The organism is Pseudanabaena cinerea FACHB-1277, from assembly GCF_014696345.1.
In the GTDB taxonomy this organism is placed as follows: Bacteria; Cyanobacteriota; Cyanobacteriia; order Pseudanabaenales; family Pseudanabaenaceae; genus Pseudanabaena; species Pseudanabaena cinerea.
Map to the genome: position 1 here is coordinate 1 of NZ_JACJPY010000030.1, position 49,748 is coordinate 49,748.

41 protein-coding genes, 1 tRNA gene and 2 pseudogenes are annotated in these 49,748 nt (G+C 43.8%); 18 read left to right on the forward strand and 26 right to left on the reverse strand.

All coding sequences use genetic code 11. The annotated features are described in order from the left end of the window. Positions 1–93: 93 nt before the first annotated feature. The 3 genes from H6F44_RS10935 to H6F44_RS10945 all read left to right on the forward strand — a co-directional run bounded on the left by H6F44_RS10935 (position 94) and on the right by H6F44_RS10945 (position 4,080). On the forward strand, positions 94–267 hold the full coding sequence (locus H6F44_RS10935) for a hypothetical protein (protein ID WP_190350994.1): 174 nt from the start codon (positions 94–96) through the stop codon (positions 265–267). Between the two features lie 138 nt (positions 268–405). Next, entirely contained in the window at positions 406–2,046 is a 1,641-nt protein-coding gene (locus H6F44_RS10940; protein ID WP_190350995.1) for an acetolactate synthase large subunit, read from the forward strand. Positions 2,047–2,205: 159 nt separating this feature from the next. Beyond that, positions 2,206–4,080 carry a protein phosphatase 2C domain-containing protein gene (locus H6F44_RS10945; protein WP_190350996.1) on the forward strand — a complete coding sequence of 625 codons (1,875 nt, stop codon included), beginning with the start codon at positions 2,206–2,208 and terminating at the stop codon, positions 4,078–4,080. 26 nt (positions 4,081–4,106) lie between these two features. On the opposite strand, the gene H6F44_RS10950 is transcribed toward H6F44_RS10945, so the two are convergent. Both H6F44_RS10950 and H6F44_RS10955 read right to left on the reverse strand, forming a co-directional pair. After that, positions 4,107–6,683, reverse strand: a complete 2,577-nt coding sequence (locus H6F44_RS10950; RefSeq protein ID WP_190350997.1) for a sensor domain-containing protein — start codon at positions 6,681–6,683, stop codon at positions 4,107–4,109. 6 nt (positions 6,684–6,689) lie between these two features. After that, positions 6,690–7,463: a sirohydrochlorin chelatase gene (locus tag H6F44_RS10955; RefSeq protein WP_190350998.1), complete on the reverse strand. Its 774-nt coding sequence runs from the start codon at positions 7,461–7,463 to the stop codon at positions 6,690–6,692. A gap of 560 nt (positions 7,464–8,023) precedes the next feature. Between H6F44_RS10955 and hflX the strand changes: the two genes are divergently transcribed. Beyond that, positions 8,024–9,712: a GTPase HflX gene (gene hflX, locus H6F44_RS10960; RefSeq protein ID WP_190351028.1), complete on the forward strand. Its 1,689-nt coding sequence runs from the start codon at positions 8,024–8,026 to the stop codon at positions 9,710–9,712. Between the two features lie 233 nt (positions 9,713–9,945). Here the strand turns inward: hflX and H6F44_RS10965 are convergent, their stop codons facing one another. The 11 genes and pseudogenes from H6F44_RS10965 to H6F44_RS11015 form a co-directional block, all read right to left on the reverse strand. Beyond that, positions 9,946–12,132: a TIGR03986 family type III CRISPR-associated RAMP protein gene (locus H6F44_RS10965; protein WP_190350999.1), complete on the reverse strand. Its 2,187-nt coding sequence runs from the start codon at positions 12,130–12,132 to the stop codon at positions 9,946–9,948. A 54-nt stretch (positions 12,133–12,186) separates the two neighbouring features. Then, positions 12,187–12,651, reverse strand: coding sequence for a DUF29 domain-containing protein (locus H6F44_RS10970; RefSeq protein WP_190351000.1), 465 nt, complete (start codon positions 12,649–12,651; stop codon positions 12,187–12,189). A 2-nt stretch (positions 12,652–12,653) separates the two neighbouring features. Then, the gene (csx19, locus tag H6F44_RS10975; protein WP_190351001.1) at positions 12,654–13,256 is read right to left on the reverse strand and encodes a type III-D CRISPR-associated protein Csx19; all 603 of its coding nucleotides are present in this window, start codon (positions 13,254–13,256) and stop codon (positions 12,654–12,656) included. Between the two features lie 16 nt (positions 13,257–13,272). Continuing rightward, positions 13,273–13,899 carry a hypothetical protein gene (locus H6F44_RS10980; RefSeq protein WP_190351002.1) on the reverse strand — a complete coding sequence of 209 codons (627 nt, stop codon included), beginning with the start codon at positions 13,897–13,899 and terminating at the stop codon, positions 13,273–13,275. Positions 13,900–13,902: 3 nt separating this feature from the next. Next, positions 13,903–15,423, reverse strand: a complete 1,521-nt coding sequence (locus tag H6F44_RS10985) for an RAMP superfamily CRISPR-associated protein (protein WP_199302087.1) — start codon at positions 15,421–15,423, stop codon at positions 13,903–13,905. Continuing rightward, a complete protein-coding gene (locus tag H6F44_RS10990; RefSeq protein WP_190351004.1) occupies positions 15,416–17,044 on the reverse strand; it encodes an RAMP superfamily CRISPR-associated protein in 1,629 nt (542 codons plus the stop codon). The genes H6F44_RS10985 and H6F44_RS10990 overlap by 8 nt, the downstream gene beginning before the upstream one ends. 9 nt (positions 17,045–17,053) lie before the next feature. Then, a complete protein-coding gene (locus H6F44_RS10995) occupies positions 17,054–17,737 on the reverse strand; it encodes an RAMP superfamily CRISPR-associated protein (RefSeq protein ID WP_190351029.1) in 684 nt (227 codons plus the stop codon). Next, positions 17,734–19,368: a Cas10/Cmr2 second palm domain-containing protein gene (locus H6F44_RS11000; RefSeq protein ID WP_190351005.1), complete on the reverse strand. Its 1,635-nt coding sequence runs from the start codon at positions 19,366–19,368 to the stop codon at positions 17,734–17,736. The genes H6F44_RS10995 and H6F44_RS11000 overlap by 4 nt, the downstream gene beginning before the upstream one ends. Before the next feature lie 12 nt (positions 19,369–19,380). Then, on the reverse strand, positions 19,381–20,649 hold the full coding sequence (locus tag H6F44_RS11005; protein WP_190351006.1) for a Card1-like endonuclease domain-containing protein: 1,269 nt from the start codon (positions 20,647–20,649) through the stop codon (positions 19,381–19,383). Between the two features lie 397 nt (positions 20,650–21,046). Next, positions 21,047–21,310, reverse strand: a pseudogene (locus H6F44_RS11010) (IS701 family transposase); the annotation flags it as partial. Between the two features lie 97 nt (positions 21,311–21,407). Beyond that, on the reverse strand, positions 21,408–21,638 hold the full coding sequence (locus tag H6F44_RS11015; RefSeq protein ID WP_190351034.1) for a hypothetical protein: 231 nt from the start codon (positions 21,636–21,638) through the stop codon (positions 21,408–21,410). A gap of 30 nt (positions 21,639–21,668) precedes the next feature. Between H6F44_RS11015 and H6F44_RS11020 the strand changes: the two genes are divergently transcribed. Continuing rightward, positions 21,669–23,252 (forward strand): tetratricopeptide repeat protein, encoded by a 1,584-nt coding sequence (locus H6F44_RS11020; protein ID WP_190351007.1) that lies wholly within the window; start codon positions 21,669–21,671, stop codon positions 23,250–23,252. Between the two features lie 39 nt (positions 23,253–23,291). Here the strand turns inward: H6F44_RS11020 and thrC are convergent, their stop codons facing one another. Beyond that, entirely contained in the window at positions 23,292–24,395 is a 1,104-nt protein-coding gene (thrC, locus tag H6F44_RS11025; RefSeq protein ID WP_190351008.1) for a threonine synthase, read from the reverse strand. An 875-nt stretch (positions 24,396–25,270) separates the two neighbouring features. Here thrC and H6F44_RS11030 point away from each other — a divergent pair. From H6F44_RS11030 to H6F44_RS11040, 3 genes are all read left to right on the forward strand, one after another. Then, complete coding sequence (locus H6F44_RS11030) at positions 25,271–26,698, forward strand: form I ribulose bisphosphate carboxylase large subunit (RefSeq protein WP_190351009.1); 1,428 nt, start codon at positions 25,271–25,273, stop codon at positions 26,696–26,698. A gap of 72 nt (positions 26,699–26,770) precedes the next feature. Further along, complete coding sequence (locus tag H6F44_RS11035) at positions 26,771–27,262, forward strand: chaperonin family protein RbcX (RefSeq protein ID WP_190351010.1); 492 nt, start codon at positions 26,771–26,773, stop codon at positions 27,260–27,262. A gap of 27 nt (positions 27,263–27,289) precedes the next feature. Next, positions 27,290–27,625: a ribulose bisphosphate carboxylase small subunit gene (locus H6F44_RS11040; protein WP_190351011.1), complete on the forward strand. Its 336-nt coding sequence runs from the start codon at positions 27,290–27,292 to the stop codon at positions 27,623–27,625. A gap of 92 nt (positions 27,626–27,717) precedes the next feature. Here the strand turns inward: H6F44_RS11040 and H6F44_RS11045 are convergent, their stop codons facing one another. Further along, positions 27,718–27,918 (reverse strand): hypothetical protein, encoded by a 201-nt coding sequence (locus H6F44_RS11045; protein ID WP_190351012.1) that lies wholly within the window; start codon positions 27,916–27,918, stop codon positions 27,718–27,720. Between the two features lie 61 nt (positions 27,919–27,979). Between H6F44_RS11045 and H6F44_RS11050 the strand changes: the two genes are divergently transcribed. Both H6F44_RS11050 and H6F44_RS11055 read left to right on the forward strand, forming a co-directional pair. Next, the gene (locus H6F44_RS11050; protein WP_242016534.1) at positions 27,980–28,261 is read left to right on the forward strand and encodes a hypothetical protein; all 282 of its coding nucleotides are present in this window, start codon (positions 27,980–27,982) and stop codon (positions 28,259–28,261) included. Further along, entirely contained in the window at positions 28,251–29,129 is an 879-nt protein-coding gene (locus H6F44_RS11055) for a TIGR02391 family protein (RefSeq protein WP_190351013.1), read from the forward strand. Before H6F44_RS11050 ends, H6F44_RS11055 begins: the two co-directional genes overlap by 11 nt. 5 nt (positions 29,130–29,134) lie before the next feature. Here the strand turns inward: H6F44_RS11055 and H6F44_RS11060 are convergent, their stop codons facing one another. Further along, complete coding sequence (locus H6F44_RS11060; RefSeq protein ID WP_190351014.1) at positions 29,135–29,464, reverse strand: hypothetical protein; 330 nt, start codon at positions 29,462–29,464, stop codon at positions 29,135–29,137. Positions 29,465–29,483: 19 nt separating this feature from the next. On the opposite strand from H6F44_RS11060, the gene H6F44_RS11065 reads away from it, so the two are divergent. Further along, complete coding sequence (locus H6F44_RS11065; protein WP_199302089.1) at positions 29,484–29,852, forward strand: GIY-YIG nuclease family protein; 369 nt, start codon at positions 29,484–29,486, stop codon at positions 29,850–29,852. A 7-nt stretch (positions 29,853–29,859) separates the two neighbouring features. Beyond that, positions 29,860–30,066 carry a hypothetical protein gene (locus tag H6F44_RS11070; RefSeq protein WP_190351015.1) on the forward strand — a complete coding sequence of 69 codons (207 nt, stop codon included), beginning with the start codon at positions 29,860–29,862 and terminating at the stop codon, positions 30,064–30,066. Positions 30,067–30,198: 132 nt separating this feature from the next. On the opposite strand, the gene H6F44_RS11075 is transcribed toward H6F44_RS11070, so the two are convergent. From H6F44_RS11075 to H6F44_RS24005, 3 genes are all read right to left on the reverse strand, one after another. Next, positions 30,199–30,648, reverse strand: a complete 450-nt coding sequence (locus H6F44_RS11075) for a DUF29 domain-containing protein (RefSeq protein WP_190351016.1) — start codon at positions 30,646–30,648, stop codon at positions 30,199–30,201. A gap of 98 nt (positions 30,649–30,746) precedes the next feature. Beyond that, the gene (locus H6F44_RS11080) at positions 30,747–31,049 is read right to left on the reverse strand and encodes a DUF2442 domain-containing protein (protein WP_190351017.1); all 303 of its coding nucleotides are present in this window, start codon (positions 31,047–31,049) and stop codon (positions 30,747–30,749) included. After that, positions 31,030–31,245: a DUF4160 domain-containing protein gene (locus H6F44_RS24005; RefSeq protein ID WP_190351032.1), complete on the reverse strand. Its 216-nt coding sequence runs from the start codon at positions 31,243–31,245 to the stop codon at positions 31,030–31,032. The genes H6F44_RS11080 and H6F44_RS24005 overlap by 20 nt, the downstream gene beginning before the upstream one ends. A gap of 256 nt (positions 31,246–31,501) precedes the next feature. On the opposite strand from H6F44_RS24005, the gene H6F44_RS11090 reads away from it, so the two are divergent. Continuing rightward, positions 31,502–32,845 (forward strand): DHHA1 domain-containing protein, encoded by a 1,344-nt coding sequence (locus H6F44_RS11090; protein WP_190351018.1) that lies wholly within the window; start codon positions 31,502–31,504, stop codon positions 32,843–32,845. A gap of 35 nt (positions 32,846–32,880) precedes the next feature. On the opposite strand, the gene murA is transcribed toward H6F44_RS11090, so the two are convergent. The 3 genes and pseudogenes from murA to H6F44_RS11100 all read right to left on the reverse strand — a co-directional run bounded on the left by murA (position 32,881) and on the right by H6F44_RS11100 (position 34,710). Next, positions 32,881–34,260 carry a UDP-N-acetylglucosamine 1-carboxyvinyltransferase gene (gene murA, locus H6F44_RS11095; RefSeq protein WP_322096205.1) on the reverse strand — a complete coding sequence of 460 codons (1,380 nt, stop codon included), beginning with the start codon at positions 34,258–34,260 and terminating at the stop codon, positions 32,881–32,883. 209 nt (positions 34,261–34,469) lie between these two features. Next, positions 34,470–34,622 (reverse strand): annotated as a pseudogene (locus H6F44_RS24010) (L-lactate MFS transporter); the annotation flags it as partial. Between the two features lie 16 nt (positions 34,623–34,638). After that, positions 34,639–34,710, reverse strand: a tRNA-Thr gene (locus H6F44_RS11100). 160 nt (positions 34,711–34,870) lie between these two features. Here H6F44_RS11100 and H6F44_RS11105 point away from each other — a divergent pair. Beyond that, positions 34,871–36,283 carry a (Fe-S)-binding protein gene (locus H6F44_RS11105; RefSeq protein WP_190351019.1) on the forward strand — a complete coding sequence of 471 codons (1,413 nt, stop codon included), beginning with the start codon at positions 34,871–34,873 and terminating at the stop codon, positions 36,281–36,283. A gap of 130 nt (positions 36,284–36,413) precedes the next feature. Here H6F44_RS11105 and ffh read toward each other — a convergent pair whose 3' ends face one another. The 3 genes from ffh to hisB form a co-directional block, all read right to left on the reverse strand. Further along, positions 36,414–37,841, reverse strand: coding sequence for a signal recognition particle protein (gene ffh / locus H6F44_RS11110; RefSeq protein ID WP_190351020.1), 1,428 nt, complete (start codon positions 37,839–37,841; stop codon positions 36,414–36,416). A gap of 128 nt (positions 37,842–37,969) precedes the next feature. Further along, positions 37,970–38,887, reverse strand: a complete 918-nt coding sequence (locus tag H6F44_RS11115; protein WP_190351021.1) for a histone deacetylase family protein — start codon at positions 38,885–38,887, stop codon at positions 37,970–37,972. 52 nt (positions 38,888–38,939) lie between these two features. Then, positions 38,940–39,542 carry an imidazoleglycerol-phosphate dehydratase HisB gene (gene hisB, locus H6F44_RS11120; RefSeq protein WP_190351022.1) on the reverse strand — a complete coding sequence of 201 codons (603 nt, stop codon included), beginning with the start codon at positions 39,540–39,542 and terminating at the stop codon, positions 38,940–38,942. A 620-nt stretch (positions 39,543–40,162) separates the two neighbouring features. Between hisB and H6F44_RS11125 the strand changes: the two genes are divergently transcribed. Beyond that, positions 40,163–41,083 carry a branched-chain amino acid transaminase gene (locus H6F44_RS11125; RefSeq protein ID WP_190351023.1) on the forward strand — a complete coding sequence of 307 codons (921 nt, stop codon included), beginning with the start codon at positions 40,163–40,165 and terminating at the stop codon, positions 41,081–41,083. A gap of 189 nt (positions 41,084–41,272) precedes the next feature. On the opposite strand, the gene H6F44_RS11130 is transcribed toward H6F44_RS11125, so the two are convergent. Then, entirely contained in the window at positions 41,273–41,992 is a 720-nt protein-coding gene (locus tag H6F44_RS11130; protein ID WP_190351024.1) for a Uma2 family endonuclease, read from the reverse strand. A 151-nt stretch (positions 41,993–42,143) separates the two neighbouring features. Between H6F44_RS11130 and H6F44_RS11135 the strand changes: the two genes are divergently transcribed. From H6F44_RS11135 to H6F44_RS11145, 3 genes are all read left to right on the forward strand, one after another. Then, positions 42,144–42,710 (forward strand): 5-formyltetrahydrofolate cyclo-ligase, encoded by a 567-nt coding sequence (locus H6F44_RS11135; protein WP_190351025.1) that lies wholly within the window; start codon positions 42,144–42,146, stop codon positions 42,708–42,710. Positions 42,711–42,733: 23 nt separating this feature from the next. After that, positions 42,734–45,145, forward strand: a complete 2,412-nt coding sequence (gene pheT / locus H6F44_RS11140; RefSeq protein ID WP_190351026.1) for a phenylalanine--tRNA ligase subunit beta — start codon at positions 42,734–42,736, stop codon at positions 45,143–45,145. 176 nt (positions 45,146–45,321) lie between these two features. Then, positions 45,322–49,551 (forward strand): DEAD/DEAH box helicase, encoded by a 4,230-nt coding sequence (locus tag H6F44_RS11145; protein WP_190351027.1) that lies wholly within the window; start codon positions 45,322–45,324, stop codon positions 49,549–49,551. Positions 49,552–49,748: the final 197 nt, after the last annotated feature.

Sequence of the window (49,748 nt, forward strand, 5' to 3'; positions counted from 1 at the left end):
ACTGCATTTTCTTGTTACTATTTTTATTCCTCTTTATTCTTCCTATTTCTTCCTTGCTTGTACATAAGTATATTTACTTACCGCAAACTTGGGATGCTCCCTCGCTTTTGTGGTGAGAGTGTGGATATTTTAGGCGATCGCTATTTGATTGAGATTAGGGGCGTAGGATACAGCACGAAATTTTCTTCCTTTGGCGATCATTCCTGCGCGACCCCAAAGATGAAATGTTATTGGAGCTTGCAGTCAAAGCAGGATGTCAGAGTATAATCACTGGGAAGGGAGTGTGTTTCCACTCTAGACTGGGCTTCCTAGACTTTTGTTAGACAGCTAGGCAATAGACTGTATATTAGGATGAAATCGAAACCCCAAGGAGAGTGGCGGCGCTTCGCCCCGTAGCTAAAAACTATGAATACTGCTGAATTATTGGTTAAATGCCTAGAAAATGAAGGCGTGAAATATATCTTTGGACTGCCTGGGGAAGAAAATATGGCGGTTCTCAATGCCCTAGAGAATTCTTCCATTAAATTTATTACCACCCGCCACGAACAAGGAGCGGCTTTTATGGCGGATGTCTATGGTCGCCTCACGGGTAAACCAGGGGTATGTCTATCCACCCTTGGCCCTGGAGCCACTAACTTAATGACAGGGGTTGCCGATGCTAATCTGGACTCTGCGCCTTTAATTGCGATTACGGGGCAGGTGGGAACCGACCGAATGCACATTAATTCCCATCAATATTTAGACCTAGTGGCGATGTTTGAACCCGTGACTAAATGGAACGCGCAAATCGTGCGCCCTAGCATTACCCCCGAAATTATCCGTAAAGCATTTAAAATTGCCCAATCGGAAAAGCCGGGAGCAGTACATATCGATCTGCCTGAAAATATTGCCGATATGGAAGTAACGGGTGAACCATTATCAATTAGGGGCGATCGCCTATCCATGTATGCCTCCTACCGTAGCCTTTCAGAAGCAGCCTTGTTAATTTCGGAAGCGAAAAATCCCTTGATTTTGGTTGGCAATGGTGCAATTCGATCGCAAGCGAGTCAGGCGGTCACAGACTTTGCGACAAGGCTGCAAATCCCTGTGGCAAATACCTTTATGGGCAAGGGCGTAATTCCCTATCGACATCCCTTAGCGCTCTGGTCATTGGGTCTGCAACAGCGCGATATAATCAACTGTGCCTTTGATGAAACCGATTTAGTAATTGCCATCGGCTATGACCTCATCGAATATTCCCCCAAGAAATGGAATCCTCAAGGGAAAACACCGATCATTCACATTGGGGAGCTATCGGCCGAGGTGGATAGTAGCTATATGCCGCAGGTGGAGATTGTGGGCGATATTTCCGATGCCCTCACAGAAATTATGCACCGTTGCGATCGCACAGGATTATCGCAGCCCCATGCCCTTTCCCTGCGTCCGCAGATTCTTGCCGACTATGAGCGCTATGCCAATGATTTTAGTTTCCCGATCAAGCCGCAAAAAATCGTCTATGACCTGCGCCAAGTGATGGGCGATGAGGATGTGGTGATCTCTGATGTGGGAGCGCATAAAATGTGGATGGCACGGAACTATCACTGCAATCATCCCAATACCTGCATTATCTCCAATGGCTTTGCAGCGATGGGCATTGCCATCCCTGGGGCGATCGCTGCCAAATTAGTCAATCCCACCCGCAAAATCGTGGCGGTAACAGGCGATGGCGGCTTTATGATGAATATGCAGGAATTGGAAACTGCCACCCGCATTGGCACGTCCTTTGTAACCCTGATCTTTAATGATGGCGGCTATGGACTGATCGAATGGAAGCAGAATATGCACTATGGCAAACCTGCATTTATCAAGTTTGGCAATCCAGACTTTGTGAAGCTAGCAGAAAGCATGGGTTTAAAGGGTTATCACATTACCGCAACAGAAGAACTCATCCCCACCCTTAAGGATGCACTTGCTCAAGATATACCTGCGGTGATCGATTGTCCCGTTGACTACAGCGAGAATATGCGCTTTTCGCGTAAGGTTGGCGAGCTATCCTGTCCGATTTAAATAAAGTATAAAGTATTAAGTATTAAGATATATGTATAGTTATCGTTGCCGCGTAGCTAGAATTCTTAGTATGTTTTGGGTTATCTTTGGTGAGCTTCTGTAAAATAACTTTTAAAATAATTTTCAAGATAGCGATCGCCAATTTTCTCGGACACCTTCATGGAAAAACAAGAGCAGGTTACATCAGCAGAACAGCAATATCTATGGGCAGTCGGACTTGATACCGACAGCTTTCCGCCCAACTCGCTCATCAATAATCGCTATCGTGTTGTCTCCTCACAAATTGTTGTTGATACCGATGCCTTCGCACTTCCAGAACTACCCCTTGAGTTCCCCACTTATGTGGTGTCGTACCTAAAGCTATCTCGCCTCAATTTGCATCTACCTCGTCCCTATAGTCTGTTGCTCATTGGCGAAGAGCTAAATATTTCTGAAATATTTTTACTAGAGAATGTGCCGATCGCCCCACAGGGGCATCTCCACCCCACCATAACCGCAGCATGGGAGCAAGCATCGGCGCTAAGGCAAGTTAATCTCCTATGGCAAGTACTAGGGCTATGGCAACCCCTCGCCGAACATAACATGACTCGGACTCTCCTTAATCCTGACTTGGTGCGGGTCGATGGGATGTGGGTGCGCCTATTGGAGCTACAGGCTGATGTGGCGGCGGTGCAGGTGGCACAACTGGGGGATCTCTGGGTACAGTGGATTGATATGGCTAAGCCTGAGATTGCCGAGCCGATCGCCGAATTTTTCTATAGCTTGGGACGTGGCGAATATGATGTTAAGTCAGCGATCGCGTACCTTGATCAGCTAGCCCGCAAAGTTATGGAGGCTCAACCCTTAACTGTACGCATTGCCAGCGCCACCGACGTGGGACTACAAAGGGAGCATAATGAAGATGCTTGTTATCCAGACATCAAGCGGCAAAAACGTTCGGGACAGTCAGAAGATCTTAAGGATCGCCTAGCGATCGTTTGTGATGGTCTGGGGGGGCATGAGGGGGGCGAAGTTGCTAGTTCCTTAGCAATCAAGACCCTAGAGCAGCAACTCAAAACCCTACTACATCAGGCTGAAAATGATCCTGACTTCTCGGCTCAAGGCTTTGTCGCCCAGTTAGAAATGGCAACTCGTGTGGTCAATAATCAGATCGTGGCGATCAATGACCAACAGCAGCGCCAAGCCCAACAACGCATGGGGACAACCCTCGTGATGGCAGTGATGCCCAGACCTCACGGCAAAATGAGCAATGAGGTATATGTTGTCCATGTGGGCGATAGTCGGCTTTATTGCATTACCCCGCAGAATATTCGCCAAGTCACCCTTGATGATGATGTTGCTACCCGTGAAACCACCCTTGGTTATAATTTTTACGCTTATTCTTCCCAAAGAATTGATGGCGGCGCATTGATCCAAGCGCTAGGTACTAGAGGCTCTGATATGTTAGCGCCAAGGGTACAGCGATTTTTTATTGATGCAGATTGCCTGTTAATGCTTTGTTCTGATGGTTTGAGCGATTTTGATCGGGTCGATCAAATATATGCTGATCATCTATTGCCAATCCTGACTGAAAATAAACCCCTTGATCGCAGTTGCCAAGACTTAATCGATAAGGCAAATGAGCTAAATGGGCATGACAATACCACCTTAGCTTTGATGCGTTGCCGATTTGCCCCCCCTGATCTAGAGGAAGATCAATTGAGTGAGGGAAGTTTTGGAGAGGCTGGGTTGCAGGCTGAGGATACCGAAAATAGTCATAATGGCGATACTGCGGGAGACGAGCAACAGGACTTAGTGACTGAGCCTGCGGGGGCTTTGGCAAATATTGAGGTTGATGGCATTGGGGCAACGGATGGCGATGAAGCTCTTGGTGATGAGGTGAAAACTGAGTTAGCTGTGCCGAAGCAAACTAATAATGCGTTTATTGTGGTTTTGATTTTAATTGCGCTGCTGCTAGGCAGTGGCTTGGCGGCTTGGCAAGTGCCACAGGTGCGCGGCTGGCTACAACAACAATTACCAAAATCTTCTCGTTAGTTCTGACAAGCGATCATAACCAAGTATTAGTCTTGCCCTTGGGCTTGTAATAGTAAGACGACCTGATCGGCGGGGACGGGACGGCTGAAGAAATAGCCTTGGATTGCGTCACAATGGTGCGATCGCAGGAAATCTAACTGCTCTTGATGTTCTACACCCTCAGCGATCGCTTTTAAATGCAAACTATGCGCCATCGCAATAATTGCCGCCGTAATTGCGGAGTCTTCGCTGCTTTGAGGTGTATCGCGGATGAAACTGGCATCAATTTTGACCTTACTAGCGGGTAAGATTCGCAAGTAGCTAAGGGAGGAATAGCCAGTGCCGAAATCATCAATGGAGATAGTCATGCCCAATGACTGCAAACGCTTGAGCATAGTTACAGTGGTTTCTTTGTCCTGCATCACCAAGCTCTCAGTAATTTCTATTTCTAAATACTGCGGCTCTAGCTCGGTTTCCGCCAAAATTTGGAGGATGCGATCGCAGAGATTGGCTTGCTGAAATTGTTGCGCCGAAAAATTGACCGCAATGCGAACCTTAGGCAAGCCCTGCTGCTGCCAATCATGCACCTGTTGACAGGAATTGCGTAAGACCCATTCGCCTAAACGCACGATCAAGCCATGCTCTTCGGCGGCAGGAATAAATTGACTGGGCGGAACCCATCCAAGTTCAGGATGCAGCCATCGCGCCAAAACTTCCATGCAGTCGATCTTGCCTGTGACGAGGTTGAGTTGGGGCTGATAATAAACCTGAAATTGGTTGAGATCGAGAGCCTGCCGAATTCCATTCTCGATCGCCACATATTCTTTGACCTTTGCACCAATGGCGTGATTGTAGATTTGGTAATGATTGCGCCCACATTCTTTGGCGCGAAACATGGCAGTGTCGGCATTTTTCATCAAAGATTCTTCATCCATGCCATCTATGGGATAGAGGCTGACCCCAATACTTGTACTAATATGAATTGGCTTATCGTCAAGCATAAAAGGACTTTCAAAGGTTTGTAAAATCAGTTGAGCAAACTGCTGAACCGATTCGACAGTCTGCAAATCGGGGATAAAAATCATAAATTCATCGCCCCCCATGCGAGCCAGAAAAGTATTCTCGATCATGCAGTCACTGAGCCGTTTTGCCACTTCCACTAATAGGCGATCGCCTGTGGCATGACCCATCGTATCATTGACTAATTTAAAGCGATCAAGATCGAGAAAGAAAACAGCTAGGAATGGTGGAATCGATTTGATTTCGCCTAGCTGTTGCTGATTTGTATAGATTTGTAGCTTTTGTTCGGCTCTAGACAAGGCTTCCATCAGGCGATCGCGAAATAGTAGCCGATTAGGTAAATTGGTAAGAGAATCGTGGAAAGCAAGATGCTCAATTTTTGCCTTGGCTACCTTACCTTCGGTAATATCTTCGACCGTGCCTTCAAAATAGAGAAGATTGCCAGCAATGTCATAGACCGCATGGACATTTTCCGAAGTCCAGATAATCGAGCCATCTTTGCGGTAAGCTTGAGACTCAAATAATTTCACATCACCATGAATTTTTAAAAGATGAATTAGTTCGCTACGAATGTGGGGATGCACATAGAGTTGATTTTGAATATCAGTGACACTATTAATTAGGTCGTTGCAAGAATCATAGCCATAGATTTTTGCCAGCATGGGATTGGCAATCAGAAATTTCCCTTCTAGAGAGGTCTGAAAAATACCTTCACCTGCATTTTCAAAAATGCTGCGATACTTTGCTTCTGCCCGCTTGAGTGCCTCTTCCGCCTGCATCTTTTGCGTAACATCATTGATTAAGATCAATTCGCAGCGTCGATCATTATACACAAGTGTATGTGCAGAAACTTCGGCAAGGAGCATTGTGCCGTTCTTTTTGTAGTGTTTCCATACTTCAGGCAGTGAGAAACCATTCGATACCTTAGCGATCGATTCTATTAGTTTGGGAATATCCTCTGGAGGGCGGATATCCTGTATGGTCATGGAGAGAAACTCAGATTCACTATAGCCATAGTGGTTGATGGCAGCTTGATTGACCGCCAAAAAACTCAAGGTTTCCAAATCATAAATCCACATTGGGTTAGGATTGTTCTCAAAGAGATAACTAGTTTTATTCTCTAGATCTTTTTGATTTTTAGCACTTTGTTCCCAATCGGTAATATCTTCAAATCGATGAATAAAATGTAATTCTTTCTGCTCTTCTGCTAGAACTGGATCTGATTCTTCTAAATGCGCGTCCAAATTTAGACAGGTGCTTTGCAGGATCTGCACAAACTGACCATCTTCGCGCAAATAACGCACATTTAAGTAGCATTGTTCAATTTCTTCAGAGAGCAGTCGCTCTTTGAGAAAGTAATAGGCGGCGAGATCGTCGGGGTGGCAAATTTGTTGAAATGACATTTGGCACAGTTGATCAGTGTCATATCCCAACAAATCGCAAAAAGAGACGCTCATTTTACGAATCTGATCATCAATCGTAGTCTCAAAAATGCCTACGGTACTATTTTCAATGCAAGTAGCAATTCGCGCCAAATTTTTGAGACGCTCTTGTTTGAGAATCTCTTGATAGATGGGGTTAAGATGTTTTCGTCGTTCAGCCAAATCGATTTACCTGACATTTGTAGCTAATTTAGTCAATGCTAGATCAATGATTTCATGGTCACTCAATGGCACTGGTAGTTGATGGATTTGCAAGCGATCGCTATAACTATCTAGCTTTTGCGCGATCGCTTCTGTGATGCCACCTTCGGTCAAGAAATACGGTAGTGCATAAATTTTACGATATCCCTGACCTATTAATTTCTCTATTTGCACATCTATTTTTGGTTCAACGCTCCAATAGGCGGCGATCGCCCTTGCATGGTGCGCCAGATCTTCGATGACTTGATTGGCTCCAGGGCGGCGGCTGCCATGGGCGATCAGCATTCTTGCAGCATCAGTCTCGACATTAGCAAAGCGTTGGGCGATTAGTTGGGGGATCTGTGGATCTGTGCCAAGGTGGGGGGCGATCGCCAATTTTGGACAAGATTCTGTAAGTTTAGTTTGGAGGTTAGCATCGGCGATCGCTACCTCCACAGGGATATCTTCACTAACGTGTAGCCCTGACAATAAAAATAAGGGCATGATCAGGATCTGGGAAATTGGGGATTGGGGATTGGGGATTGGGGATTGGGTTACTGTATCAAAGGTCTGGACAAATGCTTCTAACTGTTGGGAAAGGGTTTGGGCTTGCCCTTCGAGACAACCGCCGCCAATAATGGCAATTTCAGGATATTTAGTGCGATATTCTGGCGATTGGGCGATCGCCACGAGGTTTTGCAGGTTTAACCAAGATCGGCGATCGCTGCTGCCATGGGTGACAAAAAAAACGGCGGTGAGCATCATGTTTTCTAAGGGATATTTTATCGATGTTATCTTTTGTAAAATTAATGAGCTACCTCGATTTAGGTCTTACAACCGAATTAATTGCGGCAGCAAACTCTGTCTGAATCGCACTGTGTTTTTCTTTGAGTATTGGTTTCTGAATTATTTCACAATCAAAATATTCGCTCTCTGGCTCCATCTCAGGGATAGCAAGAAAGTCCTCTAGGGAAAAGGATGTGACGGTGGCTTGTACCATTTGTTTTTTTCGCAGCGTTAAAAATTAAATTTTTAATAAATTATTAAAATTTAGACTTGAGCGATCGCCCGCAAGCTTCTATCCTGATTCTTATAGCGGTTTTCAAATGAGTGCATACTCACTTGAAAAGCTAATCCCAGTAAGAATTTTGAGTTTCATTTTGCCGTAGACCAAATGAAAACCGCTATATGATTGCTATTGTAGGGTAAGGGTTGCTAAGTGCTGTATAGTTTAGTAGTAGAACGCGAATAAATTCGCCCGTCCGATTTTCATCTCAGCAAGCCCTGAGCTTTCAATCTCTCGTATTATTTTTGTAACGCATATCGACACTATTTACGGCAAAACTCAAGGATTAAAGGCACATCAAACCAAGCAGTTGGAGCGCCTCTATCGATCGCGGTTGCCACAGGATCGGCTGACCACGCCCGAACTGGCGCAACGTGTAGCGGCAATCAGTGCGGAATTAAAGGAACCTCTCTGTATTTACATCAATCGGCGGGGGCAGGTAATTCGCGTGGCGATCGGCACGCCCAATCAAACTAAGATCCCGCCCCTAGAGTTGCCGCGCTATGGTAGCGATCGCCTCAGTGGTATTCGTTGTATCTATGCCAGCCCTGGTATTGAGCCGCCTAGTGATACGGATCTGACGGCGCTGTTGATGCAGCGTCTCGATGCTTTGGTAACGCTGCTCGTAAATCTGAAGGGCTACGCTGAACGCGGCTATGTTGCCCATTTACTGCCCTCTAGGGATAGCGAACTGCCCGAAAATCAGCAGCCTTGGCAAGTCTCCAAACCCCTTAGCTTAGAGGCGATCGCCAATCAGGATTTTCTGGAATTGGTAGAGGGGCTGGAGGAAGAATTTGAGCGCAATTTTGCGGGTCGTGCCACCGATGATGATCTGGATCGTGTGGTTTTGGTGGGCTTAATGCAGCAAAAGGAAAAGCAATCTAAACGCGATCAGGCTGACGCGATGCCCTTTGCCTTGCTGGAGTTGGGGCAGTTGGTGGAAAGTGCAGGCGGTAAGGTGCTAGATGCGATTTGGCAAAACCGTGAACGTCCGCATCCGCAAACGGTTTTGGGTGAGGGTAAGGTCTTGGAAGTGGCGATCGCGGCGCAAACTAAGGGTGCAAATTTAGTCGTATTTGATCGGGAGCTAACCGCTTCGCAAAGCCGTAATTTGGAACGGATGATCGGTCTACGGGTCAGCGATCGCACCGAAGTAATTCTCGATATTTTTGCCCAACGCGCCCAGTCTTCTGAGGGTAAGCTGCAAGTGGAATTAGCGCAATTGGAATATCGCTTGCCAAGATTGGCGGGACATGGGCAAGCCCTCTCTAGACTCGGTGGTGGTATCGGTACACGCGGACCTGGGGAAACCAAGCTGGAAACCGATCGCCGCGTCATTCAAAAGCGGATCACCTTTTTGCAGCAGCAGGTCAATCGTTTGCAGGAACAGCGATCGCGCATTCGTCAAAAACGGGTGGATCGGGAAGTTCCTACGGTGGCGATCGTGGGCTATACCAATGCGGGTAAATCCACGCTGCTCAATGCTCTCACCAAGTCCGATGTCTATGCCGCCAATAAGCTATTTGCCACCCTTGACCCCACCACGCGCCGCCTCACCATCACCGATGAAAATGAGCAATTGCATACGGTTTTACTCACCGATACGGTGGGCTTTATCCATGAACTGCCCCATTCCCTAGTGGATGCCTTTCGTGCCACCCTTGAAGAAGTCTCCGAAGCCGATGTGCTAGTGCATTTAGTCGATGCTGCCCATGCAGGTTGGGAGGATCAACTCAAGGCGGTAGATGCCATTCTCAAGGATATGCCGATCGCCGTTGGACCGATTTTATTAGTCTTCAACAAAATTGATGCCGTCCCCGATCCCCAAGCGCTGTTAGATAAATATCCCGAAGCGATCGCCATTTCTGCCCTCAAGCGGCAGGGCTTTGACAAGTTGAGCAAGTCTCTACTCAAACTCATTGAATATGCGATCGGTGAGCTATAGGGCTGCTAACAATTACTCCCGAAAGTGTAGGCAAACTTTTGAGGACAATAGCTCATATCTCAAGCAAGTAGATCTCGATCAAAGTTTCTAACATGAGGGAATCTTTAATTTATTTTTAACTTGGTATTGATTAAGATATTACGATTTTACTTGCGGCTCTTAAAATAAAGCCTGTCTCATCTCTAAACTTTTCATTTCTTGCATTGGTGCTAAATTGGCAAAGGGGGCGATCGCTATTTCCCCTTCGTTGGTTTAGGTGGTCTAGCCGTTGCAGCATTTTTATTCCCTTCATTTGGTTTTTCAGGCTTAGAAGAATTAGGATTTTTTTTTAGAATTGGTTTAGCGGGATGTGATGTGATAGAACCACTTGCTTCACGATTGATTTTGCGATCGCTTTCTCTTACATCTAAAGGAGATGGAAGTACAAGGCGATCTTTGTACTCATTTACTGTTTTTTCGTTCGGCTTAGGTGATCTAAGACATGGCTTACTCTTATCTCGTTCGATTTCCATATATCGAGTATCTTCAGTTTGTGGAACGTCATTCCATTTCAGCATTGAGAGTAACATTTTAATGCGGCGATGATCTTTAAAGTCTTTAATAGGCTGAAGTTGTTCAACCATATATTTTTTAAAATCTAGAATAAAGACTAAACTGCTTGCCAAGTTCTCACAACTTGCCCAAGATTTGTCAGAAAAAAGACTGTTATATCGTTCTTGCCTCTTACTCAAGTAAAGTTGATGCTCAATTTTAATAGCTCCCATACCCAGAGGTTTACCCATTCCCAGCGACAGGCGATAATCATCATTTTGAGCAGTATCTAGTACCCATGACAAAGCCCCAAGCTCAATATTGCTTAAATTTTCAAAATGGATTGTGAACTTAAAAGAAATGCCAGTTTTGATTAGTTTAATTTTAGTAATCTGTGTCGCTTTTTCTTCTTCTTCTTCTTCTTTTTGTTTCTCAGGATGTTTAAAATTAGGACTACTACCCTTATGCCAATAGAGTTTGTGTCCTCTAATTACAGTTTCTTCTACGGGTTTATGTGCATAATGCTTAAGCTTAGGTTTTTCTGCCTTAGTTTCTTCTTTTTGGACTAGATAGTGCTGAAAAGTAGTTGGCTTTGGACTTGCTAAAATATGAGGAATAATAGGTTCTTGCTCGAACCAAACATCATCATTGGAAACACAATTCGCATCACTAACAAAAATTCGTCCAGATAGAGACTGATTACTATACTTTCTCTTGTCACCTCTAACGTAACCAAAAATTGCTTCAGCAATGTCAATTACTGGATCTCTATTTTCATCTTTCTCAGGATCTTTTAAGTAGGTGGGGATGAAATCTCTAGCTGTGGCGGCGTGTCCATTGCCTTCAGGAGAAAAAGGGATACGAAAGTTAGGACTTTGCCCAAAAAATCCTACAACCTTTCCAGACTGAGGTTGAGAGTAAAAAACGGGGCGATTATTTGCAAGGAATCCTGTGGTTTCACTAAATGGAGATGCTTTCTGGAAATCAGTTAAAGCATTACAGTAGTGTTGAACTGCAATAGGGTCTATCATCAATGGAGTCGGGTTAGAAACTTGTTGAAAAACAACACAGTGATTACGACGAGGTGAAGGTTCACTTCCTTGCTTCATGTTGCCACTAGTAACCACAGTTCCGATACTTGTTGGATATTCTGTTTCATCATTAACTGAATCTAGAAAATAACGATTGTCTCTATTTGTTCCTTTGTTGGGGCTTCCTGTAAAGCCGACTGACAAATATTGAGGTTGGTAAGATGGATTTAGATCATTAAACTTTAAAAAAGAAGATGTTAATGAAATACTTGATTCTTTTATCCATGCGAAAGAAGCAGACTTAATTTGTTTTGAAGGATGAATGAGCCAATCATCTTTATCTTTTTTTAAATAGCCTGCTTTAACCAAATCTGGTTTTACATATTTTTTGTATTCTGCCGCCAAAGAGTCACTTTTTTCAGTAGTGGCAACTGCACGAAAGAAAAAGTGATCTTCATCTGAAACGCGATCAATTTTGCTAAAGGTAATAATTTCTATAAGGGTTCTCAACATCCCTCTTAAACTACTACCAGGTATAACAGGTTTTAAATTAGAGGGATTTTTGAAAAAATCTGCTCTTTTAGATTTTTGTTCTTCGGTTAGCTGATAAAAAAGCTTTTCTCCAAAATCAGCATACTCGTCTAGTGTATATCCGCAGCGAATGTAGAGAGGTGATGAGGTTGTTAAAGTGCATTCGACTTTCCCTGTGTAGCGATCGCCATAATAGCGATCATGTGATGGTAAAGAATCCTTGTCAACTTCAACTATTTTGTCAGGTAGCTCGACAAAGTTGTAAGGCGCAACAGCCTTTCTGTTGTCAGGAACATGATTGATATGCTTGGGTAATTTGTTAGTCATTTTTTATTTCCTCTTTGATATTTTTTAAAAGTTTGATGATTAATAAGAATATAATCACGGCTTGTGAGAAAGCCAATACTGCTGACTCAAAAGGGCATTAGCATCAGAGTCTAATTGCCATGCGGCAGGAAACTCTGTTTGCTTATACTCACTCCTTACAAGCTCTAGAGCATTCTCGAAAGCGCCTGACAAAATCTCTAGAAAATATGGCTTTAGACTAGGAGAATCTTGTAATAAACCTTTGATTTGTTGACGTTGTTCAATGATTGTAAGCTCCCAGCCATTAAAGTTTTCTGGCAAGTTAACATACATCCGTTTTAGCAAATGTGCAAATAAAACCACCAATCTATTTTTTAGCTCACGGCGATCGCTCCTAGCCAAATTTTCGACCTCCTCAATCAAGTTTTCAAAGTCTAAACCATCAAGATCCTTATTCTTGAGCTTAGCCGCAGTCACTTCACACCATGCCACAAAATCATTGTCATACAGGGTTGATATATTTCGGATTGTCTGTGTCATGACTAATCTTTCTCCTTTGTAGTTAAATCAACAAGACGACTATGGGAGATTCGCGCCACACCTGCGTCATCATAGGTAATGTAATGATGCACAACTAGACGAACTGGTTTAACCAGCTTTTGATTTTCGTCAACCTTAATATCAGTAAAAGGAACAGCGTGTCTGAGTCCCTGTGAACCATCTCGTAGCAAGGTAAAACCGTACTGTTCATTCTTTTCTCCATGCGTTCCCCAGAGAATTTGTCTTTCTTCAATTTTCTCTTTATACTGGTCATCTGCCGTAAAGTGCGATCGCCATTTTCCCCCATTGCGCCACAGATGTAATTCGCCGCCATCTTTGCTAAAAATACGACATTCTTGCAGGGTTTGCGATCGCAACTTAGCAGGATGAAACTTAGTACATTTATCAAACAACACATCACCAGATGTCTTTAACCCATCATCATCAAAGCGTCCCCAAATAACGCCATCTTCAGCATGAGCTAGGAGATATCTAAGATTGTGTTTTTTTGCTTGACGTTCCAGCCAATCTCTCAAACCGTGATTATCTAAGAAATCAGGTGGATCGCAATGCTCGACATTTGGTTTAACAATAGTTGTACTCATCATTTTTCTCCTAAACTTATACTAGATGATCTTGAACAGAGGTTAATAGGCGATCGCATTCTTGAAAAATAAAATTAACCGCCGCAAATAAATGTTCGATCTCTTGGATACTGTAAAAGATTCTATTGCGCGTAAAAGTATGATCATCAAGCTTACCAAACTGCCAAAATTTACCATTAGAAGTAATCCCAAAGACAGTTATCTCTTCTAGATTATTCAACTTTTGGGCGGCATACATTTCTGCTAAACACTGACCCCAAGCCGCATCAAAGTTATCTTGCTTAGCTTCGATCAGTAGAAAATAGGGCTTGTCAAAGACGACTTTACCGAGAGGCGATCGCTTTGCCAAAATATACTCAGGAAAGCCCGTTAGGTTATCTTTATAGTTAAGATATTGATGACTCCACAGTGTAAACTTTTTAGCAAATGGTTTCCAAACCTCTTTGAGAACAGGGTAGATCAAGTTTTCACAAATAGCGTATTCAGAATTATCCACAACTCCTTCATTTAACATAAATTCTAAATCCGCCAGAAAGTAATCCTTAATATTAAAAGAAATTTCTTGCATAAAGTTTTCTTCTACAAAAGAAATTTCTAATTCCTTGAGAGTTTCACCGAGACTTTTGTACTGACTAAATGACATATTTTACTCCTGATGATGTATATGGTTAGTTAGTTTTATGACAAACTTTTGTAGATGGGCTTGTACTTCTACTGCTGTTTTATTCTCATCTTTTAAGTCCTTAACTATAAGACTATTTTCAGTGCCATTTTCAATTTTCCATTCCTGCTGAATCGTAGATGATTGAGAATTTAAAATTGCTTCTTTACCTTTTAAACGTCCTCGACCAATACTACTTTCACCACCAATCGGCAAATCTTCTGTCCAAAGATCCTTTAGTAATAGAAGTAGTAAACCAATTTCATAGTCTTGAGGATTCCGTAATTCTAGTTTTAACTCTACCTCACCGCTAAATATGGGCTGTGCATCAAATAATGCGCCGTGCATTGCACCACCTGTGAAACGATCGATCGCAATCCGAGTTTGGACTAGTTCGGTATTATTTTTGATTTCGCTTTCATGGACTATCAACTTACTTGCCTTAGCATCTTTATTACCATTGCCAGAAATATCTGTGCCAAAAATATCTTCAACAATTTTAAGATCTTTCTCTAATGTGTTGATAATTCTGACTGCTCTATGTCTCAGGACTCCCGCAAGACTTGTTCCTGAAATGATAGGGAAGGAAATATATTCTTGGGGCTTTTCTTTGTTAGGTCGATGAGATTTGAGATGAACTGCATCAGGTCTCTTGTCTTTAGAATATTCGGCTGAACGAATTAGCATGGAACCAACAAGGCTAAATGTTGCTGTGATGGTAAAGCGATCGCGTTGATCGTCCCCAGTATCTCCCAATATTTTCTTATCATCAGAAGGTATGGCATATTCACTTGCCCAATCTCGATCAAAAGTTAGCCATGCTAAACGTTGCTGAGTATTTTTTAGGTCAAACTCCCATACTTGCCAATTGTCCACTTTGCAACGCCCAAAGCCGCGCCGCTTTTTCATGCCGATCGCTATTTCACCTTTCTCGAAACCTGATAGGGCGATCGCTAATCCTTGTTTAAGTTGAGTCTCATCTTTCCCTTCTTCAATCAGCAACTCAAAGAAAAGCGAAAACTCAGTACCTGCTTGTAAAAATTCCAAATCATATTTGAAATCATCTTTTGCGGTTCGAGTTTTGCCATTAATTGAAACACCATCTCTTAGTTCTGCTTTAATGACTTGATCGCTGAGAGCATCGTTAATGATTAATGGACTTTGAGTATCATCATGCTTAATTCGTACTTTTTCTTTTTCTGTTAAATCTCTTTCATCTTTGTAAACAAATAAATCACCAAACAACAAAGCAGCAAGATCAGTACGTCTGTCATAGTCGTTATAGCCACGATTGTATTCTCGTAAATAGTTGCGTAAAGCACCAGCGATCGATGATCCTGTGAGTAAAGCTTTATCTTCTATACTGTCTCTCAGAATTGGCAAATCTACAGGACTATCAGTATCACCAACACCAAGACAGGTAGGAGTATCAAGTATCAAAATACCTTTAACGATAATACGTTTGATAACATAACGATGATCCTTTCTATGAGATAGCTTAGACATCATTTTTCTCCTTTATTGCTTTCATCTTTCTCGAAACTGCCATAATTAGGCGAAAAGTGTACTCCAAAGCCATTTCGTAGTTTAATACTTCTGTATATCCTGCAATTTGGATAGCTGGCTTACCTTCTAATACAGGATTATTTCCATCATTGTCTGATCCCCAAGCTGTATTGATCCAGTCTAGGGGACTTGCTACCCAATCGCGAATCTGCTTGTCAAAACTTTGATCATTTATCTTTGTTCTTTTAAACTGTTCGCGTGCATTACGGTTTAGGTTAGTTGATTCTTCCTGTTCTCCTATCAACTGGTACAAGGGTTTATTACTTCGTTCTGACAGAGACTGACGTGTAACATTCATTAATCGAGAAAGTTGGCTATTGGAAACATAAATATCTTTTGACTCGGTAGGAGTATTTAGCGGAATCTGCTTTAGAAGCAACTCATCTAACTTTTGACTCAATATACGTCTAGCCATTATTTGGGCTATCTTATCTACTTGATTATTAGATTCTTTTTGATTTGTAGCAGATTCAGATTCTTGATTATAATTTATTTTAGAAGTCTGATCAACCTGAAACTTCTCAATTTCAGCAATCCAGTTTATGCTGATTCTGCCAAAACCATCAACTTTTCTCTCCCCGATGCCTTGACTCTCGACATTATAAACATTTGTATCCAGAATTTCTTTGATCTTTTCAAATACAAAAACACTCCCTGCTGTGATGGATGGAACTTGAGGCAGTGGCAAGCCCCATTTACGATTAAATCCTCCTACAACTTCGACATTTGCATAGGAGTCTAGATATTTTAAATTTGTCCCTAACGATTCAGAAAGTTCTTTGTTAAGAATCTGCGGATCGGTAGTTGGCTGACCAAAATCATCGCGTAAGATTAAGTTACTTAAAAGCGTAACAGTTAACTTAGGTTGACTGCTTCTCTCTTCCCAATCTAATCCTACTTCGTTCCAACTATCATCTTCTAATAGCTGGACTGTAACATGACCATAACCAGCACTTTGAGAGCCACCTAACCACAAATCTTTTCTTTGCAATAGTGACCTGATAATATCAGCATCTTCATCGCGATTGCATAAAACCATTGCCTGAAATGTTTGTTCTGCATCAATGGCATCATATCGAAATACAGCGCCACTTCCTTCAATACCTCTACCAAGTTTGCGATCGCGTTGATTGTGAATATTGATTCTCCGTTTAACTTTATGTAAGCGAATATTATTTTCATCAATTACACAAAACCCCTGTACTTGTTTAGGAGATTCAATAGTTTTTTCAATTTGGTTGACAACTTCTTTAGGCTCATCATCCCTTTTAGATTTGCATAAACAGTTTGGGATTGGCAAGCTACGTCTTTCTTGCTCTTGATCCCATAAATAGGCATTGAGGTAACGAGTTGTACCATCAAAAAATAGTCGAACCACATCTGAGTTATCAAGAATGTCTGATTCAGTAGGCTGATATTGCTTAAGGTAACGTCCAATTAATGCGCCCCGCAGCATACTACCAGGAATGTAAGGGTAAGATACATCACTGTTGGGATCGCCTTGTAATGAGGTAGCTAGGATTGGTTGTTTTGTATGTAATAAAAAATTAACTGCTTTCATGGGCTTTCCTTAATTGAAATTTTGAAGATACTTTTTTCGTGTCTCTGGATCAATCTCTAAATTGTTTTGAAGAAGATTACATCGCACATTACCTCTCCCTCGATTGCGACCGCTACCAATACGCCTAAGAGCAAGTGAGCCGACATATAGTAAAGCTTTCATCTCTTCTGTTGGCTCTGAGTCAAACAAGAAATTGGCTGTAAACTCCAGACCTCGAATAATTACACGAGACGATCGCAAACTATGATCAACCGCAACGCCACTTTCAGAATTAATAGCAGTTTGTCGGCGAATAGCAGTTAAAGAACTTAGAACATCATCACGAGTTGGAAATTTATTTTTACTTTCATCTTGTTCTTGTTGCCTTACAATTGCTTGACGTAAATCTGGCGGTAAACAAGCATCGCCAACGTGCATTTTTGCCATATTTTCAGTAATGCTACCAGCTTCTCCAAATAGATCATGTCGCACCTTTATCCATTGTTTGCGTTTCGCATCCTCTAGCCGATCAATATATAAAGCTATAAAATTATCACACTCCTCACTGAGTAATCCTTTGAGAGTTCTGCCTCGTAAATATGGAAACCCATAGCGATCATGTTCCACTTCTTGATCGACTAAACCAGCAACTCCATCTCCACGTCCGAAGGTTGTATCACTCAAAAGTGTAATTTTTAATGAGTACATAATTATTCTCCCATTGGAATGTAAAAGTCCATTGCCTCAATAGCATCAAAGTAGTAGCACTTACTGTTAAGCCAACCCTTTTCTCTTAGAGTTGATTCTACTCTTGGAAATTCTGGTAATAGCTCTTTCCCATAGATTTCCAGAAACTTTTTGGTTGCATCCTCGCCTTGGGTCAAAATTTCTCTGAGAGCCATTACCTTATTGTGCTTATCTTTCCATTCTTTTCCTTCTTTAAAGCACTGTATGACATTGGTAAAATCTTGCCAAATAACTTTGATTTTTCCTCCATACTCATGCGATCGCATAGGTCGAATCGTTAGCATACTATCTTGATACTCACGGCTGCGAATTTCATCAATATCCCCTAATAGACCGCTTGCTGCAATATGCCAATCCAAAGCAGAAAAAATAGGGTTCCGAGAACTATAGTTGTCTGTTTCATCTCTTACAAGTTTCTTAGCTTTGCTACATAATGCTTCACTTAGCTCGTAAGCTCTTGCAAAGGGATAGTGGGTTTTCACAATAGCAATACCAGCACAGGCAGTCGCTTTACTTTTCTTACCTTGACCATCAGGTAGATTTTCTGTGAGCCTTTCAAATTCCTTGAGAAACTTAACTGCTAGAGACAACCCAATACGTCCATCACAAACGAATGTGACATCATCGCCCCCGTAAATAATTGGGCGAAAAGGGATAAAGTTCTGTTTAATTTGAAATTTCCCTTTAACTTTTTTCTCTGAGTCAATGGATTCGACAACTAAATGCCCAACTAGTTTTAATGCTGTTTCTGTGGCAAAGCTAACATCCCTAGAAAGGTTACGCATTGCTTTAACAAAATCACGATTACCTTCTGAAGGCAACTTATTCTCATATTGCTCTTTTCCTACATTCTCGAATCTCTTACCCATCTGATTACCGTCAATATGCACAACAGCGATGTAGCTACTTTCTTGCTCAGAACGCCCTAAATCGTCAACATCATAAGGAACTTCAAAAGAATTACCATCTAGAATAATCTGCTTAAGTTCTTTATTAGAATTTTCCGCATTTGCTAACTTTGCTAACACTTCTTCAGAAACAAGTCTGCTAGTACCATCTATCTCTCTACTACCAACCGCAACTAATCCAGTTGAAATACAGTTTGCTGTGACACTCAAGCCTAGCAAAGGAACTGAAGAAAGTGGGTTTCGCTTTTGCTTGCCAAGCTTTGTCTTAATTAGATTTTCGGCGATAACATCTAATAATTTATGTGTTTCCCAATCAAAGATGTGATGAGCAACCGCAAGATTTAAACCACGAGCTTTTTGCAATACTGTTTTTGTAAGTTTCCTTGTAAACTCTTTAGCATTTTCCTCATGCCTAAACAACAAAACAGTGTTTCCACCACCTGCATAGACTATCTCAGCAATAATACTGGGATCTTCTGTAATAATGAGATCGACATCTAAATTATTTTCAGGTATATATACATTACCAAGTGATTCAAAACATTCACGAAGCCAACTACCTTTGACTTGGTAATCGGTTGCCAGTTTAACCAAATGAGAAGCGCCAACATTTTCTTTTAATCGGTTACTCCCAAAAATATATTTTTGAATTCCAGTTGTATCAACAATTGTTGCAGTAAGGTTAGGCATGATTTTCTCAGTTTAGTAAGGTTCGTCTTGAATCCAGTTGGAAATTGATTGTGATAGCTTCCTGAGATGCTTTTTCCCAAAGACAGCAATTTTACGATCTTGCGTCAACACTTTCATTTGCTTTTCTAGGCGATTCGGGTCATAGTGTGGACAAATGACAGCAACTCTTGCTTCTGCCCCTCCTAACTGTCTTGCTCGGACATAAGCCTCAAAAAGCTTTTCTTTACAGGTGTCATCATGTATTGAAGTGGTACAAGATAGAGCAAACAGTTGATGACCTCTTCTAAAAGCAACATCAAATTCAAACTTATCCCAATCCGCATCAGGGTTGTCTGAATCTTCAATATGAAAAGACATAGCTGTTTCATCAATTTTGAGATTTCTAATTTGTTGCACCTGAGAAAGTACATAATGTTCCACCCATCCATAGTTTAGCCAATCACAAAAATGACTGATTAGTTTAAAGCCATAATTTTTAGCAATCCTAAGAGGGAATTTATTACTCGTTAGATTTAAGTGCTTTTTTAAGACAATTATTACTCTCTCAGGTAGTTTGCTTAAATCAATCTCTACATTTTCAAGATGGTTTTCATTACGCCAAAACTTTCCATTTTTTGCTTTACCTAATCCATCCTTATCAAGAGACCATTTCAAATAGGATTCGGCAATTTCGTCTCGTCTTTGTAAATAGAGTTCAAGAAGTTCCTTAGCTGCATTTATCATACAAGGACTTGAAATTGGAGGTTTATCTTCTTTCCAGTGCAAATCATGAAGATCAAAAAGCCTCTCAAAAGATATATCGAGAAGACTTCTTATGTCATTATCCATGATATCTATAGGACAGGGCTTAGCTTTCTGATCGATCAGCATCTTAAGACTACGAGGATCTAGGTAGCTAAATTTAGGCTTAGGCTCTAGTCCAAGATTAAGAAATGCTTGATAAGCATGAACTGCCATTGCCTTTGTTCCACCTGTATAGTTCAGACCAAAACTCTGACTAGGCTGTTGCTTTTGAATTTCTCGCACCTTTTGCTTGATCAGTTCCTGAATTTTAAACCCATTGGACTCGTTTCTTTCTAGTGGTACTCTTTCGTTTTCAGTAGTACCTAAAATTTCTTGCAGCTTATTAGCAGCGCCTTCAGTGTGTTCGGTATAAACTAGATATGGTTTACCGCCAGATTTGAGCAGAGTTTTTGCCGCAACATAGTTTGGTAAAGGGTTTTCGCCGATGAGGAGGAATAGGTGATCGACTTTGTATTTATCTAGCTCAGGGTTAGTCATAGGTTTTACGCAATATTGATTTCCAAGAAAAATTAGTGTTGATAATATTTAAGCAGAAAAGCGATCGCTTGCCTCAAAAAATTTAGCCATTACTCCAAAATACCAACCAAAATTTGCATAAGTTCGTCAAGATCGCCGATCGCTCTGAAAATATTGACATCTTGAGTAATGGACTTCTCAACCCGATGCAAACAGCTAAATTGCCACACACTCCCAATCGAGACAGCCCCATAAAGAATAGGATGATCATTCTCTAACCAACGTTCGAGGGCAATTAGCTCCGTTGCCAGTTGGACAAAACCACGCTGGAGATTCTCGTCCTTAGCTTCAGTTACTAACAGCGATCGCTTAGTTTGAATGAAATAATCTAAAGCCCCTTTAAGTTGACGATCAACGGTAGTTGATCAATCCGTTTATACTTTCCCACGCCGCCACTGTCATCAACCAGACGATTGCACTTAACAGGACAGTAATAAATCTTGCCGAAGTTGTCAATTTCCGCCATCAGTCGTTGCGTGGCATACCAACTATCCATCAACACAGTCTGAAATGGTAATTGCTTGCTATGGACTAACCCCTTGAGCATATCGGACACATGGTCTAATTTACTCTTGCCATCACCATTAGAGTCATAAATCCGATAGTCTACCACCCAAAATTCATGTCGTTTGAAATTGACATAGATTACAGTTAACCAATTGACACAATCGTTGGTTTCACGTTTTCCCACAACAGTCTCGGCGTTAATTTCCCTGTTTTTAGGTTTGATCGTAAAGCGTCATGAGTGTTGTTAAGCCAAAAATTGTGGGCTGTTTGGCTGAATTTATATAGCAACTTCGCGATCTCTTTGCCATTTGGTGATTTTCCTTGATAAAGTCTTTGGTAAGGTGTGACGGATCGAGACTTAGCTCTTCGTAATTTGTTTTTCTCAATTTACAAATTGACTGCTCATGACAATTTCTGCTTTTGCCGAATCCATAACTTTTCATAGCAGAAAATAGCTATAAGCAATACTAATTATGATCAAAACCACAATTAAGAAGATCGCAGTAGTCGGGGTTTTGCCGCTAATGGGTGGCATTGTGTCGGCACTTGACGCAGCCATCCTAGCGCAAACATTGCCTAGTCCCACATCTTTAAGTCAAACCATCGCCCCAAATAGCGTTCCTAAAGATATCCAAAGCGATCCCCTTGCCAATACACCACTTAAATTAGTAGAACAGGCAAATAGCTTGCGGGAACAAAACCAATTGGATCGGGCGATCGCCCTCTATCGGCAGGCGATCGCCGCTAGTCCAGAACTCGTACCCGCTTACTATGGTCTAGGGGTGACATTGCGCCAAAAGGGGGATTTGCAGGGGGCATCGGCAGCACATAAACGAGCGATCGCCCTTGATCGCAACTACACTCCCGCCTACTACGGTCTAGGCATTGCGCTATATCAGCAAGGAGATGCTACGGGCGCGATCGCCGCTTATAACCAATTTGTACAACTGAGTAAGGGGGAAACGAATCTGGCTCCCGTGCATTACAACTTGGGACTAGCCTATGATCGGCAAAATAATCTGGATAGCGCGGTAACAGCCTTTCGCAAAGCCATTGAATTTGATGGTAAATATGCCCTTGCCTACAATGGACTAGGGGCAGCCCTGAGGAGACAGGGCAAGCGCTCTGAGGCGATCGCCGCCTATCGTAAAGCGATCGAGCTTGCACCCCAATATGCCGTTGCTCATTTTGCCCTTGGCATCTCCCTTTACGAAGAACGAGACTATAAAGGCGCGATCGCTGCCTATCAAAAGGTGACAACCCTCGACAGCAATTTCCCAAATGTTTATTACAACTTGGGGTTGGCTTACAATCAGGCTGGGGAATGGGGTAATGCCATTACCGCATTCCAGAGAGCAAGTACCCGTGATCCCCGCAATGCCGATATTTTTGCCGCTTTGGGCAATGCTTGGTTACGGGAAGACAATGTGACGGAAGCCGCCGCCGCCTTTAAACGCAGTGTCGAGATTAATCCTAAGGTTGCCAGTACCTTCAATGGTCTAGGGCTGGCATTGCGCCGCCAAGGTGATCTGACTGGGGCGATCGCCGCCTACGAAACCGCAATTGCACTCAATCCCCAATATACGGCCGCCTACAATAATTTAGGGCGTGTTCTCTCCGATCAAAATCGTACTGCCGATGCCATCAATGCTTTCCGTCAGGCGATCGCCCTTGACCCACGCAATGCTGTCGCCTACAGCAACCTAGGGAATTTACTGCGTTCCCAAGGCAATAGTGACGAAGCGATCGATGCTTTCTCAAAGACCATAGCGATCGGTAAAGAAGATCTATGGGTGGATTACACCAGTCTCGGACTCGCCTACGCCGATCGCGGTCGCTTTGGTGAAGCCCAAAATGCTTACTTCAAAGCCCTATCCCTTAACCCCAACTTTGCCAAGGCACATTTTGGTTTAGGTGCTTTATACACCCTCAAAGGCGAAGTTAGCAATGCCATCCGTTCCTACCAAGAGGCACTAAAACTCTACGAAGAAAACCGTGATGCCGAATGGATTAAACGCACCCAGCAAGCCATTCAGTCATTGCAAGGAATCACTTAAAAAACTATAAAAGCGGCGCGAAGCGCCGCTTTTATAAATTTAAAAACCCATCACCTTGGCAACACTAGTGATATCTGGCGACACACCCTTATGTAATTTTTCATCACCCGCACAGGCGATCGCTGTGTCAGGATCTTTAATGCCATTACCAGTCAATACACAGACAATCGTTGCCCCTGAAGGGATTTGATCGCTGACCTTGAGCAAACCTGCGACCGAGGCAGCACTAGCTGGCTCACAGAAAACACCTTCCTCACCCGCCAAAAACTTATAGGCAGCAAGGATCTCCACATCCGTCACGCTATGGAAAGCACCACCACTTTCCGCACGCACATTCAGCGCTTTTGCCCAGTTAGCAGGGTTGCCAATTCTAATAGCGGTGGCGATCGTCTCAGGCTTTGTAAAGACCTGACCCGTCACCAATGGCGCAGAACCTGCCGCCTGAAAGCCCATCATCTTCGGCAATTTCTTCGCCTTACCCGAAGCATAATATTGATTAAAGCCCATCCAGTAAGCTGTGATATTCCCCGCATTACCCATAGGAATGCAGAGCCAATCAGGGGCATCGCCGATCGCCTCTACCAATTCAAAGGCAGCCGTCTTTTGTCCTTCGAGACGATAGGGATTGACCGAGTTAACTAAAGTAATCGGAAACTTTTCCGACATCTCGCGCACAATTTCCAACGCCTGATCGAAATTGCCATCGATCGCAATTACTTCTGCCCCATAAATTAATGCCTGACTCAACTTGCCAAGGGCAATCTTGCCATCGGGAATCAACACAAACGCCTTCATGCCGCCGCGCTTCGCATAGGCCGCCGCCGCCGCCGAAGTATTGCCCGTACTCGCACAGATTACCGCCTTAGAGCCAGCCTCCTTTGCCTTCGAGATCGCCATCGTCATACCGCGATCCTTAAAGCTGCCCGTGGGGTTCAAACCATCATATTTAAGTAACACCTTAATATTTCGCCCTAGTCTCTCACTCAAGGCGATCGCAGGAATCAAAGGCGTATTGCCTTCATGCAAAGTCACAATCGGTGTTTGGTCGGTCACTGGCAAATAATCAGCATAGCGGCATATCAGTCCAGGCCAACCATTAGGAACTGTTGAGGTGGGGTAAAGATCAAGACGAGTATCAATCACGCTTTCTTAGGGGCTATAAAAAATTTTTAACAGTAAATCCTAGTTTAGCTCTATAGACCGTGGAAAATCTAGCCTAAAAACTTACTCTGAGTACAAATACTCTATACCAAGTTCGATCCGCCCCCAAAATATCAACCCTAATCTGTCTACAACAGGAAGAAAACATCAAGCTGAATCTAACAGATTAATATTACTTAATATCGTCAGCTTATTGCCGACCCTTTCACTTGCATCTTTAATTTATATTTAAATTTATATTTAAATTTATATTTTTTATTTGTATAGAAGTGATTAGGATTGCTTATGCTGTTTTAATTTTGTCGAAAAAATTGTAGCAATAATTTTAGATTTCAAAGTAATTATGTATCAGCACACTGCAAAAATCACCTTTGCCATAATTACCCCATCTAACACCAACTATGGGCGGATCGGCTGATTTAGCAGTGCATTCACCCGCCAAGCCAAGGCTAAGCCTATGGTCAATCACCACAAAGCAACTACTAGAAGATATATTTGCCTTATCAGAGTTATATAAATTTTTTATATATTTTTATATGTATTTATCGCCCTAAATAGCCACTTGTAAAAAAAAATTTCCAAAAAAAAGTGAATGTGCATACGCACTTTATGTTTAAATTAGAGACATCGCTCAAGGACTTCACATAAAGAATTCCTGATAGGATTAACTTATATAAAGCAAAAAACTGTTCTACACAAGAGCCAGAGAACATCAGACTGATTGTATTTTTAATAGATTTTTAATTTTTCTTTAATTTTCAATTTGACTTTGAGATCTGGATCTTAGCTGAATCTTCATTTTTGCGGCGCTCCATGCGAATTATCAATCTTCGTTTAACTCTAGTAAGGAGATATTAATGTCTTACTCAAAAACACAGTCTAAAAAGGCTGGTTACGATGCAGGTGTACAGGACTACAAACTAAAGTACTATACCCCCGATTACACCCCCAGAGATACTGACCTTCTCGCCGCTTTCCGCTTTGTACCTCAGCCAGGTGTACCTCCAGAAGAAGCTGCTGCTGCGGTAGCTGCTGAATCTTCGACAGGTACATGGACAACTGTATGGACAGACTTGTTGACCGACCTCGATCGCTACAAAGGTCGTTGCTATGATGTCGAACCAGTACCCAACGAAGACAATCAATATATTGCTTACATCGCATATCCTCTTGACTTGTTTGAAGAAGGTTCTGTAACCAACTTGCTCACCTCATTGGTTGGTAACGTATTCGGTTTCAAAGCTCTTCGCGCACTTCGTTTAGAAGACATCCGTGTGCCTATTGCCTACCTGAAGACATTCCAAGGACCTCCTCACGGTATCCAAGTAGAACGCGACAAGTTGAACAAGTACGGTCGTCCTCTCTTGGGTTGTACCATTAAGCCCAAATTGGGTCTATCTGCAAAGAACTACGGTCGTGCAGTATATGAGTGCTTACGCGGCGGTTTGGACTTCACCAAAGACGACGAAAACATTAACTCTCAGCCCTTCATGCGTTGGCGCGATCGCTTCCTGTTTGTACAAGAAGCAATCGAAAAAGCTCAAGCAGAAACAGGCGAAATCAAGGGTCACTACTTGAACGTTACTGCTCCAACCTGTGAGCAAATGATGGAACGTGCAGCTTTCGCTAAGGAAATCGGCACTCCTATCATCATGCATGACTTCTTGACTGGTGGTTTCACCGCTAACACCACTCTAGCTAAGTACTGCCGCGACAACGGCTTGCTCCTGCACATTCACCGTGCTATGCACGCAGTTATTGACCGTCAAAAGACCCACGGGATTCACTTCCGCGTTTTGGCTAAGTGTCTGCGTATGTCTGGTGGTGATCACCTCCACTCTGGAACCGTTGTTGGTAAGCTCGAAGGCGAAAAGGGCATCACCATGGGCTTTGTTGACCTAATGCGTGAAGACCACATCGAACTCGATCGCGCTCGTGGTATCTACTTCACTCAAGATTGGGCTTCTATGCCTGGCGTACTTCCCGTAGCTTCGGGTGGTATCCACGTATGGCATATGCCAGCGCTTGTAGAAATCTTCGGCGATGACTCTTGCTTACAGTTCGGTGGTGGTACTTTGGGTCACCCATGGGGTGCTGCTCCTGGTGCAACCGCTAACCGCGTTGCTCTTGAAGCTTGTATCCAAGCTCGTAACGAAGGTCGCAACATGATGCGTGAAGGCGGCGACATCCTCCGTGAAGCTGGTCGTTGGTCTCCTGAATTGAATGCTGCCCTTGAACTCTGGAAGGAAATCAAGTTCGAGTTTGAAGCAATGGATACCGTCTAATTGATTAGCTCTATTAACATAGTGTTTCGCATTGCGAAACACTATGTTAAGAAATCTTGGTTAAGTGAGCCTATGGATATTAAGCGCAGTACTAAGTCCACTGCCAAAATGCTAGTCAATTTTTTGACCTTTGAGGCTGTCAAGACGATCGCCGAACAGTTGGAAGAAACCGATAAGTTAAAAGCTCTCTGGTTTAACCAATTTTCGACCCGCGAAAGACTCCAAAATGGCGAACTTTATATTAAAGATCTGTTCGCAGTTCACCAAGAAATGGCTTTTCGAGTAATGACGGTGCGAGAACATCTGGCAAATGAGATTTTAGATTTTTTGCCAGAACTAACTCGTACCAGTATTCAAGAATCAAATATGCAGCTTCGCCGTCAACACTTTGAGAAAATCATGAGTGTGCAGGCTTCTGAAGGATATGCAGAATGCGAGAATTTAGAACCTAGTCTCGAAGCTAGTTCTGGAGCTAATCTCGAAGTTCCATTAGAAGTTGTCACGAACTTAGATTCAGACTCAGTTGTTGAAGGCGATCGCCCCTCCCCTCAACCAAATCAATAGCAATTTAATTTCAATCGCGAGGAAATAATGCAAACTTTACCTAAAGAGCGTCGTTACGAAACTCTTTCTTACCTTCCCCCCTTGAGCGATGCTCAAATCACTCGTCAAATCGAGTACACCCTTAAGCAAGGTTTCTATCCTGCGATCGAATTTAACGAAGATTCCGATCCTGCGATTCACTACTGGACAATGTGGAAGTTGCCCTTGTTCAACGCCACCACTCCTCAAGAAGTGTTAAGCGAAGTTCAAGCTTGCCGCTCTAGCTACCCTGGTTCTTTCATTCGTGTTGTTGCTTTCGACAACATCAAGCAGTGCCAAGTCCAAAGCTTCATCGTTCACAAGCCTAACAGCGCTCGTTACTAAGCTCTAACAAACAAAAAAGCCCCGCAATGCGGGGCTTTTTTGCTATGTAGAAAAATAGTTGGGCATATTTTCGAGATATGAAAATATTCGTGTCAAATGTGATCTTTGGCATCTGGGCTATTAGAGCTTCTCTGTGAGATCAATTTCCAAGCTTTCATCATTGCCTGATTAGCTTTTTTTGATGCCTCAAACTTTTCCTTTCGACTTAAAGCTTTTTTCTTTGCAGTTTTGTTTGCGCTAGATGGGCTTGCGACTGAGTTATTTAAGCTGTTTTCAGTAGATTTTTTAGTCATGGCTAATATCACCCTATTGCATAGGATATGATCGCATTGTAGCAAAATATTGGATGCACATATGAGCAAAAATATTATGAGCAATACCTCAGAGGCGAATTGGGCTAAACTTGATGCACTGTCAGAACCAGAAATTGATACATCTGATATTCTACCTTTGACTGAAGAGTTTTTCAATAAGTCGCGCTGGTGGCAGCCTGTATCTTCATTGAATGTTATCGAAGAAATTTTAGAAAATTTTGGTTTGGCTAAGTTGATGCAAGAAGCAGAAGATGATGAGTTACTTTCTGGTGATGAGGCTTACTCGTACTATAAATTATTAAAATTAGAAAATGTTGATTGACACAAACAAGCTTGCCAAGATTCAATATCACGGAGAAGCAGGTATTACCCAATCTTGCTTAAATGCAATTACTAGGCTTCTACAGTTTGGTTGTCAAATAGAAAAAGTAAAATTGCTAACCTGTGAAAACTGTCACTCCTTTTTGTTATCAATGGCAAGGGAATGTGATTACATAGCCATAAAATCAGGATTTGCATCAGGATACGCAGGAACAGGATCAGTAGGATTGGCTACAGCACTCCAATTGTTACAACGCCATTGCTCTTGGGTTGAGGAAATTGAGGAATATGTTGTGGCATCCTCAATTTTTCAACGTATCGATGATTCTTGTTTGTTGACCACTGATATTGATGAAATCAACTCATTAAAACCCGTTCGTCCATATCGAATCCATAAATATACCTATGCTGTTGGATTTAATGATTCTGATAGTCCTGAGCAATACCAAAGGCTTCAACAAGAATTTCCTAGAATAATTCCTTTGAGATTTATTGATTTTCGTATTGCAGATTTAGCACTTAAAATCAAAGATCAACCAGACTCGACCCTGATGTCAGCTTACAGAAGACTAGAAGGAATCATCCGAAAACGTACTGGGCTTGAAGGTGATGTAATAGGAGCTAAACTTTTCACTAAAGCATTTCGAGGTGAAAATGCTCCACTATATTGGGAAAATGTCGAACCTGCTGAGCGAGAAGGAAGAGCCGCTATGTTTGAAGGTATCTACATGGCGTTTCGTAATCGCCGCGCCCATCGTGAACTCAAACTGAGTTTAGATGAAGAGATGAGAGAATTTATGTTAGTTAATGAACTTTTTCTTCTTGAATCTCAAGCTATTGATAGAGATCAAAAGAAAGAGGAGGCATAAATAAATTACTGGAGCAACCGTTGATTTTGACTAGAGACGATCGCTTTGTGGTGGAGAGATGAAGGGGCGATCGCTGATTGTTGATTTTGGTCGGGGGCGATCGCTTTGTAGTAGAGAGATGAAGAGGCGATCGCTGGTTGTTGATTTTGATTAGGGGCGATCGCTTTGTTGTTGAGGAGATGAATTGGCGATCGCTGTTGTTGATTTTGATTAGGGGCGATCGCTTTGTTGTTGAGGAGATGAATTGGCGATCGCTGGTTGTTGATTTTGGTTGGGAGGCGATCGCTGTTTTGATGTTTGTATTGGGGGCGATCGCAGGTTAAAATACTCAGCACGTTATTGACTTCTATACTAATGAGCGAATCTGAAATAAAACAACAAGCAAGAAATATTTTAGATGCGATCGCTTTCACTCTTTTTGAAGAATGTGTACCATTAAATCGCGATTTTAGTAATATTCCCGATCTCCCTGGTATTTATGCAATCAGACACAAGTATGAAGGTTTGCTTTACGTTGGCAAAACCAAAAGTTTAAGGAGTCGTTTTAAGGGTGGTCATAAAGCCTTTCTGTGGGCGTGGCTTGATAAATACAAAGATGAAGATGTGCGTATTGCCGTACAAATAATCCCATATTCTAAGAATTCTGCGTTACTATTGGAGTTAGAGGCAATAATTCTTCGAGCTACTGAGCCTCCATACAATGTCCAAATCCCAATGGAGTAGTAAATTTATGCAAGTAGAAGTTTTAGAGCGAATCTCATCCAAAGATGCAGAAGTTATTTTAAAATTTCTGCCTGAAAGAATTCGAGCAGCAATTATTGCTCGATCCAAAGAAATAGATTATCCAATAGAAGCAACCCTTGAAATGGCGATCGCTAGTTTTTTGGATACAGAAGCAATAAGCTTTGCCGACTGTAAACCCAATCGTGGATATTAAAAGAGAAACATGGGCGATCGCTTTGTTGTTATGGGTTAAAGTGGCGATCGCTGTTGTTGATTTTGGTTAGGGGCGATCGCTTTGTGGTGAGGAGATGAATAGGCGATTGTTGATTTTGATTAGGGGCGATCGCTATTTCCAAAAGACAGTATTTAAAACCGTTTCAATATCACGTCCAAACTGCCATGTATTAGGGAATTGATACTGTGGATAATCTTCTCTAACATCCCTAAGTGCATAACGCCACGCAATATTAAAAGTATCATTCCAAACCGTTTTAAGGCTAGGGTTAGCATCCAAAAGCCAGTCAAGACGCTTACGTTGTTCTCTGATAGTACGCTGCCAGCCATTGAACTCTTGCGGCATATCGACATATATACGTTTGAGTAAATGCTCTAGTAAAGTATTCAGACGACTTTTAAGCTCATCTTTTTTAGAATGCCCCAAATCTTCAATCTCCTCAATCAAATTTTCAAGATCTACATTATCAAAATCTCTAGCCTTTAATTTCAATACAACCTCTTGAGTCCAAAGTAGGTAATCAGATTCGTATAAGGATTGTAGTACAACTGTCTGAGTCATTATCTTGTAACTCCTTTGGGCAATCTAATATCAACATTATTACCTATCATAGGGATATAGTGATCGCTGTTGTTGATATTTAGCTAGGGGCGATCGCTTTATTGAACTGCACGCGAACTTAGCCATTTTTGCAAAGACTCTTGACTTTTTCCAGACCTTGCCCCAGATAAAATCCCTGCAACAGTTAAGTCTTCATCGAGAAGCAGCCAATGAATCATTCTCCCTTCATCCAGAAGTTCAAAAGTTTGGCGCTCAACGGCAGTGCCATGGAGCAATCGAGGATACCAAGTAAGTGGAACACTTAAAATTCTTCCATCCACAAACTCTAACATCAAATCAGTTTCAGTTGTTTTAATCTGATTGACTTGAATTGATTCAGGTTTAACCGCCAAAGAAATCATGCCACTTCTCCAAAAAATCAACTTGATTTTCCTTCACTGTTTTTGCGATCTGATTTAATTCCGTTGCGCTAAAACCGCCAGTGTTTTGGAGTTTAATAGGCTGAAGCCAAAATTTTGCTACATTGCCATCATGTTGAACATGAATGTGTGGAGGTTCACCTTGTTCAAGGGAAGCAAAAAAATTATGAAAATCTATGCCTTAGCGATCGCAACCGATGGCAGCAGTCATCATATTCGCCAATCCTTAGTGCTGTCTGGGCTAAAGTTATAAATCTTAGAACAGGCTCTCGAACGCAGTCGTCAAACCAATCAATCCACTGTCACCGCATGGCTAATGCAGCAATTACAAGGGTAAGATAAGTTACCAAGCAAGGGGTCACGCTCTTATACTCAAGAGATCGCCAATTGTCTCTCAAAATATCGCTCTCAAAGAAGACCAAACCCATCAAATTATGGATCAAGAATTACGCGATCAAAGTAGGGAAATCGATCCCTGCCCCAAGGGGGAAACAGCCCTCACCCCCAGCCCCTCTCCCAAGGGGGGAGAGGGGAGCAAGAAAAAGAAGAGCAAGAGAGAGGGTTGGCATCATGGGGTGATTGGTATTGTTGCTTCGCGGTTGGTGGAACGCTATGGCGCACCTGTTTTTATTGGCAGTTATGAAGATGCCCACGAAGATCATCCCGACCAAATAGATACTGTGCGTTTCTCAGTGCGGGGCATCCCTGAATTTCATGTTTTTCAGGCGATCGAATATGAACCTGTTAAAAGCATTCGCCTCAAGGGGGGCGGACATAAGGCGGCAGGCGGATTTACCATGCCTGCGGCAAATTTGGAAAAATTGCGGCAAGGATTGCGGGAATTTGCCGATCGCGAGAATATTCTGCCCAGTCACATCATGCCCCTAGTCAATATTGATGTGCGTGTTGACCTCAGCGATATCTCCATGACCCTACTGCAAGAATGCGATCGCCTGCAACCCTGTGGACTCGGTAATGCCGATCCTGTGTTTTATAGTGAAAATGTGCGCGTGATTTCGCAGCAAGCGCGGGGTAAGGATAAAGTCAAACATTTAGCATTAGAGCTAGATACGGGCAATGGCAAAATTAAGGCGATCGCATGGCGCTGGGGCGAATACTGCCCTGTACCCGATCGCATTGATATTGCTTACAAGTTACGCGCCAATCAATGGCAAGACACAACATCGGTAGAATTGGAAGTAATTGGCATCCGCGAGGCAACAGGTATGGACAATTCTCAGGATTCGCTTAAATCTTTGTCATTGCAGTATAGACCTGCACCTGTGATTACCAAATTTCCTCAGTGGCAAAAGTTGCAAGAAGCACCACGCCCATTGCCGCGCCCGTTGTTGCTGTACGGATGCGATCGCCCTGCCGATAAGTTTCAGGGTGATGTCGACTGCGATCGCCCCCAAAAACACAAAAATTATGCAGCGATCGTACTTTGGACATTGCCGCCCTCTTTTACGCATCTGCAATGGCTAATTGCCACCGCTAAGCCCGAATATATTTATCTCGGTTCCCATATGCCACCCCTACCATCGGCGGAGATCCTACATTCACAATTGCAATCCCTCGATCTCGAAAACATGAAATCCCTAAATTTATTAGACTTAGCCCAACAATGGTGGATCTCCCCCAGTGCGATCGTGGCAGCATTGCGGGAGCTAGGCTATACCTGCGATTTTCAAGACACTTTACCCCTTGAAGGTGAGCTACTCAGAATGCAGAAATGGTACGGCATTGCCATTAATAAACTAGCGGCTTTATTGGTATAAAAGCAAAAGCGCCGCAAAGCGGCGCTTTTAATCTTTTATACCGAAACTACTTCTGTGGTGCGATATAGCTTCGCGCCCACGTTGCGTAATTTTTCTTCGATGCGATCGTAGCCGCGATCGAGATGGTGCAGCCCCATAACTGTGGTTTCACCATCGGCAGCCAGTCCTGCAATTACCAATGCCGCCGAAGCGCGTAAATCCGTTGCCATCACAGGCGCACCCGACAACTGCGGTACACCCGTAACCACTGCCACATTATTTTTGAGGCGAATATTTGCGCCCATGCGGTTTAGTTCGGCAACGTGCTGTAAGCGGTTTTCATAGACAGTTTCATTGACCACGCCACTGCCTTCGCAGATGGTGAGCAAAGCCATAAATTGCGCCTGCATATCCGTGGGGAAGCCGGGGTAAGGTAAGGTTTCGATATCGATCGCCCGATAGTGATCGCCACCAATGACCGTGATGCGATCGGGGGCATCTTGACGTACCGTGACACCCATATCTTGCAGCTTAGAAATGGCGGCGGTGAGATGGGCAGGGACAATGGGCGACATGGACAGGGTAGATCGGGTCATGGCAGCAGCAACCATAAATGTTGCGGCTTCAATGCGATCGGGAATAGCGGTGAAATCAGCAAAATGCAGCTTTTCCACACCTTCAATAAAAATCGTATTTGTGCCAGCACCGCGAATTTTTGCGCCCATAGCGATGCAAAGATCCGCCAAATCCACAACTTCAGGCTCTTGGGCAGCATTTTCGATCATCGTCTCGCCTTCCGCAAGGGTCGCCGCCATCATCAAGGTTTCAGTCGCACCCACACTAGGACAATCCAAATAAATCTTTGCCCCCTGTAACTTGCCATTGCGGCTATTGGCATGGGCGTGAACGATGCCATGCTCGATCTGTACTGATGCCCCTAAAGCTTGCAGACCACGCACATGGAGATCGACAGGACGCGCCCCGATCGCGCAGCCCCCTGGTAAAGGCATTTTGGCAGAACCGAGTCTTGCCAAGAGGGAGCCAAGGGCAAAAAAGCTTGCCCTCATCTTGCTGACTAATTCATAGGGGGCAGAGTTTTTGGTGAGGTTGCTAGTGTCGATATCAAGGACTTCACCACTGCGAGAAATTTTGACCCCAAGGGTTTCGAGAATGTCGCTCATGCTCTTGACATCGGCAAGATATGGCACATTGCGAATCCGACAGCCTTCAGAGGATAGTAATGATCCTGCCATCAAGGCAAGGATTGAGTTTTTAGCTCCACTAATAGGCACATGACCTGAGAGGGGTACTTTACCGATGATGCGGAGGACGGGAGTATTTTGTTCGATTTGCGTCATTTGCAGATTGTCGCTTGGGTTTGATTCGATTGGCTCAGAGATTTGAGAGGTACTGCCGCGATCCATCGCTGCTGGCATAGGTGGTAATGTTGATTGGGGTTTATCTGTATAGGTTGAGCTTGTTGTAGAAATGATCGCCTTATCCTCCTCACATCAAAGAAATTGCAATAGCCGAGATTGGACTAGCCAAAAGTTTAGCGGAGTATAGCCGAAAAACCGTTAACTTTTTACCGTAAGTGTATTTGCTTATGTTTAATCATTATTAGCGATCGCGCCCTATTGTCAATCAAGTAAAAACCCGTAATGGGCATCAGTGACGCATAGAAAACCAATACAAAGGTATATGGCAATAGGCTCTCGGTTGCACTAATCCCTATTTCCTGCTCTAAGGGGGGGCTAAAAATGCTCCAAGAATAGACACTGCCTAAACAGAGTAAAATAAATGCTGAAACCGTAAGCCCTCAACGGGATTTGAACCCGTGACCTTTCCCTTACCAAGGGAATGCTCTACCCCTGAGCCATGAGGGCGTTTTTTGTGCTTTTTTATTATTACACATGGGTGTAAATTTTTTTCACGGTTGTCAAAAAATATTTCTCGCCCCTTAGCAAAACTCAGCAAAACAGCGACAAACCTAGTTGCAAAGCCAAACTCCCTTAGAATCTTAGTAGCCGTAATAATTCTTACAATATGCAAATTTCTGATAAGTCTAGTTTTGATAATATATCTAAAAATAGTCAGGTAAATGAATGGGAAATAAGTCCTCGCTTTGATGTCAAAAATCCACCCAAGCCAGAACTAATTGATGCCTGTGTCCATTGTGGCTTCTGTTTATCGACTTGTCCTAGCTATCGTGTCATTGGCAAAGAGACGGATTCACCACGCGGACGGATTTATTTAATGGATGGCATTAATGAGGGGGATATTCCTTTATCACCAGCGATCGCCCAACATTTTGATACCTGTTTAGGTTGTCTCGCCTGTGTCACCACTTGTCCGTCAGGGGTGCAGTATGACCAATTGATCGAAGCAACCCGCGCCCAAGTTGAGCGCAATTACCCGCGATCGCTGCCTGAACAAGTATTGCGCCAATTCATTTTTGCCACCTTCCCCTATCCAAATCGTCTGCGTGTCCTGCTTGCCCCTTTACTGGTTTATCAGAAATTAGGTTTTCAAAAATTATTGCGATCGCTAGGATGGTTAGAGAAATATCTGCCCAAACAGATTGCCGCAATGGAATCCATTTTGCCAGCCTTGACTCCCCAAGCTTTTCAGGACAGCTTACCCGAACTTATTCCAGCCCAAGGGGAAAAACGCTATCGCGTGGGAATGTTGCTAGGCTGTGTACAGCGTATATTTTTGCCAGAGGTGAATAATGCCACAGTGCGGGTATTGACTGCCAATGGCTGTGAGGTTGTCATTCCCAAATCCCAAGGTTGCTGTGGGGCTTTGACCCATCACCAAGGACAGGAGTCACAGACGATCGCCCTTGCAAAGCAGACCATTGATAGTTTTGCAAATCTTAATCTTGATGCCCTGTTGATCAATGCCTCAGGATGTGGACATACCCTCAAGGAATATGGGCATATTTTGCAGGATGATCCCGAATATGCAGAAAAGGCTAAAGTCTTCGCTAGTAAGGTGAAAGATGTGCAGGAATTTCTCGATCAAGTGGGCTTAACTGCTAAATTGCATCCCTTGCAGGAGCAGACATTGGCGATCGCCTATCAAGACGCTTGCCATATGTTGCATGGACAAAAAATCAGTTTAGAGCCGCGCCGCCTCCTGCGACAGATTCCCAATGTACAGTTACGCGAATCAGTGGATGCTTCTCTTTGCTGTGGCAGTGCAGGGATCTATAACATTTTGCAACCAGAGATCGGTCACGAGTTAGGGCAGCAAAAGGTGACAAATCTCACGGACACAGGGGCAGAGCTAATTGCCTCGGCAAATGTCGGCTGTATCAGTCAAATTCGCAAACATCTCGACCTACAAAATCGCAATACTCTGCTGATGCACCCGATGGAATTGCTAGATTATTCCATTCAGGGCAGGAAACTGAGCAGCTACAACGCTTCGCGATCGGACTCAAAGCGAGCATAGATGTAAAAGTTTGGCATTGTCACATTTGCAAATCCTTTAGGACTTACGCAAGAGACCTTGAAGCCCTGATTTTAGCCTAGGGCAATTCATGAATTGCCCCTACTTTTGGTTGCTTTACGTAAGTCCTAATCTATAACTCTCCAAATCCTTTCTTCTTTTTCTTCTTCTTTCCATAGGCAGGATTGCCCGATGGTGCAGTATTGCCGCCCATCCCAGGAAAGCCGCCGCCGCCCATGTTTGGCATTCCTGGGAAATTTGGCATTCGTCCCTGCCCCATTTGCTGCATCATTGTCCTCATTTTCTGGAAGTCAGCAACCAATTTAGTTACATCCTGTAACTTATGTCCAGAGCCTTGGGCGATCCTTTGTTTGCGGCTAGGGCTTTTGGCTATTAAATCAGGATCTTTACGTTCCTGCTTGGTCATGGAGCTAATCATCGACTCACAGCGCTTAAGTTGCTTTTCTGCTTCCTGAATTTGGGCATCATTAATTTTCATGCCTGGCAGCATTTTTAGCATTCCCCCAAAGGAACCCATATTTTTCATCATGCGTGTATTCTTCAGGAAGTCGTCAAAGTCAAACTTTGCACTCAAAATCTTCTCTTGGAGCTTTTCCGCATCGGCAATATCAATCTCTTCCTGAGCCTTTTCCACCAGAGTCAGCACATCACCCATCCCTAAGATGCGCGAAGCCATCCGTTCAGGATAGAAGGGTTGCAAAGCTTCAACCTTTTCCCCGACACCGATAAATTTAATGGGCTGCCCTGAGATTTGTCTGACCGATAGTGCCGCCCCACCGCGAGTATCGCCATCCATCTTCGTCAAGATCGCGCCTGTGATCCCAATCTCGTCATGGAAAGTGCGGGTTAATGTCGCCGCCTCTTGTCCTGTCATTGCATCGACAACTAGCAGCACTTCATCGGGCTGAATAGCATTCTTGACGCGCTTCAGTTCATCCATCATGTCGAGATCGATCTGCAAGCGCCCTGCCGTATCCACTATTACGGTATTAACGCCTAATTCCCTAGCCTTTGCCAAGCCCTGACGAGCGATTTCCACAGGGTCAGCGTCTGCACCCATTTCAAAAACAGGCACATTGATCTGTCTGCCAAGGGTGAGCAATTGATCGATCGCCGCAGGACGATATACGTCAGTGGCGACTAATAGGGCGCTGCGCTCTAGTTTGCGTAAATGTAAAGCTAATTTGGCAGTGGCGGTGGTTTTACCTGTACCCTGCAAACCTGCCATCAAAATTACTGTTGGTGCGTTAGTTGCCTCGACAAGTGGCACATTTGCCTCGCCCATTGTCTTTACTAACTCGTCATAGACGATCTTAATAAATTGTTGATCAGGACGCACACCCGCAATGACATCAGCGCCCTGAGCCTGTTTAGAAATTTCTTCAACAAATTCTTTGACAACCTGTAGGTTTACGTCTGCCTCTAATAGCGCCCTTCGCACCTCACGAATCGCGCTTTGTATATTGGATTCAGAGATTTTGTCCTGTCCACGCAATTTTTTCCAAGCCGACTCAAACTTATCGGCGATTTCGTCAAACATATCTAGTTTTACTTTTGCTGTTGATTGTACCTACTAATTTACCGTTACCACTGTGACTTTGATCGCGATCTGCCAAAATTGTGGTCTGAAACAGCCTGTGGTTTTAGGCTTTGAGTATGGTGAGCTACTTACAAATGAAACTGGCGATAAACTTCACTGGCGGCGCGGTGTAGTAATGAATGGCGATAGACCAGCGATCGCATATCTTCGCAATAGCCACCACCGATGACACTGGCAACGGGGATGCCCTGAGCAACGCAAGTACTCAAAACCTGCATCTCACGCCGATATAACCCCGCATCGGTCAGCGCCAATTTGCCAAGGCGATCGCCAATGTGCGGATCAACCCCTGCATCATAGAGAACTAAATCGGGTCGCAATTCTGTTAATAGGTCGGGCAGGTATTGGGCGAGGGTGCGTAAGTAAGCATCATCTTCCATTCCTGCGGGTAAAGGCACATCCAGATCACTAGTTTGTTTGACCAATGGAAAGTTAATTTGGCAATGGAGCGAAAAGGTAAATACTTGCGATTCATTTTGGAAGATCACTGCCGTGCCATCCCCCTGATGCACATCAAGATCCACGATTAAAATCCTTTTGACTAAACCCTCATTGAGAAGTACCCGTGAGGCGATCGCCAAATCATTAAATATACAAAAACCCGATCCATAGCTAGGGAAAGCATGGTGGGTTCCCCCTGCGGTGTTGCAGGCTAAACCGTGGGTGAGGGCAAGCCTCGCGGTGAGCAATGTGCCGCCGACCGCAATTCTGGTTCGATAGGCAAGTTCTTCACTCCAAGGTAAACCAATGCGCCTCTGTGCCTTAGGCTCTAAATTGCCCTGCCAATAGGCTTCCACATAATCGCGATCGTGGACTAGGGCGATCGCCTCCAAGTCTGGCAGTTCGGGCGTAAAAAATTGTGCTGGCTGCGCCACCCCATCGGCGATCAGCATTTCGTAGAGTAGCCGAAATTTTGCCATCGGGAAGCGATGACTATCGGCGATGGGCGCAACATATTTAGGATGATAGACAATTGGTAAACTCATATAAATCCCCAAGAGCCTTCCGCAAAGTGGGAGGCTCTTGGAAGCAATCTATTTACAAAACTCCCTTAGAACTGGGAATTAAACTGGCACGACGCGGATCGACTTCCACTGCCATGCGTAAGGCACGGGCAAAGGCTTTGAAGGAGGCTTCGATAATGTGATGGGAATTGCCACTGGTCAATAAACGCAGATGCAGGGTCATTTGGGCATGATTGACCACTGCCTGATAGAATTCGCGCACCAGTTCGGTATCGTAGGTTCCCACTCTCTGATTGGGAATTACTAAGCCATAGACGAGATAGGGGCGACCCGAAAAATCGAGGGCAACCTGCACTAAAGACTCATCTAAAGGCGCGACAAAATGCCCAAATCTAGCAATGCCTTTGCGATCGCCTAATGCCTGCCCGATCGCCTGTCCTAACACAATCCCCACATCCTCATTGGTGTGATGATCATCAATATGCAGATCCCCCACTGCCTGCACATCAAGATCGATCAATCCGTGGGAACAGATCTGATGCAGCATATGATCGAGAAAGGGAATACCTGTGTTGATGTTGCCTTTGCCAGTACCATCCAAATTGAGGGATATGGTGACATCGGTTTCACCAGTTTGACGATGGACGGTGGCGGTGCGGGGGGTATCGTAGGACATGGCTTGAGCGCGTTAATAGTATGCTAATTTTAGCAAAAGCCAAGCAGTTATCACCAAAGCCATCAGATTACAGCAAATTCCGAGCAAGCCCGCCACAAAAGAGCTACCTAAAAGCTTCAAAGGAGATGCCACAATGGTGAAACCAATTAAGGTAGTGATCTACAAGTAGTAGTAAAGCTAATTGCTCAACCAGTATGGTTCTTGTGGAATATTTAATGAGACTGTCAAGTAAAATGTGTAAAGTCTAGAGACTAGAGGTGGAGACGATTCTCGAAGAGGATGGCAAAGCGATTAAGAGCAGGTTTCCAATCGCGAATTGGTATAGTCCATTTCTTAGAAATATGTCGTGACTGACGACTTAACTCAAGACTACATCCCTGAAGTACAAGCTATTTGCTCCATGCCTGACGATATCTTTTTAGTGACTATCTAAGGCGATCGCCTTGTGAGCATTAGAGAAAAGCTAATCCAAGAGCTCGAGCGATCGCTCCACCAGTAAAAAATGTATTATAAGCTACAGAATCAAATTCCATAAATTGCTGCAAAGATATTTGCGAAAACACTACAGGTATTATGATAAGAAAGCAAATTACCAAAAACAAACCTAGATAAACCAGACCATGACCATACAATACGCCTACATACGCGGGAATTTTGTTCCCCTCGAAGATGCGACTATTAATGTTCGCACCCATGCATTTTTATATGGTACGGCAGTATTTGAGGGCGTGAAGGCGTATTGGCTACCCGCAGAAAACCGCATGGCAGCGTTTCGGCTTGAGGAGCATTACCAACGTTTAATCCAAAGCTGTCGGATTATTGGGTTACAGCACCCCCTTGACGTGGAGACGATGGTGGATATTACCAAAGAATTAATCCGCCGTAACCAATGTAATTCTTCGACTTACATCCGTCCGATTATTTATAAAGCCGATCTTCGCATTGGTCCAATTCTGAAAGTTCCCCATACCCACGATGATTTCTGTTTATTTAGCTTGCCGATGGATGGCTATCTTGATACTAGTAGTGGCATTAAGGTGGGTGTATCTTCGTGGCGACGTTTGGATGACAATGCGATTCCTGCCCGTGCCAAGGTGAATGGAGCTTATGTAAACACCGCCTTGGCGAAGACCGATGGCTATGCGTCTGGGTTTGATGACGTGGTGGTTTTGACCAATGAAGGCCATGTGGCAGAAGGCAGTGCCATGAATTTATTTCTGGTGAGAAATGGCAAATTGATTACTAGTTCGATCACTGACAATATTCTGGAAGGTATCACCCGCGCTTCGGTGGTGGAGTTGGCGGCAAAGGAATTGGGCATCGAGACTATATCGCGATCGATCGATCGCACCGAGCTATATGTTGCTGATGAAGCTTTCTTTGTGGGCACGGCAACTGAGCTTGCACCGATCACCAGTTTTGATCATCGTCCTGTGGGCGATGGCATTGTGGGCGAAATCACGAAGAAGTTGCGCGATCTTTACAGCAAGGCTGTTCAAGGTTTGCTCCCCGATTATCATCATTGGCTGACAAAAATCTAAACCCTGCACAAGATACCTTTAGACCTGATTGACTGACGAATCTTAACTATAAACGGGCAAGATGCCCATTCCACAAGGATTCTGCCTTTGTGGGTCAGACATCTTGTCTGACAAGGCTTGCAAGTACTTTTGTCAGTCAATCAGCCTTGAAACCCTGATTCTAGCCTAGGGGCAATTCATGAACTGCCCCTACTTTTGGCTCAAAATTTCCTTGACCATAGCCCGAAATTCGATCTCAGCCGCATTTTCATCCTGCTCTGCTTTTACTAAAAAATTATATAGCTGTTCTTTTTGAAATAAAGGAAATGTGGGACTCCGATCGCATTCGATATATTCCAAATATGGTGATTCCGATTCTGATGCTAATTCTATTGCCGATTCTGTTTTGGGGAGTACATAAATTTTTAGCTCCTCTCCATTAAATCGCCAAAGTTCTGGCACACCAAGACTGGCATAAAGATTGTTCTTATCAATATCCGTGTGGTTAATATCTACTTCAACGACAAGATCGGGAGGCGGATCTTGCATAAAATCAACGATTTTCCCTGCAACCTTGGGTTGATTTTGAATGTAAAAGGCGCAGTCTGGCTCTACACCCCTTGCCAGATCGGGACGATTAATCGTGGTCGATCGCATTGATTTGAGTTTTAGCCCCATTTCTAATGAGAAAATGCGAATGAACAAACCGATCAATTCCCTTGAATATTCGTGAGTTTCTAATGGCATAGTAATTTCAAGAATGCCGCGATCGTATGTCAGCCTTGCTGCACGGCTTTGGGGGAGGGCATTGAGAATTTGTTGATAGGCTAACCAATTGATCCCTTTTAAGGCAACTCGATTTTCGCCTTGTTTATTTTTTTTTATTTTCTTTATTTTCGCCTTGTTTATTCTCACCTTGTTTAAGGGCATGGCTAGATTGTGAAGTGGATAGAGGTAATTCTGGTGGTGAAATCGCGAGAACCATATATTAACCACAAATCAGATGGCTGTATTCTATCAAGATAATCAACGAAGACAAAGAGACTTGTCTGTACACATCGGAGAACTTGGCTGAACAAAAATGAAAGCAATCCTGCGAAAAAAGTTAATTCAACAACGTTGCCAGATTCCCGATGAAGTCTGGCAGCAGCGTAGTCAAGCAATTTGCGATCGCCTGTCTAATTTGCCGCAATTTCCTCAAGCCCAAAATATTTTGGCTTATACGAGTTTTCGCCGCGAACCCGATCTAACTGCACTTTGGCAAAAGTTTCCTGATCGAAATTGGGGATTTCCCCGTTGTGTTGGTCAAGATTTAGTTTGGCATCAAGTGCCGATCGCTGACTTTGCTGTGGCAATGCGATCGGGCGCTTACGGCATTTTAGAGCCTAATCCTGATTTGCCGTCCATGGATTTAGGGCAGGTAGATTTGATCTTGATCGCGGCGGTGGCTTGCGATCTCCGAGGCTATCGATTGGGCTATGGGGGCGGCTTTTATGACCGTTGGTTGCCCCATGCCAAGGGCGCAAAAATTGGAATTATTTTTAATGAATTTTATTTAGAGGAATTACCAAATGATCCTTGGGATGTGAAATTAGATGCGATCGTCACAGAACTCACGGTAAAATACATTAATCTGCATATTTTTTAATACTTTTTCCCCAAGAACTGGCAATGCGTATCTCCTTGAATTGGCTCCGCGAAATTGTTGACTGCGACCTCTCGCCCCAAGAGCTAGACGAAAAATTAACAATGGCAGGCTTTGAGGTGGAGGCGATCGAAGACCGTAGCTCATGGGCTGATGGCGTGGTAGTTGGGCATATTCTCACCGCCGATCGCCACCCCAATGCCGACAAATTGCAGGTTTGTCAGGTGGATGTGGGCGCATCTGAGCCATTGCAGATCGTCTGTGGTGCAGCCAATGCCAGACAGGGTTTGTATGTGCCTGTCGCCACAGTTGGCACTTATTTACCCAATATCGATCTAAAGCTGCGCCCGACTAAATTACGGGGCGAACGCTCTGAGGGCATGATCTGCTCTCTCGCCGAACTAGGACTGGCAAAGGAATCTAGCGGCATCCATGAATTTCCTGAAGGTGTGACCATTGGCGCAGATGTGCGTCCGCTTTTGGGACTAGACGATGCGATTTTAGATGTCACCTCCACTGCTAACCGTGCCGATGCGTTGAGTATGGTGGGCATTGCCCGTGAAGTGGCAGCGCTGTTGGGGAAAGAGGTCTGTTTACCCACTGCCGCTAAAGATTTTCAGCCCCAAACTGCCCAATGGCTAACGGTTGCCGAACCTAAATCCTGCCCCGCTTACATTGGCACATTGATCAAGGGCGTGCAGGTTGCACCATCGCCCGAATGGCTAAAGCGGCGCATTGAAGCAGCAGGAATGCGCTCAATTAATAATATTGTCGATATTACCAATTACATTCTCTTGGAATGGGGACAGCCACTCCATGCCTTTGATGCGGATACTTTGGCTGATGGCTTTAATATTGCGGTGCGGTTTGCTAATGCTGATGAAACCATCAAAACCCTTGATGCTTGCGATCGCACCCTCACTAGCCAGAATTTGGTAATTACATCAGGGGACAAGCCGATCGCGATCGCGGGAGTGATGGGTGGTGCAGAAACGGAAGTATCCAACCAAACCACCAATATTATTTTAGAAGCGGCGCTATTTACCCAAGTCACCACGCGGCGATCGGCACGCGCCCAAGGGCTGCGGACTGAAGCTTCTGCCCGTTATGAACGGGGTGTCAATCAGGCGGCGCTGGAGTCTGCTACAGCCAAGGCGATCGCCATGATTGTGGAGCTAGCTGGCGGCGAAGTGATCGAGCAAAGTATGTTTGATGGGCGTATGCAAGAAACCCGCATCATTGAATTGCGTTTGACCAAGGTTTGGCAAGTCCTTGGGGAAGTCGATCGCGAAGATGAAACGATTTTGCCACTGCTTTCGGAAGCGGAAATTGAACAAACCCTCACCGCCCTTTCCTTTGAGCTAGAGAAGTTACCCATTGAAGAAGGCACATATCCCACATGGAAAGTGACCGTACCGCCCTATCGCTATGCCGACATTGAGCGGGAAATCGATCTGGTCGAAGAGATTGCCCGCATCTATGGCTATGACAAGTTTGTGGAAACCTTACCCGCCAGAACTGAGTTTGGATTTCTCTCCGCCGATCAAGAGGGCGGCAGGATGATCAGGGCGGCTTTCCGTGCGGCAGGGCTGACGGAAGTAATGCATATGTCCCTATGCAGCCCCACGGAGTCGCATCAGGTGAAGATTAATAATCCTGTGGCGATCGAATATGGCGCTTTGCGGGTTGATTTATTGACTAACCTAATTGAATCTTGCGCTTTTAACATGAATCAGGGCAATGGCATTTTAAATGGCTTTGAGATTGGGCGCGTGTTCTGGCTTGATGAAGCAGGCAGTGATGAAACCGATCGCATTGCAGGCATATTTGGTGGCGATCCCACCTTCGGCACATGGCAGCATAATTCTCAACCCCTGAGTTTCTATGAAGCCAAGGGCTTGCTCGACTGCGTATTTCACAATCTGGCGGTGACTGTGGAATATCAGCCCGATCATAAAGATGCGCGTCTGCACCCTGGGCGCACTGCTTCCCTTTGGATTGATGGAGAACGCCTCGGCACATTTGGACAATTGCATCCCCAATTACGGGCTGAGAAGGAACTGCCCGATCAAGTCTATGCCTTTGAACTAGACTTTTACACCCTCCTCGATGGAATGATGAAAAAGTCCATCCCCACCTTCCAGAATTTCTCCACCTATCCTGCCAGCGATCGCGATATCGCTTTCTTTGCACCGCTAAAGTTCACCGTTGCCGATATTCAGCGATCAATTACCCATGCGGGTGGCGAATTGCTCAACTCTGTCACCCTGTTCGATCAATATATCGGCAAGGGAGTTCCCGAAGGTTGCCGCAGTCTTGCTTTCCGTTTAGTCTATCGCGCCAGCGATCGCACCCTCACCGATGCTGATGTTAACCCCGTCCATCAAAAGGTGCGCGATATTCTGGAAGAGAAGTTTCAAGCAACATTAAGGAGCTAATGGCATTACTTGTTAGTAAATTAGATTAAATTAAAATCAATTAAAATCAAGAAAGTTTTTGAAGACATTGCTTTGTGATGCTTTCAAAAACTTTCTTAGTTTTTTGTTCAGCAATTACTGAAAATATATATAATGGACAATACCCTCTCGGTTCTCCAAAGTTAACCTAAGCAAACATGGCCATATCCAAGATTAATTCCACTAAAGACTCAGTAAATCTTCAATCGGCTTATTTGGATTTATCAAAGCTTGAGAGGCAAATTCTCCAACTAATTGCGATCGCCTATGAGCCAATTTCCCGCGCCAATATTTACGATTGTGTGGTTCATGCAAAGCTAAAAAATGTCGACAACCAAACATTTACTGGCGCTAGTTTAGGCAAATATATTGATAACTTTATAAAGACTGGGCTATTAGTATCCAACCGCTCCAACACTTTAGAATGTAACCCTAAAGTCATCGAAATAGTCATCAGGGATTCAGTAAAATCAGGAACCTTCCCTAAAAATGTCGAGGCGATCGAGATGGCGATGCCTGTGCCATCCTATGGCAGAACTGACTTACGCAGTTTCAAAAGTGAGTCACAATTTATTCGAGAAGTAAGAATTGGCATTTATAGTCAAGACATGAAATTTGTCAGACAGCAGTTTGACTATTTTTATCGTTTTAACTATTCCCACCGTTTACTGACGGTGGATGATTTTATTTGTCAAACCGTTAGCAACCCATTTGATAAAAGTTGGCTAGAACTTCTTAACAATGAGTTCTACGAGATTTCTCTAGCCTCTATCCTAGACTCAGGGTTTATTAATTTACAGGAAACCCATGAAGCCTTTGAGATATTGCTAACCTCTTTTCAACAACAAAGCGATCGCTGCACCGACAAATTGTTGATAGCATTGATGGAGCAGAGCATCTTTCGCGCTGACTTAAAGACAGCCCAACAAGCCTTTGAGTGTCTTGAGGATATTTATAAAGACATTAGCACCGCCTTAGTGGCTACGATCACATTTTTAAGTGGCGATCATCAATTAGCCCTAGCGCAATTTCGTCAATCCTTAAAAAACTTTCGTAAATCTGTTGGTAAGCGCCAAATCTATTTTAGCGACGAATCTGGTCTGTTTATGATTTTGGCATTGATCAAGGAAGGTACTGTAGAAAGCCTCAAGGAAGCTGATGGCTATACAGCTTTGATGGCTAAGCAAGCTAATCATTGGCTGCAAAATACATACATCAAGATCCAAAGAGTTTTGAAACTGCAACTGGGCGACCTATCGCAAAAACAGCTAATTAGCAATGAATTTATTCACGATCATACGCAAACCAACTGCTTGCAAGCATTTTTTAGTTGCCTCTGTCTATACTGGGCTGATCGGGAAAAAGCAAAATTAGAACTGCCCCGCGTTCTCAACCCTCTATTTCGGAAATCCGTTGATGCAGGTTATTACTGGCTAGCCATGGAATCTTCGCAATTATTAGGGGAAGTCACTGATAATCCTATCCATTTTAAATATGTAACTAAATTACGTGCTGAAAAGCAGATCAAGATTGACACAATCGTAAATCTAATTAGACCCCAAGAAACATGGGAAATTAGCCTCAATGCCTTGATTAATCTAGGCAAGTCGCCCCATGACGCAACTAAGGAAGTAGGTAAGCCAGTCCAACGCATGATTTGGCTAATTAATTACCAAAAAGGAAATTGTACAATTCAGCCCAAAGAACAAAAAATTAATGCAAAGGGCGTTTGGAGTGCGGGGCGTAATATTGCTCTGAAGCGTCTTAAGGATAATATCAACGAATTTCCTTACCTTGCACCGCAGGATCTGGAAGTTTGCAGCAGGATTAAGTCCTATTCCTATCAGGGCTATTACAGCTATGGACAGTATGAGTTTGCGGAAGATGCCATTTACAACTTAATTGGGCATCCTTTAGTTTTTTGGGAAGATTCACCGACAACGCGGGTTGAAATTGTCAAAGGTGAACCAGAGCTACTAGTCAAAACCATGCGCGGCGATCGCCTTGCCTTAGAGTTTTCCCCTGTGGTTAAGGAAGCTAGTAACTGTGTGATCACCAAGGAAAGCCCCACCAGATTAAAAGTGACAAAAATCAGTGAGGCTCATCGCAAAATCATTGAAGTTTTAGGCAAGAAAAATCGGCTAGAGATCCCTGCCTCCGCTAAGGAAAGGGTGATATCAGCAATTCATGGCATTTCGGGAATTGTCACGGTACATTCTGACATTGGCGGCGTTGTGCATAATGCTGAAGAAGTGCCATCGGATAGCCGTCCCCATGTGCATATTCTGCCCTCTGGCGGCGGTTTAAAAGTGGCAGTTTTAGTTAGACCTTTTGTTAGCGGTGGTGCTTACTATCGCCCAGGGGCAGGGGGAACGACCGTATTAGCCGAAATTGACGGTAAAAGATTACAGGCAAATCGCAATCTCAAGGAGGAGAAAATGCTGGCGGAGGCGGTCATTGCTGACTGTCCTACCCTCGCCAACTATCAAGAAGAAGAGAATGAATGGATTATTGAAGATCCCGAATTTTGTTTGGAACTTTTGTTAGAGCTTCAGAACTTGGGCGATCGCATCATTCTCGAATGGCCCGAAGGCGAAAAGATGCGAATTAGCCACAGTGGCGACTTCGGCAATTTTAGAATGTCGATCAATCGCAGTAATGATTGGTTTGCGGCGGAGGGAGAGTTGCGCCTCAGTGACGACAAGGTGATCGGCATGCAGCAACTTTTGCAACTGTTAGATACCACGCCTAGCCGCTTCATTCCCCTTGGTGATGGTCAATTTATCGCCCTCACGCAGCAATTTCGGAAGCGTCTTGATGAATTTCGCCGCCTCTCAGAACAGCATGGCAAGGGTGCAAGATTTCACCCCCTAGCAGCAGTGGCTTTAGAGGATTTTATTGATGAAATCGATGACCTCAAGGCGGATAAGCATTGGAAATCTCATATTGCCAAAATCCGTGAGATGCGGCATTTTGAGCCACAATTGCCATCTTCCCTTCAGGCGGAGCTGCGGGATTATCAAATAGAAGGCTATCAATGGTTAGCGCGGCTTGCCCATTGGGGTGTCGGCGCTTGTCTTGCCGATGACATGGGCTTAGGCAAGACTCTCCAATCCCTAGCTTTAATTCTTAACCGCGCTCCCCAAGGGGCAACCTTGATCGTTGCGCCCACATCGGTATGTATGAACTGGATTACGGAGGCCGCCAAATTTGCGCCAACCTTGAACGTGATCGTGTTCGGCACAGGCGATCGCCAAAAAGTCCTAGACAATCTGCAACCCCTCGATATGGTGGTTTGCAGTTATGGACTATTGCAACAGGAAGAGGTGGGCGAAATGCTATCACAAGTAAATTGGCAAACCGTTGTCCTCGATGAGGCACAGGCAATTAAGAACTTTGCCACCAAGCGATCGCAAGCTGCCATGAATCTGCAAAGCGGATTTAAACTGATCACCACAGGCACACCAATTGAGAACCATTTGGGGGAATTGTGGAATCTGTTCCGCTTCATTAACCCTGGCTTACTTGGTTCTCTCGATAATTTCAATACCAAATATGCCAACCCCATCGAGCGATCGCAGGATCGCAATGCCCGCAATCAACTGAAAAAGTTAATTCAGCCCTTCATTCTGCGCCGCACTAAAAATCAAGTATTGCAAGAATTGCCCTCGCGTACCGAAGTTACTTTGCAGGTGGAGCTGACCAAGGAAGAATTAGCGTTTTATGAAGCACTGCGTCGTGAGGCGATCGCCAAACTCAGTGGCGAAAATCAAGCCAATGCAGGGCAGAAGCATTTACAAGTACTTGCGGAAATCATGAAATTGCGCCGTGCTTGCTGTAATGTCAAATTAGTCCGTCCTGATATTCCTCTGCCTAGCTCCAAATTGCAGCTTTTTGGCGAAGTTCTTAGTGAATTACTAGACAACAAGCATAAAGCCCTTGTCTTCAGTCAGTTTGTCGATCATCTGCATATCATCCGCGAATATTTAGACTCTCAAAAGATTAAATATCAATATCTCGATGGCAGCACCCCTGCTAAGGATCGTAAAAAGCGGGTAGAAGCATTCCAATCTGGTGAAGGCGATGTCTTTTTGATCAGCCTCAAAGCAGGAGGCACTGGGTTAAACCTCACCGCCGCCGACTATGTAATCCATATGGACCCTTGGTGGAATCCTGCGGTAGAAGATCAAGCCAGCGATCGCGCCCATCGCATCGGTCAAAAGCGCCCCGTCACCATTTATCGCCTCGTTGCCAAGGGAACCATTGAGGAAAAAATTGTCGCGCTCCACAATCAGAAGCGCGATCTTGCCGATAGCCTGTTAGAAGGTACAGATATTAGCGGTAAGGTTTCCACGGAAGCACTACTCAACTTAATTAACGAGATGTAGATTTAATCGGCACTGGTTCCGTGTAATGAGTAGGGAAAAGCATTGCAATATATGACATATGGAGTTAATAATAAAAGATAAACTTCGGCTAAAAACACCAGTGTAATGAATCTATTTACCTATGCTTGTCCAGAATGTGGGAGCGAAGATGTGTGTGCTGACCACCAGTATAAGACGAAAAATTATGGGGTTAGGAC

Coding starts and splice junctions, on each gene's coding strand:
- H6F44_RS11070 (WP_190351015.1), top strand. CDS start 29,860: ATGCAAGTAGAAGTTTTAGAGCGAATCTCATCCAAAGATGCAGAAGTT.
- H6F44_RS10935 (WP_190350994.1), top strand. CDS start 94: ATGCTCCCTCGCTTTTGTGGTGAGAGTGTGGATATTTTAGGCGATCGC.
- H6F44_RS11050 (WP_242016534.1), top strand. CDS start 27,980: ATGAGCAAAAATATTATGAGCAATACCTCAGAGGCGAATTGGGCTAAA.
- H6F44_RS11090 (WP_190351018.1), top strand. CDS start 31,502: ATGGATCAAGAATTACGCGATCAAAGTAGGGAAATCGATCCCTGCCCC.
- H6F44_RS11075 (WP_190351016.1), bottom strand. CDS start 30,648: ATGACTCAGACAGTTGTACTACAATCCTTATACGAATCTGATTACCTA.
- murA (WP_322096205.1), bottom strand. CDS start 34,260: ATGCCAGCAGCGATGGATCGCGGCAGTACCTCTCAAATCTCTGAGCCA.
- H6F44_RS11030 (WP_190351009.1), top strand. CDS start 25,271: ATGTCTTACTCAAAAACACAGTCTAAAAAGGCTGGTTACGATGCAGGT.
- H6F44_RS10980 (WP_190351002.1), bottom strand. CDS start 13,899: ATGTCATTTAGTCAGTACAAAAGTCTCGGTGAAACTCTCAAGGAATTA.
- H6F44_RS11130 (WP_190351024.1), bottom strand. CDS start 41,992: ATGCCCTTAAACAAGGTGAGAATAAACAAGGCGAAAATAAAGAAAATA.
- H6F44_RS11080 (WP_190351017.1), bottom strand. CDS start 31,049: ATGATTTCTTTGGCGGTTAAACCTGAATCAATTCAAGTCAATCAGATT.
- hisB (WP_190351022.1), bottom strand. CDS start 39,542: ATGTCCTACGATACCCCCCGCACCGCCACCGTCCATCGTCAAACTGGT.
- H6F44_RS10985 (WP_199302087.1), bottom strand. CDS start 15,423: ATGTCTAAGCTATCTCATAGAAAGGATCATCGTTATGTTATCAAACGT.
- H6F44_RS11055 (WP_190351013.1), top strand. CDS start 28,251: ATGTTGATTGACACAAACAAGCTTGCCAAGATTCAATATCACGGAGAA.
- ffh (WP_190351020.1), bottom strand. CDS start 37,841: ATGTTTGACGAAATCGCCGATAAGTTTGAGTCGGCTTGGAAAAAATTG.
- H6F44_RS11020 (WP_190351007.1), top strand. CDS start 21,669: ATGATCAAAACCACAATTAAGAAGATCGCAGTAGTCGGGGTTTTGCCG.
- H6F44_RS11125 (WP_190351023.1), top strand. CDS start 40,163: ATGACCATACAATACGCCTACATACGCGGGAATTTTGTTCCCCTCGAA.
- H6F44_RS11035 (WP_190351010.1), top strand. CDS start 26,771: ATGGATATTAAGCGCAGTACTAAGTCCACTGCCAAAATGCTAGTCAAT.
- H6F44_RS10940 (WP_190350995.1), top strand. CDS start 406: ATGAATACTGCTGAATTATTGGTTAAATGCCTAGAAAATGAAGGCGTG.
- H6F44_RS11045 (WP_190351012.1), bottom strand. CDS start 27,918: ATGACTAAAAAATCTACTGAAAACAGCTTAAATAACTCAGTCGCAAGC.
- csx19 (WP_190351001.1), bottom strand. CDS start 13,256: ATGAGTACAACTATTGTTAAACCAAATGTCGAGCATTGCGATCCACCT.
- H6F44_RS11015 (WP_190351034.1), bottom strand. CDS start 21,638: ATGAAAAGTTATGGATTCGGCAAAAGCAGAAATTGTCATGAGCAGTCA.
- H6F44_RS11065 (WP_199302089.1), top strand. CDS start 29,484: ATGAGCGAATCTGAAATAAAACAACAAGCAAGAAATATTTTAGATGCG.
- H6F44_RS10945 (WP_190350996.1), top strand. CDS start 2,206: ATGGAAAAACAAGAGCAGGTTACATCAGCAGAACAGCAATATCTATGG.
- H6F44_RS11105 (WP_190351019.1), top strand. CDS start 34,871: ATGCAAATTTCTGATAAGTCTAGTTTTGATAATATATCTAAAAATAGT.
- H6F44_RS10955 (WP_190350998.1), bottom strand. CDS start 7,463: ATGCTCACCGCCGTTTTTTTTGTCACCCATGGCAGCAGCGATCGCCGA.
- H6F44_RS10970 (WP_190351000.1), bottom strand. CDS start 12,651: ATGACACAGACAATCCGAAATATATCAACCCTGTATGACAATGATTTT.
- pheT (WP_190351026.1), top strand. CDS start 42,734: ATGCGTATCTCCTTGAATTGGCTCCGCGAAATTGTTGACTGCGACCTC.
- H6F44_RS10990 (WP_190351004.1), bottom strand. CDS start 17,044: ATGAAAGCAGTTAATTTTTTATTACATACAAAACAACCAATCCTAGCT.
- H6F44_RS10965 (WP_190350999.1), bottom strand. CDS start 12,132: ATGACTAACAAATTACCCAAGCATATCAATCATGTTCCTGACAACAGA.
- H6F44_RS11135 (WP_190351025.1), top strand. CDS start 42,144: ATGAAAGCAATCCTGCGAAAAAAGTTAATTCAACAACGTTGCCAGATT.
- H6F44_RS11005 (WP_190351006.1), bottom strand. CDS start 20,649: ATGACTAACCCTGAGCTAGATAAATACAAAGTCGATCACCTATTCCTC.
- H6F44_RS11040 (WP_190351011.1), top strand. CDS start 27,290: ATGCAAACTTTACCTAAAGAGCGTCGTTACGAAACTCTTTCTTACCTT.
- H6F44_RS11000 (WP_190351005.1), bottom strand. CDS start 19,368: ATGCCTAACCTTACTGCAACAATTGTTGATACAACTGGAATTCAAAAA.
- H6F44_RS11115 (WP_190351021.1), bottom strand. CDS start 38,887: ATGAGTTTACCAATTGTCTATCATCCTAAATATGTTGCGCCCATCGCC.
- H6F44_RS11145 (WP_190351027.1), top strand. CDS start 45,322: ATGGCCATATCCAAGATTAATTCCACTAAAGACTCAGTAAATCTTCAA.